Raw genomic sequence first — 56,660 nt, 5'->3', positions numbered from 1 at the left:
CGGGCGAGATCGACTGGGACATCTCAGTGGACTCCACCATCGTGCGGGCCCATCAGCACGCGGCCGGTACCCGGGCCGGACCGCCGCCGACGCCCGCCCGAGTTCCGACTTCACGAAGCGACTGGCCGATACGCCAGGGCCTGATCGACCACCTCATCAGCCGACAGTTCCCGCTCAGGCGGCCAGAAGACTTCGTTGTGTGTGCACGGAAGTTGGTCAGTTGTGCACCAGGCCGCCTTGGATGGCCGGTGCCTTGTGTGGCGGGTGCCCAAGGACGCATCCTGATCTCTGTTCAGGAGTGGGTCACGGGTGTGGGGGAGGGCTTGTGGGAGGAACACGTCACCGCGCCGTCGTCACGCCGGGTCGGGGACAAGCGGCACCTGCGGTTGGCAAGGCTGGGGTGCTCGATGCCTCGGTCGTGGCGCCGCCAGAGCGACGGGACACGATCCGGCACGCGCTGTGGGAGTCCTTCTCCCGGGTCGACATCGACCATCACACCTCCCCGGAGGACATTGGGGCCCGCATGGGACTCGGCACTGTGGGCCCCATGAAGGTGTGCTCGGCTCAGGGAACCCCGGTCAGCTTGCGCCGTACGGCGCGGCTGGCCCGCGAGGACCACGAGCCGGCGGTCTTCCTCGGTCTTCAGGTGACGGGGACCAACCAGGTCGGGCAGTACGGCCGTCAGTGCGTCGTCGGGCCGGGGAACCTCGTGGTCTTCGAATCGACCGCGCCGTACACCCTGCGCTTCGAGCAGAGCTTCGGCTACCTCTCCCTGCGCATCCCGCGCGAGGCGCTCGCACTTCCGCAACGCACGCTGCGGAAGGCCGCCGCCGTCACGCTCGGTCCGGGCAACCCCACCGCACGCCTGGCCTTCACGTACTTCTCCCAGCTGGCCACCAGCGAAGAACTGCGCGCCGGGACATACGCCGAGTCACTCGTAGGTGCCAGCGTGGAACTTCTCCGGGCCGTAGTGACCTCCCAGTTGGGAGACTCCGTCCCCGGCAGGGCCGCGTCAGATGAGATGCTTGGTCTGCGCATCACCCAGTACATCGGCGCTCACCTGGCCGACCCGGGCCTGTCGGCCCCGCGCATCGCCGCAGCGCACGGCATCTCCGTCCGCCACCTCTACAACGTGCTGTCGCGGTTGGGCATCAGCCTCGGGGGCTGGATCCGCACCCGCCGCCTGGCCGAGTGCAGACAGGAGCTGGCCGGCCCCAGCGGCCGGGTGCAGACCATCGCGAGCATCGGCCGCCGCTGGGGTTTCATGGACGCCACCCACTTCAGCAAGGCGTTCAAGCAGGTTTACGGCATCTCACCACGGGCCTGGCGCGAACTACACCACCCCACGCCTTCACGCCGTTCGAGCCCCTCATCCTTGGAGACCCACACCACGACAGCTTCCGGGCCAGGGCTGTAGATCTGGCCCGGAAGCCGAAGCACAGGAGTTGTCACCGGCGGATCCGGATGAGCCAGCGGTAACCGGTCGCGTGACCTGCCGGACCACGTGGTCTGGCCAGCGTGCAGCACACCCGCGGCTGCGCGGCCGGGTTGGAGGTCACGAAGGTTCCTGCATGGCTGCCCGGATCGAGACGGGGGATCGACGTCGCTTCGCCGGCCAGGACGGATTCCGCCACGGCGCGATCGATCGCCGCGAGGAGCGGACGGATCGGGTCATCGTCACCGGCCTCCCCCGACGGGTCGAAGGACTGCACCCCACCGAACAGCAACATCACAGCCCGTCAGTCCGAGGCCCCCGCGAGGAGGGTGCGGCCGGCCGCGAACAGTCGTGCGCAGCGCTGCGTCATGGCGTCGGGCGACTGGTCGGGGTGACCGACCCACCAGCGGACCAGTGCGGTGCACAGACCGCGCCAGGCGTATGCGAGGGCGTCGGCGTCCAGCGGGTCGCTGGATCCGGCCGTCCGCAGAAGGTCGGCGGTGCCGGTCGCGGCGAGGTCGTCGACGGCACGGCGGTAGTACGCCGCGCGGCGGGCGGCTTCACTGTCGGGCGGCAGCGTGGCGTCGTAGAGGACGAACCACCCCTCGCGTTGCCCGTCCAGGGCGGTGAACAGAGCGTGCAGCACCCGCAGGGAGGTGGGCCGTGCGGCGGAGGCGGGTTCGGTCATGGCGGTGCGGATGGCGTGCAGGAGCCGGTCGCCCACGGGGTTCAGACACGCGAGGTAGAGCTCCTGCTTGCTGCCGAAGTAGTGGTGCAGCAGGGGCTTGGTGACGCCGACCCGGGTGGCGATGGCGGCCACGGTGGTGGCTTCGTACCCGCGGCGGCCGAACTCCTCGGTGGCCGCGGCCAGGACCTGTTGCTCACGAGCGGCCCTGGGGACTCCTTTGGTGCCGGCCTTGGAAGGAGGCGTTGTCATGAGACGAATATTACCCTACGGTAATTTTCCTTAGAGTAAATTCACCGGCTCTCGCTGGGAGCACACGCATGCCTGCCTCACCCTCCGGTCACGGCACCTCCCGCTCCCGCTCCTGGTGGGGCTGGGGCTATGCCGACGCCCACCCCGACGACGCCGAATGCATCGCGATGGGCGCCCTGTTGCCGGGCACCCTGGCCCGCCCGTTGCCGATACCCCGTGTCGCCGACCTGTCGATGCCCCGACCCGGCGTGACTCCTCCGCCCGCGCTGACGCACCTCCTCACCGCCGATCCCGACGTACGCGCCGCCCACGCCATGGGCAAGGCCTACCGCGACATCATCCGGGCCCTGCGCGGCCGGCCGGGCCGGATTCCCGACCTGGTCGCCCGTCCGACCGACGACCGGGAGGTGTCCGACCTGCTGGACTGGGCCGGTGGGCAGGGCGTGGCCGTCATCCCCTTCGGCGGCGGCTCCTCGGTGGTCGGCGGCGTGGAGTACCGGGGTGACACGCACCGTGCCGTGCTGTCGCTCGACCTGACGTCGATGGACCGGGTCCTGGAGATCGACACCGCCGGCCGCTCGGCCCGTATCCAGGCCGGGGCGCTCGGTCCGGTGCTGGAGGAGCAGTTGCGGCCCCATGGCGTGACCCTGCGCCACTTCCCGCAGAGCTTCGAGTTCTCCACCCTCGGAGGCTGGCTGGCCACCCGGGCCGGGGGCCACTACGCCACCGGCCGCACGCACATCGACGACTTCGTGCAGTCCCTGCGCGTGGTCACGCCTGCCGGATCGGGCGCGTCCTGGCGGCTGCCCGCATCCGGTGCCGGGCCGTCACCCGACCGCATGTTCCTCGGCTCCGAGGGTGCGCTCGGGGTCATCACCGAGGCGTGGATGCGCCTGCAGGAACGCCCGCGCCACAGAGCCTCGGCGTCCGTGGCGTTCACCGGCTTCCGGCCGGCGCTGGAGGCGGTGCGGGCCATCGCCCAGTCCGACCTCTCCCCCGCCAACTGCCGCCTGCTCGACCCCGGTGAGGCGCTGCTGTCCGGCGCCTCTCACGACGGCTCCTCCGTCCTGATCCTGGGCTTCGAGTCCGCCACCAGTCGTGTCGACGACCGCCTCGCGAGCGCCCTGGAGCTGGCCCGTGCTCATGGCGGCCGTGGCGGGACGCCATCGGCGGACCGCGACTCCCCGGCCGACGCGGCGGTGAGCGCCTGGCGCTCGGTGTTCCTGCGCATGCCCTATCTGCGCGACGGTCTGGCCCGCATGGGTGCCGTTGTGGACACCTTCGAGACCGCCGCCACCTGGGACAGGGTTCCCGCCCTGATCGACGCCGTCCGCACCGAGGTCGGCTCCGCCGCCTCGAAGGCCACCGGGCATCCGGCCACCGTCAACTGCCGCCTGACGCACGTCTACCCCGACGGGGCCGCGCCCTACTTCACCGTGGCCGTCGCCGGCCGCCCCGGCGACGAAGTCCGGATCTGGGACGACATCAAGGCTGCCGCGAGCGACGTCCTGCACCGCTACCGCGCCACCATCACCCACCACCACGCCGTCGGCCGCGACCACCGGCCCGGCTACGACCTCCAGCGCCCGGATCCCTTCGCGCTGGCGCTGCGCGCCGCCAAGGACGCCCTCGACCCCCGGCGTATCCTCAACCCGGGCGTCCTGATCGACTGACCAACCGCTCCTGGTCCGAGGTGCGTTGAGCCCTGGCGCGTGGGTTCGGTCCCTCGCGCAGATCGCCCTCAAGTCCGGCTGACGCAAGGGGCATCGGCCGACGCGGCCTCGCCACTGCCGCCTTCATGCCTGCTGCGGCCTTTCCTGACGTCGCTTACCGGCGGGCAGGACTCGCGGTGCGGCCGGCTGTGGCAGGATGCCGGCATGGTTCTGATCCGAAAGGGCAATGCCGCGTAGGCGCCCGAAGGCCGTCCGCGCCGAGCGGTGGCGGCCACCCAAGTACATGCCGGTCCGGCGGATTCCATCCGTATCAGTCCGAACTCGGGCGGCCGTGCGTCGTGTTGAGGCCGAACATCTGTGGCCCGACGCCGTTGCTGTTGCTCTCCGCCGCTTCGAGTGCGCCTTCAGGCAGCCGGGGCGTTTCCTCGACGACCCTTACGACAGTCCCGGCATCGAGATCGAGGACGGTCGAGACGATCTGGAAGTGGCCCTGCGGTATCTGCCCGGAGGAGCCCGGGCGGATCTGGGCCGCCTGGTGGCGCGGATCGACGCGGAGTTCGAACGCCGCACTCTTCCGAATCCGGGTCGGGTGAGCGAGTGGACTGCGGGGCGCTGGTGGTGGCGGCGCATTCGGGAACGGTGACGACGTAGTGATGGAGACCGCCCGATGAGGCGTCACACATGGCGGCTGGAGTGGTGAAGGAGGTGATCTCGGGCAGACGGTGGGAGTGATCTTGCCGTTGATCCCAAGAGGGGGGATGTCGTGACAGTGCCTACGCGTCGTACACCGCTGGTGAAGCGCCGCCGGTATGGGTTCGATCTTCGATCGACCACCCTGTTCTTCGTACTTCTCGCGGTGGTCGTGAGTGCCCTGGGCCTCGCCGCTCGCGTGGCGGCCGGCGCTGTCGAGCGGCACCCTGCCTGGGTGTTCGTACTGGTCGTGACAGGTGTCGCGGCCTGCCTGGGCCTGCGGCGCCGGATGCGCGTGGCGGGCGTGGCACGGCGGGCCGCCGCAGCGCTCGACGAGGCGGCCACGGAGGCGGCCGAGGAGCTGGAGACTCCAGCGGTTCCCCCTCAGCGGACGTCCGTCGAGGTCGCCGTCGACTACGACGCCCTGACGCCGGAGGAGTTCGAGGAGGCGATCGCCGCACTCTGCGAACGCGACGGCTGCTTCGGGGTCGAGGTCGTGGGAGGCGCCGGGGACCTGGGCGCCGATGTCATGGCCGCGGCGCCCGACGGGCGCCGGGTCGTCATCCAGTGCAAGCACTACGGCGAGTCCCATCGCGTCGGCTCCCAGGATCTGCAGCGTTTCGGCGGCACGTGCTTCACCGTGCACGAGGCCGACATCGCCGTGCTGGTCAGCACGAGTGACTTCACGGCGCCGGCGCTGGAGTACGCCGAGCAGTGCGGGATCGTGTGTATGGACCGGGCGACCCTGGAGGCGTGGACGGACGGCACCGGTCCCCTGCCCTGGGAAGCAGCGCTGGGTGGCGGGGCAGCCGGGTGGGAAACAACTGGTGCCGAGTTCTGAGGTGTGCGGACGGGCTGCCTGCCGGTCCGCGGCGGTCGGCGGGGCCTGGTGGCTGTGGGCCGACGCCATGTCGCATGCCTTGGTGGAGCACCACGGCCGTTGGACGGCGGGCTGGCGCTGGTCGCACGACGAAGGGGACTTCAACGGGGGCCTGTCTGACCGACCGCACCGGGTGCGGCAGCGGCTGGCACGGACACTGCCACCAGGTGCTCACCTGGTTCCTCGACCGCTGGGCCGTCGTTTCGCGACGGTGTGGCCGAGGACATCCGCGGCTTCGACGGCGCCCTGGAGCCGGCCCGAGCCCAGGGCCTGCTCACCGCCCTGGAACTGCTCCGGGCCGACGCCGCGCGCGACGCCCGCCTCGACTTCGAACTGCTGCGGCACTGCCAGCGGCATGTCCTGGGCACACCGCAGCCCCCGCCGTTGCGCAACCGACCCGCCTTCGCGAAAGGCGGCCGGGAACGCTACGGCATCGCCCCCGGCATCCGAGCCCGCCTGGACGCCTGCCTGGCCGAGAGCGCATACGACGCCGAACGCCCCTCCCCCTGACCGCTCGCGCCGCACGCGCCTACCTCGACGTCTGCTTCTTCCATCCGTTCGACGACGGCAACGCCCGCGCCGCCTTCCTCACCCTGATCTTCGTCCTCGCCCGCGAAGGCATCGCCCTCGACGGCGTCATCCTGCTGCGCCGCATCACCTTCCAGGCCGACGAGCTCAAGGACGCACTCGCCCTCGCCTCGTACATCGACCTCCACCTCACCGAGACCCGGCGCCGTGCCGCCGCACCCGAGTGAGTGCGCATCGTCAGGGTGTCCTTCGCCATCCGTGGTGATCTGGCGGTAATCCGGGCGCGGCGGGGTAATGGGATGTCGATCAGCACCCCGTTGAGAAGGAGCCGAGGATGACCGACGACGCCTACCTGTTCCTGCTTGACGACGCGTCCGCGCAGCTCGGCGTGGCTCCGGCCGCCATCGGTGAACTGGCATGCATGGAGACTCCCGCGGTTCGCGCCTGGCTCGACGCGCAGGGAAGCACGCCCACCTCACCACACCTGCGTCTGCTGCCGCCGGAGGAGACGGCGGCCCTGCCCCAGGGAGCGGAACGGCTGCCCGTCCCGCTGAGCGAGGAGGAGCTGAACCGCCTCCGCCACCGGATGGCACCGGAGCCGCTGGCCCGGCTCGAGGAGGAACTGCTCGCCTACCGCGACTGCGCCGACGGTCGGGACGGCCTGATCGGACGCGCACTGGCCGCCGGCGTGGCACCGCACCGCATCGTCGAACTGACCGGGGTGGATCCCGCCACGGTGACCGCCGCCGCAAGCAGTTGACGACGCTGCGGGCAGCCTTCGCCCGTCGTCCGCTTCCAGCGATCGGCCCCGCCGGGCAAGAAACCATCCGGCGGGGCCGATCAGCATGCGCGGCGACTGCATGGCACCAAGTGGCATCACCTGGTGCCACTTGGCGTCACCTCATGACCTCTCGGCCACCTCTGGTCCAAGTCGCTCTTCGGCCGCGACCCGAAGGAGAGGCGGCGAGCCCCACTGCCAAAGCGGACGGGGTCAGCGGCTGCGGGTGAAGACCTTGTCCTGGGTGGAGCCGCCGGCGCACAGCTTCTTCTCGTCGGCCGTCATTTTGCGGGACTTGACCACGACCGCGCTGTGCTTGCCGTCCGTGCCGTTCGGGGCCGGGCCGGTGACCGTGTCGGGCACGAACCAGTAGTAGTGGCCCCACTTGGGGTCGTCGTAGTGGGTCTGCCACGTGCCGGATATCTGCCGCATCACCTGGGCGCGGGAGATCCAGCCCACTTCTCCCGGCTTCACCGTGACGGTGAAGGAACTCGTCTCCGTGTGCGAGCTCTGCCAGGTGTAGTTGTACGTCGCGGTCACACTGGCCGTGATGATGCCCTCGATGCCGCCGCCCACGGTGACCGAGCCTCCCACCGAGTGGGAGGAGCCCACGGTGTCGGCCCATGACATCGACTGGGAGGCGGGCGAGTCGGTGCAGTTGAAGAGCAGTTCGGAGACCTGACGGGGTTCACCGAGGTAGGCCTCGCCGAGCTGCGGGGAGTTGAAGCCGCACTTTCCTTCTCCGGAGGCGCAGTCGGCCATGATCTGCTCCGCGGTGGGCTGTTCCTCGGCCGCGGCCGGCACGGCCGTCGCGATCACCCCGAGTGCGGTCGCCGTCAACGCGAGCGCGCGGCTGCCGTACCGCAGGGTGTGGTTCATCGTCATCGTTGGTGCCTCTCACCATTGCGTGGGGGGAAAGTGACCACAATTGCCCTTGCTCCAGCAGGGCTTGCGGTCACCGCGTGATGCCCATGAGGCTCACGTAATCGACGGCCGAGCTACACCAAGAGTTGGCAAAGTTGTAATTGATTCCACAACTGATGAATGGCCAACTTCGTAGTCGCCCACTCGATTTGGGCGCGGTTCCGGCCGGCGAATACGGCAAAGCCGCCGGCACCGCGACCAGTTCACGGTGCCGACGGCCAGGTGAGGCGCTTCAGTTCAGGGGATCGAGTGTGAGGTAGGCCTGGCGCGGGTTGCCGTCGTGTACGAGTGATTCGTGGTGGCCCACGTCGTCGAAGGCGAAGGCGTACGCCTTTCCGTCCGCCATCTGGGCGTGGATCTTGCGCGCGTAGTGATTGGTGACGTTGTCCTTGTAGAAGTCGGCGGCGCCGGCATCGGGCTGATCGGGATTGACCAGCAGCGTGGAACGGTTGAAGCCGGCACACAGGGTGCGCGAGATCGGGCCGCGTACCTCATCGTTCGGGGCGTCGAGCTTCCTGTGGCAGCCGAAGACGGAGGAGGCGTCCGGCTTCTGGAAGCTGGTGACCACGGCACCGGCGCTGTTGGAGAAGTTCATGACGCCGCCGGAGACCCGGCCGAAGTACTTGGTGCCGGGCCGGTCGGCGAACGGGGTGACCGTCAGGGTCGAGGTGGAGTACTTCTGCCAGACGCGGTTGATGTAGTCGTCCATGACGGTGGCCGGCAGCGCGCCGGTCTCCAGGCCGTACAGCGGCGACAGGGCGCGCAGTACGGTGCCGTCGCCACGGGTCTGGATCAGGTTGGCCCAGCCTCCGGGCTGTCCCCTGAGCGCGTTGAAGAAGCCGCTGTATCCGCCGGGCCGGAGCCGGCCGGTGCTCGCGGTGCTGCCGTCGGCTCGCTGCACTCCCACCGCGTAGGGAGCGGAGAACATGTCGACCTGTGTGCTGTTGATCCACAGGCCCGCGTCGTTGAGCGTGTACTCCGACCAGTTGAACAAGATGTTCCGGTTGGGGTCGCTCGGGTTCTGCACGGCGGGCTGGACCAGGCCTCCGGTGGTGAGCCGGAAGACCAGTTTCTGGCCGTAGGAGAAGTACACACGGCCGGAGAACTTCGGCATGCGGATCGTGGCCGACTGTCCTGCCGCCGGGCCCGGGATCGAGGCGTCGGGGGCAGGGGTCGGCGGGTTGCCGCCCGCCGGCCAGGGGTGGAAGGTACCGGCCGCGTCGGCCCAGCCCTGCCGTCCGGTCGACAGGTCCGTGCCGAGGTTGTAGATGTACAGCTGCTCGCCACGGGCCGAGTTGTTGGTGATCTTCAGAGGGATCGTCGCCGGGACGGCGGCGTGGGCCGGCGCGCCCGTTCCGGTCGCCAGCAGTGAGCCGGCGAGGATCGTGGCGAGGGACAGCCCCGCGGCCGTGGCCCGGCGCCTGAGGGTTCGCAACACGCTCTGCCTCCGTTCGACAGTTGGCCGATTCGAGAATTCTGAGAGCGCTCTCAGGGTTGCCTCTTGGTCCGTACCTGTCAATGCTTGCGACCGCTCGGTCAGCTCGGGCACCCCTCACGCGGGGATCCGCGCAGGCAGGAGAGGACGACCACGAAGGGCCAGACCGACTGGAGGGTCGTCACGGCACGCTCGGCCACGCCGGCCACGCCGTGGAGGTGCAGCTCGATCAGGAACCAGGCCGCGCCGGCCGTCATCACCGCGGTCGCCGCCAGGCAGGGTGCGGGGCGCAGGGCCCACGGCACGGCGGCACCGGCCCGGGCGGCCAGCACGGGCCATGCCGCCAGGAGGGCGAAGGCCACGGCGGCCACGGAACCGTGGCTCAGGGAGCCGCCGCCGCTCGGCGCCGGGACCACGGCCACCGCCAGCGCCGCCACGCCTCCGGCCGCCAGCGCCGTCCGTCCTGCGGTCCCGGCCGGGCGCAGGCCCCAGGCCGTCATCAGGTGGCAGAACCCCAGCGCGATGAACGCCGCCGTCATCACCCAGGACCCCGCGTTCCCGGGGGCCGCCAGAACGCTGATCGTCTGGGCGGCGGGGTCGTAGGGGGACCCCTGCAGCGACGCCGCCACCAGCCAGCCCATGATCAGGAAGACCGGCGCACACCCCGAGGACACCAGCGCCCATGCAGGAACAGATCGCATCAGGACACCGTAAAGCGGTACACCCGCCTCCCCGAGTTCCTTCGAACGGCTCGCCCCGCGTGGCGTACTCGCGCAGCCCGCTCCGCCTGGGGAGCGCACGATGGAACCGTGCCGCCGGGCGTCGGAAGGTGATCGGGCATGGAGCTCACTCTCGTGGTGCTGATCATCATCGTGGGTCTGACGTTCGACTTCACCAACGGCTTCCACGACGCCGCGAACGCGATCGCCACCTCCATCTCCACCAGGGCCCTGACACCGCGCGCGGCGCTGGCCATGGCCGCGGTGATGAACTTCTGCGGCGCCTTCCTCGGGACCGAGGTCGCCCAGACCGTCGGCAGCGGCATCATCGGGGCCCCCGAGGAGACGTCAGGACTGCTGCTCGTCCTGTGCGCGCTGATCGGCGCCATCGGGTGGAACGTCTTCACCTGGTGGCGGGGGCTGCCCACCTCGTCCTCACACGCCCTGATCGGCGGGCTGGTCGGTGCCGCGCTCGCCGCGTCCGCCACGGTGCACTGGTCGGGCATCCTGGACAAGGTCATCCTGCCGATGCTGCTGTCCCCGCTGGTCGGGGTGGTGCTCGGGTACCTGCTGCACACGGGCATCCTGTGGGTGTTCCGCCGGTCGGCACCCCGGCGGATCATGCGGCGGTTCCGGCTGGCGCAGACCGTCTCGGCCGCCGCCATGGGGCTGGGGCACGGGTTGCAGGACGCGCAGAAGACCATGGGGGTCATCGTGCTGGCGCTGGTCACAGCCGGCTGGCAGGACGACTTCTCCGTGCCGGTGTGGGTGATCGCGGCCGTGGCGCTCGCCATGGCCGCCGGTACGTACAGCGGGGGGCGTCGCATCATCACCACCCTGGGGCGGCGCATCGTGCACCTCGATCCGCCGCGCGGGTTCGCCGCCGAGACCGCTGCCGCGGCCGTCCTCTACACGACCGCGTTCCTGTTGAAAGCACCGATCTCCACGACGCAGACGATCACCGCGGCCATTCTGGGCGCCGGTGCCACCCGGCGTTTCTCCGACGTACGCTGGCAGGTGGCCCGTTCGATCGGTACCGCCTGGATCCTCACGTTTCCCGGCGCGGGGATCCCGGCCGCGGCGCTCTATTTCTTCCTGCACTCCGTCACCCCTGTGTGATCACAGCCGGAGGCCGCCCATGACCGCTCTTCCTGGCCGTCCGGTGTCCGTGGAGCCCTCCGCCCGGGTCCCGGACAGCCTTCCGGTGCCCGGGCGTTTCACCCATCTGCACCCGGACGACGGCGCCTGTCTGATGGAGGCCGCCGCCCTGCTGGCCGCCGGCCGCTTCACCGACAGCCCGGTCGGGACTCATCCGGCGCTCGCGGGCCTGGCCCGGGTGGTCAACGACAGTGTCGGTGACGACGCCCGGCACGCCTTGTGGCCGCTGGCCGCCGACCTCGCCGACGCCCGCCCCGCGGGCCGTGACTACCCGCCGCTGCTCGTCGGCGGGGTCGTGGACGCGGCACGCCGGGTGCGTCCCGCGTCGCGGCGCCTGGCGCGGCGCGGCCGTGCGTGCCGGCGAAGGGCGCAGAGGCTCGCCCAGGCGCCCGCGGGTGGTCGGGCGGGACGGATCGCCGATCTGTTGTGGTGGCGGGGGCCGGGGCGTCGGCACCTCGAGCGGGCACTGGGGGTGCTGTGCGCCGCGCCGGAGGCCGATCAGCTGCTGTCCCGGCTGCTGCGGCAGGCCGTGGCGCAGGCGCGGGACCATGCGGGCGGGCGGACTCCGGCCAGGGAGGTTCGCTGCAACCGGTAGGCGCACGGGGCCGTCCTACAGGGCACCATGATCCCTGCAAGCATCGACGGCCCCCTGGCCGCACCGATTCGCCGGCTGCTCGCATTCGCCTGGATGCAGACGCGGGCCTGCGCGTTCGCCATCGCTCTGCTGTCCGGCGTGGCCGTGTCCGCGCTGCTGCCCGAACTGCCCGTGGCGCGTTACGACCTGCTGGTCGTCTACGGTGTGCTGCTCACGCTGGTGTTCTGGGCGCGCGGCTGGGAGAGCGGGCGGGACGTCGCCGTCATCGCGGTCTGCCACGTCATCGGTCTGGCCTTCGAGCTGGTGAAGGTGTCGCTCGGCTCCTGGAGCTACCCGGAGCCCGCCGTGCTGAAGTTCGCCGGTGTCCCGTTGTACGGCGGGTTTCTGTATGCGGCGGTGGGCAGCTACCTCTGCCGGGCCTGGCATCTGTTCGATCTGGGGCTCGTGCGCTATCGGCCGCGGGCGACGGCCGTGGTCGCCGCTGCCATATATGTCAACTTCTTCAGCCACCACTGGCTGCCCGACGTGCGCTGGTGGCTGGCGGGGGTGCTCGTGGCCGTCACGCTGGGGACGTCGGTGCGGTTCACGGTGCGGGGGGTGCGTCTGCGGATGCCGCTGGCGCTGTCGTTCGTGCTGATCGGGTTCTTCCTGTGGGTGGCGGAGAATCTGGCGACCTTGGTCGGTGCGTGGCGCTATCCCTATCAGGAGCACGGCTGGGAGCCGGTGGGGGTGGAGAAGTTCGGGGCCTGGGCGTTGCTCATCAGCGTGACGTTCGTGCTGGCGGCGGTGGGGCGGCGTACGGATTCCGAGGTGGAGCGGGAGGCGCGGTGAGGGCTCCTGGGAGGCGTGGAGTCGTCGCGGAGGCCTCCGCCTGAGTATCATCCTATGGACGTATATCGGGTGATTTGCCTCCTCGGGTCGTCACCTACCGTGGCCTTCCTCGCCGGAGTGATCAATGTCCCGCACCGGCACGACGGACGACGGCGACGAGCTGCTGACCAGGCTCGGGGCCCTGACGGCTCAGGCGCGTGCGCAGGCCGAGATGCAGCGGTCCCGGGTCGAACTGGCGATCGCACTGCAGCGCGGCATGCTGCCGCGGGACCTGCCCGTCGCCCGGCGGCTGCATCTGGCCGTGCGGTACACACCCGCGTGCCAGGGCCTCAACGTGGGCGGCGACTGGTACGACGCCTTCACCCTGGGCGACGGCCGGATCGGTCTGGCCATCGGTGACGTCCAGGGCCACAACATCGAGGCCGCGGCCTTCATGGGGCAGGTGCGGGCCGGGCTGCGGGCCCTGGCCTCGGTCACCAGCGAACCGGGCGAGGTGCTGGCCCGGACCAACGATCTGCTGCTGTCCTTGGGCTCCGACCTGTTCGCCACCTGCACGTTCATGCGGCTCGACCCGTGTGCCGGGGTACTGGAGAGCGCGCGGGCCGGGCATCTGCCCTGCGTCTGGGCCACGCCGGACGGGAAGTCCGGCATCACCGAGGACGAGGGCGGGCCGCCCCTCGGGGTGCAGGCGAGGACGCCGTATCCGGTGACGCGGTACGAGCTCACGACGGGCGGCGTGTTCGTACTGCTCACGGACGGTGTCGTGGAGGGGCCGTCGATGCGGCTGGAGGAGGGCCTCGACCAGGTGACGCGCCTCGCGGGCATCGCGGCGGTGGCGGGCATGGACGTGGACGCGCTCGCGGCCGCCGTGATCAAGGGTGCCGAGCGCGTGGGGCACGACGACGACGCCGCCGTCCTGGTGGTCGGCCTCGACGGGCCGGACGCTCAGCCATAGGGCCGCACGACGCCCGCCGCCGCCTCGCCGAGGCGGCGGCCTCGGTGTCTCATGGCTGCTGTGGTGGGTAGCCAGGATCTGCGTACGCCGGTCGTCGTCGCTCTGCAGACGCTGGCCGTCGCCGCCTGCTACTACGTGTCGGGGCAGCTGGGGCTGTTGCGGGAACTGGTCGTCGAGGGAGCGGTAGTCACCCCCATCTGGCCGCCCACCGGCGTCTCGGTCGCCTGCCTGCTGATCCTCGGGCTTCGCTGCTGGCCCGGGATCGCCCTGGGCGCCTTCTTCATCATCCTGTCCCTCACCTCTCTGACGCCCTCGGCTCTGGGCGTCCTGGCGGGCAACACCGCCGCACCCGTCGCGGGGTACCTGCTGCTGCGCCGGGCCGGATTCCGCGCCGATCTCGCGCGGCTGCGGGACGGTCTCGCCCTGGTGTTCCTGGGCGCGTTCACCGCCATGCTGATCAGCTCGACCACCGGCGCAGGCATCCTGATCGCCACGGGCAAGATCGAGTGGCCGGGCTTCTGGGCGGTGTGGCTGGCCTGGTGGGTGGGTGACGCGATGGGCGTGCTCATCGTCACGCCGGTGCTGCTCCTGCTGTCCCGCGTGCGCCTGCCGCTGCCTCTGTCGCGCTGGAAGGAGGCCACGGGGCTCGCGGTCATCGCCTGCTGTCTCGTGCCGCTGGCCGCGCACAGCCCCTTCAGTCTGCTGTTCCTCATCTACCCCCTGCTGATCTGGGCGGCCCTGCGGTTCCAGCTGGCGGGCAGCATGGTGTGCGCTCTGTTCGCCTCGGTCATGACCACGGTGGCGGCGACCGACCGGGTCGGGCCGTTCGAACGGCTCAGCCGGGTCGAGGTGATGATGAAGCTGCAGGCCTTCAACGGGGCGATGGCGCTCACCGCCCTGATCCTGTCGGCGGTGATCACCGAGCAGATCTACACACGCCGTTCCGTGGAGCGCGCCTGCCAGGAACTGGTCGAGGTCCTGGAGCACCTCACCGCGGGCGAGGCGGCGGACGGCCGGTCTCCTGTGGAGGACGGCCTGCCCACGCGGCGGCAGGAGGAGTGACGGGCTGGGGCGCTTCGACGCCGGTTACCCGGACGTAGGGTGGGCGTCATGGCCGAGGTGGAGGTGCTGCAACTGCTGGTGTCACCCGCTCATCGACTGGCCGGACGGCCGTCCGAGGGGCCGTCCCCCGGTCCGTCCGACGAGCGGGTCACCCGGGTGGAAGTACGCCGCGAGCTGGGACTGGTCGGCGACCGCTACTACGCCCGGCCCGCCCATCGGAACGCGGCGGTGACCATCATGGCCTCGGAGAGCCTCCCGGCCGGTACCGATCTGCGGCACACCCGCCGGAACATCCTGCTCAGGGGTGTCGACATCGACTCCTGCGTCGGTGCGACGATCTCGCTGGACAGCGGCACCGGGCCGGTGGTGTTCGCCGTGAGGCGTCCCGCCCGGCCCTGCGCGTGGATGGACGTGACCATCGGCCCCGGCGCACAACGCGCCCTGCGCGGCCGGGGCGGTGTGCGGTGCACGCCGCTGAGCAACGGGGTGCTCACGCTCGGCCCGGCCACGTTCCGGGTCGTGGCCGGGGCCGAGGTCGCGTCGTGAAGCCCCCCGGGGCGGTCAGCCGCCCGACTGTGGCGTGCGGATGGCAGCGATGTCGAGCTGCAGGCGCACCTTCTCGCTCACCATCGCGCCGCCCTCGGTCAGCCTGCTGTTGTACGTCAGGCCCCAGTCCGAGCGGTTGATGGTGGTGGTGCCGTCGAAGCCGACCCGGTCGTAGCCGAAGGGGTCGGTGACATTTCCGATGTAGGTCATGTCGAGTACGACGGGACGGGAGACGCCTTTGATGGTCAGCTCGCCCGACATGCTGAACAGGTCCGCGCCCGTCTGCTCCACCGCCGTGCTGGTGAAGCGCATACGCGGAAACGTCGCGGCGTCGAGGAAGTCACGGCCGACCAGGTGCGCGTCGCGTTGTTCCACCCCGGTGTCGACGCTGGAGGTGAACAGAGTGATGTCGGCCCGTGACCGTGTGGGGTCGTACGCGTCGAAGTAGAGCCGGCTTTCGTACTCCAGGAAACAACCGCGCACGGTGGTCACCATGGCATGCCGGACGGAGAAGCCGATCCTGCTGTGCGCGGGGTCGACGACCCATTCACCGGACAGACTGGCCAGGTCGGGGTCCGGCAGCACGGCAGTGGAGGATGCCGGTGCGCCGGTGGGGCGCTGTGGGGGGAGCGGTGCCTGCCGGCGGGACGGCACAACGCGGTTGAACAGGTTCATGATTCATCTAGGTACTTGAGTTTGGTTATAGCCGCAAGTCCCCTCCCGATTTGCGGCTGTTGAGAACGAGCCCCTGACCCCATTTGCCGCCGCTTGCACAAAATCCACACACGGCTGTCGCGGCGCATCACCGAAACGGCCATCCGAAACTCCAGGAAATTTCATGTCGGGCATTTCGGCGAATCGGTCTTACGTCACCTCAATCGCGAGGTCGTTGTCGACGGTGTAGTAAGGGCGGAGAGCGGATCCGTCCCTCTCGATCGCCGGGTAGACGTACACGTGCTTGCGGTCCGCCACGTCGTCGAGCAGCCGGCCGACCCTGACCGGCGGTGCCTCGGCGGTGGGGCGGAGGAAGACGTCCCAGATGCGGGCCGCTCCCCCACCGTCGTCCGTCAGGTCCCCGGGGCCGACGGTGAAGGAGAAGCCCCGGGCGTCCTCGTCGGTCCGGGGGCGGAGGCTTCGTACGGTGTCGGTGCCCCGCAGGCGCAGACGCACGGTGGCGTCGTCGTGGAGCTCGGCACCGTGCAGGCGGGCCGTGACCGTCATGGCCCGGTTCGTGACGTCGATGGCGCGGGCCTCCGCGTGGGCGGTGCGCCGCCATGCCCTGAGGGCGAGGAAGCCGTCCTTCGTGGCGTACGGGATCCTGACCGCGACCGGCGAGGGGCGGTCGCGCAGGTGGCTGTCGACGAGGGTGCGCAGATCCCGCAGGCCGGGGCGCAGCCGCCGGCGTTCGGCACCGGGTTCGGGCAGCAGGTACACGTCCCAGCGGCCCTCGTCGAGGGACGGGTGCGGTTCCAGTACGGCGTGCCGGTGGTCGTCGGACCGGTCGAGCTCGAGGTCGAGGACGTGACGGGTCGTCTCGGGCCGACCCTTCTTGGGCCGCAGTCTCAGGAGCAGCTGCGGATGTGCGCCGGGGGTCGGCGGCAGGCGGAAGGTGAGCCGGCCGTCGGTGTCGATCGCGCAGTCGGCGCGCAGGTGGGTGTCGCGCTGCGGGCTCTCCGGCGTGCTCGGCGTCGCACCCTCACGCGGCTCGCCAGACGTCGCGCCCTCACCCGGCTCGCCGAACGTCGCGTCCTCGCGCGGCGTGCCCGGCGATGCGGGCGGTGTGCTCGACGACGCGGGCGGCGTGCTCGGCGACCCGGGCGGCGTGCCCGGCGACGTACTCACACGCGGCTCGCCCGACCTCGTGCCCTCGGGCGTGCTGGCCGTCCTGTCTTCCGGCGTGCTCATCGGCGTCCCTTCCGTATCGAGCGCAGTACACCGGCGGCAGCGGCGTGGGCGGCGTCGCGGGCGGCGTGGCCCCGGCCCGTCAGGGCGCTCTGGGTGCGGTGGTCCTGCGGGGTGGCTGTCCGGCCGGTGCTCCTGGCCGCGGCGGCGGTCTCCAGGAGGCGTTCGGCCTGGGCGACGACCGGGCCGGGGGCGAAACGGCGCGCGTTGTCCAGGGCGGCCCGGCTCATGCGGCGGCGGCGCTCGTCGTCGCCGACGAGTTCCAGCAGGGCCGCCGCCAGGGCGTCGCGGTCCCCGACCGGTACGAGCCGGCCGTCGGTTCCGTCCTGGATGATCTCGCCGGGGCCGTAGGGGCAGTCGGTGCTGACGACGGGCAGTCCGCAGCGCATCGCCTCGACGATGGTCATACCGAACGGCTCGAAGTTGGACGCGGCCGCGCCGATCGAGCCCTTCGCCCACTCGGCCTCCATGGGGGTGGCGGCCCCCATCAGGAACACGTTGTTCCACAGGCCGAGGCGCTCGATGAGCCGGCGCAGGCCGGCCTGCTCCTCCCCCTTGCCGTAGATGCGCAGCTGCCAGTCCGGATGCGCGTCGGCGACCTGGGCGAACGCCTCGATGAGGAGGTCGTAGCGCTTGACCGGAACCAGGCGGCCCGCGGCGATCACCACCTTGGCGGTGCTGTCGGCAGGGGGCAGGGCGGGGTCGGGGACGCTGTTCGGGAGGGCCTCCACATGGACGCCGGGCAGCCACATCTTGCGCCGGTAGGCGGCGGCGTCCGCCTCCGTGACGGTGGTGATCACGTCGAGGCGGCGGTAGGCGCGGCGCAGGGCGGTGCGCAGCCGCGGCGAGTGGTTGTCGAGCGTGAGGTGCTCCTGGCCGACGCGCAGGACGTGCTGCGGGGCCTGGCGGGCGATGTGCACGTTGAGGCCCGGGCGGGTGCCGATGACGGCGTCGGCGTCGAGAGCCGCGAGGCACTCGCCGATGCGCTGGTCGGTCAGCTCGCTGTACTGGTGATGGCGGTACTCGGCGGGCGGGAACACCTTCGCCGGCCTCTGGTGCAACGGATGGTCCGCCTCCTTGCGCAGGTCCACCAGCGCCCGCAGCCGCACCCGTGGATGCGGGACGAGGTTGGGGTGCTCCCGGTGGCGTAACGCGGAGACGATCTCCACGTCGTGCCGCTCGGCCAGGGCCCCGGCCAGGTTGAACGTGGTGGTGATCGTGCCTCCGATTCCGTAGGCGTTATGAATAAGGAAAGAGATCTTCATAGTGGCCTAGATGTATTGAGCACGAGCGTTGTTGACACCTGGTGCTCGAGTTGATCAAAGGCGAAGACCTCCGGTGTGGTGGAGCTGTCTAGGACTGCACCGCACAGGAGGTCTTCGTGTCCCACCGTAATGCCCGGCTGACCGTTCATGGCAGGCGGCTGCTGGTCGAGCGGGTCCATTCCGGGCGGCCGGTGGCGCATGTCGCCGCCGAGCTCGGTGTTTCACGGGCTACTGCCCACAAGTGGGTGCGCAGGTGGCGGGCCGAAGGCTCGGCAGGTCTGGCAGACCGTTCCAGCCGACCGCTCACGACCCCGCAACGCACCCCCGCCGCCACCGAGCGGGAAGTCTGCGAGCTGCGGCGGGCCCGCAAGCTCGGGCCGGCCCGGATCGGCCCGGTCCTGGGCCTGCCCGCCTCGACCGTGCATCGCATCCTGACCCGCCATGGCCTCAACCGGCTGGCCTGGCTCGACCGGCCCACCGGCACCGTGATCCGCCGCTACGAACGCGACCGCCCGGGCGAGCTGATCCACGTCGACGTGAAGAAACTCGGCCGGATACCCGACGGCGGTGGCCACAAAGTCCGCGGCCGCGACGCCGGCCGCCCCATCCGCGGGATGGGCTTCGACTACGTCCATTCCGCCGTCGACGACCACTCCCGCCTCGCCTACAGCGAGATCCAGGCGGACGAGAAGGTCGCGACCTGCGCGGGCTTCCTCACCCGCGCGGCCGCGTTCTTCCACGCGCACGGCATCACCGCAGTCGAGCGGGTCCTCACCGACAACGCCTGGGCCTACCGCAAGGGACTGGCCTGGAAGCAGGCCCTCGCTGAGATCGGCGCCACAGGAAAGCTGACCCGCGCCTACCGACCCCAGACGAACGGCAAGGTCGAACGCTTCAACCGCACCTTGCTCGACGAGTGGGCCTACCTACAGCCCTACACCAGCAACGACGAGCGGACCGCAGCCCTCGACACCTTCCTGCACACCTACAACTACCATCGCTGCCACACCGCACTCGGAGGCCAACCCCCGATCAGCCGCGTCAACAACCCTGTGGGTCAATACACCTAGACCGTGCCAACGACCGGTTCGTTGTTCGCCGTTACCACTCTGTGGCCGTGCCCGGCGGCCGGGCCGGTCCGGCCGATTCCGGAATGATCTCGGACATAAGTGGTCTGGGCCATACCGGCTTGCCCGCGATATGTGGATAGCTAGATGTGTTTGCCCGCGCATCGTCGCGTCATCGGGTGCACCCTCGTATCGATCTTCAGGAGACCCATGCGCCCCCGTACAGCCTCCGTCCTCCACTTCACCTCCCTCCCGCCCGTCGCCCTGGCCGGTGGTGCGCTGACCGTGGGGGTCGGTGGTCTGTATCTCGCCGGGCTGCTCCTCACGGGCGGCCAGATCGACTCCGGTACGACCGTGCGCGGAGTGGAGATCGGGGGGCTGAGCCGCGCGGAGGCGGTGCGGAAGCTGGAACGGGAGCTGGGCGCGGCCGGCGCCCGGGACCTCCCGGTGAAGGTCGGTGACCGCACGGACGGGGTCGACCCGGAGCGCGCGGGTCTCTCCTACGACGTCCAGGGAACCGTCGACCGGGCGGCGCGCACCGGCGCCGATCCGATCAGTGTCTTCGGCGGGTTCTTCCGCTCGGGCGGCGCCATCGAGCCGGTCGTGAGCCTCGACGAGGGCAAGGCGCGGGCGGCCCTCGGGCAGCTGGCGAAGGGGCTCGACCAGAAGGTCCGGGACGGCGGCGTCACATTCGACGACGGGCGGGTGAAGGCCGTCGCGCCGCGGACGGGGTACGCGCTGGATGTGAACGCCGCGGTCCGGCCCCTGCGGGACTCCTTCCTGCGGGGTGGCACCGGTCCGGCCACTGCCCTGCCCACCCGCGAGACCCGGCCGAAGGTCACCGCCGGCGAGGTGGAACGGGCGGTGCGCACCTTCGCGGAGCCGGCCATGTCGGGCCCCGTCACGCTCACCGCGGCCGGCAAGAGGTTCACGGTCGGCCAAGAGGCGCTGGGCGAGCATCTGACCATGCGGCCGGACGGCGACGGCGAGCTGAGACCGGAGCTCGACGCGAAGGGGCTGCGAGCGGAGCCCTCCGTGGCCGGTCCTCTGAACGGCATCACCACGACCGCCGAGAACGCGAAGCTGCGGCCGGAGGGCGACAGAGCCGTGGTGGCCGAGGATGCCACGGTGGGCCGGTCGGTCACCGACAAGGCGCTGGGCAAGGCCGTGCTGCCGCTGCTCGGCAAGTCGGGCGCCGCCCGCAGCGGCGAGGTGGAGGTGCGCGAGACCCGGCCGGAGGTGACCCGCGAGAACGCCGCGGAGCTGGGGCTGACGGAGAAGATGTCCTCCTTCACCGTCCACTTCGAACCGGCCGAGTACCGCACGAAGAACATAGGCCGGGCGGTGGAACTCATCAACGGCTCCGTCGTCAAGCCGGACGAGACCTGGAGCTTCAACCGGACCGTCGGTGAGCGCACCAAGGCCAACGGCTTCATGGACGGCATCATCATCCTCGACGACAAGTTCACCAAGGCGTCCGGCGGCGGGGTCTCGTCCGTGGCGACGACCGTCTACAACGCGCTGTTCTTCGCCGGGGTCAAGCCCGTGGAGCACGGAGCGCACTCGTTCTACATCGAGCGCTACCCGGAGGGCCGCGAGGCGACGGTCGCCTGGGGCAGCCTGGATCTGCGGTTCACCAACGACTCCGGCAAGACCATGTACATCCAGGCCGAGTCCACGGACACCTCCGTGACCGTCTCCTTCCTCGGCACCCGCACGTACGACGAGATCAAGTCGGTCACGGGCCCGCGCACCGAGGTCAAGAAGCCGGAGAAGAAGGTGAGCGACGACAAGGAGTGCGTGCCGCAGACACCGCTCGAAGGGTTCGACGTCACCGTGGAGCGGGTCTTCTACAACGACGGCCGGGAAGTGAAGCGGGAGCCGTACCGCACGCACTACACGCCGCGTGACGAGATCGTCTGCGAGTGATCCACTCCCCGTTCGCCGTCCTCTGCAACTCTCCCTTCCGAACAGAGCGTTGACCCGACAGCAGAGCGCCAGCACAATGAGCGCGCACTGGTTGAGAGCGCTCTCAAGGGAGATCCATGACTGGCAGACAAGGCCCGGCGCCCAGCCGGCGTTCGCTCATCGGTGCCGGACTCGGCATCAGCGCCGCGGGGCTCACCGCCGCCGGTTCGGGGCAGGCCTTCGCGGCCGGTTCCGCCGGTGCGCGCCCCGCCTCGGCCCAGGCCCGGGGGCACGCCTTCCTCGCCGCCGCCATGGACGCCTACCCCGGCCACGGCAGCATCCGCCTGACGCAGAGCTACACCGACCAGGCGGGCCTGTTCAGCACCGCGTTCACCTACGACAACGCCCTCGCGATCCTGGCCCACCTGGCGACCCGGACCCCGGCCGGCCTGACCAGGGCCAAGACGCTGGGCGACGCGCTGCTCTACGCCCAGGGCCACGACCCGGCGTACGACGACGGCAGGCTCCGGCAGGCCTACAACGTCGGGCCGTACACCTTCTACGACGGCTCGCTCCAGCCCGACGGCTTCGTACGGGCGGACGGCACCGCCAACGTCGGGACGCAGTTCGGCTTCACCGGCACGGCCGTGGGCGACATGGCCTGGGCGGGCATCGCGCTGAGCGCCCTCGCCCGGCGCACCGGGGCACGCCGCTTCCTCGGCGGTGCCGTGCGGATCGGCGAGTGGATCGAGCGGACCGGCCGGACCGACGAGCCCCTGGGCGGCTTCAAGTTCGGCGTCGACGGGGCGAACCAGAAGCTGCCGTTCACCTCGACCGAGCACAACACCGACCTGGTCTGCCTGTTCGGCCGGCTCGCCCGGCTCACCGGCGACCGGGCGTGGCAGGAGCGGCGTGGGCGGGCCGAGGCCTTCGTGCGGCGGATGTGGGAGCCGTCCGGCGGCTTCTTCTACACCGGCACCAACGACGGTGTCACGGTCAACACGTCCCCGGTCCCGGAGGACACCCAGACCTGGACGCACCTCGCGCTCGGCTCGCGCCGCCACTCCCGTTCGCTGGACTGGGCCGCGGCCGAGCTGGCCGTCCTGGACCACTCCGGCCGCGTCAACAGCACGGTGCCCGCGGGACAGTCGTACGAGGGTGTCACCTTCAGCTCGGCGAGCCTCCTCGCGAACGAGGACGCCCCGATCGCGGCCGGCCAGCCCAAGCCCGACCGCAGCGGCGTGTGGTTCGAGGGGACGGCTCACCTCGCGCTCGCCCTGCGCGACCGGGGGGCGCGGGGCGACGAGGCCCGCGCCCGGCGTCTGATCGCGTCCACCGAGAAGGCCCAGGATCTGCTGGGCGGCGGCCAGACCGTCGGTGGGACGCCGCTGCCCGAGCGCTGCGGGGTGGTGTCCGCGAGCAGTCCGCTGGACACCGGATTCGGCTTCGGCTACTACTCGTACCGGCACACGGGGGCGACCGCCTGGTACCTGATGGCGGCGGCGCGGTACAACCCGCTGCGGGTGTGAGGGTGCGGCCCGGTCCGCTGCCGGGTGCGGCGGCGGACCGGGCGGGGGTCAGGCCAGGCGGTGGACCGGGCGGGGGTCAGGCCAGGCGGTGGACCGCCTGGGTGGTCAGTTCGTAGCGGGCACCGACGATCGCCAGCTTGCCGGTGCCGATCCTGGCGGCCAGTTCGGGTTCCGCGGCCAGCCGGGAGCGTACGACCCGGACGTTGGCGCTCACGGTCGCGTCGATCCGGGCGTCCCCGTCCTTGTCGTGGTCGATGGCCGGGCCTATCTGATCGACGAGGTACTGCATGTGGGCGGGCAGCGTGGTTCCGGACTGCTCCGCCTCGACGGCGGCACGGACCGCGCCGCACGACTGGTGTCCGAGGACGACGACCAGGGGTATACCCAGTTCCAGGACGCCGTAGGCGACGCTGCCGAGGACGGCCTCGTCCAGCACCTCACCGGCGGTGCGCACGGTCATCAGGTCGCCCAGGCCCTGGTCGAAGACGAGCTCCGGGGGCACGCGCGAGTCGATGCAGCCGAGCACGACCGCGAAGGGGTGCTGGCCGGTGGCCAACGTCCGGCGCAAGGTGGGGTCTTCGTGCGGGTGGCGTTCCCGGCAGGCGCGCCAGCGGCGGTTGCCCGCGGCCAGTTCCCGCAAGGCTTCGCCGGGGGTGCCGGGCCGCGGTTGTGTGTCCCGGATCGGCGTGGCGGCGGTGGCCGGCCGGGCGGCGCCGAGGCTCGCGCCGAGCGCTGCGGCCCCGGTCAGGGCGGTGCGCAGAAGGGTGCGGCGGACGGTACCGCCGGCGGTGGGCCGTGCACCGGCGAACGGGTGCGGTTCACGGCCGGCGCCTCTGTGGGCAGCGGAATCTGTGTTCACGACCCGAACGTATTCTCGAGTTCGGGCGCGGGCGCGTTCCTTGCCTTTTCATGGTGAGAGTTGGGTAAGTGATGTTCTTACCTTGAACGGTTTTTGACGATCCCTCAGGCAACGATCCCGCAGGCAACGCGGCCTGAGGCAACGAGCCCTGAGGCAACGCGGGACGCCCCGGGCCTGCCGGCCCGGGGCGTCCTGTCGTGCGGGGGTGATCAGACCAGGTCGAACCGGTCCAGGTTCATGACCTTGACCCACGCCGCGACGAAGTCCTTGACGAACTTCTCCTTCGCGTCGTCGCTCGCGTAGACCTCGGCCAGAGCGCGCAGCTCGGAGTTCGAGCCGAAGACCAGGTCGGCGCGGGAACCGGCCCACTTGACCTCGCCGGTGTCGGCGTCGCGGCCCTCGAACGTGGTCTGGTCCTCGGTCGTCGACTTCCACGCGATGCCCAGGTCGAGCAGGTTGACGAAGAAGTCGTTGGTCAGCGAGCCGGGCGTCTTGGTGAAGGCGCCGAGCTGGGACTGCTGATAGTTGGCGCCCAGCACGCGCAGGCCGCCGACCAGGACCGTCATCTCGGGGGCGCTCAGGGTGAGCAGGTTCGCCCGGTCGAGCAGCAGGAACTCGGCAGGCAGGCGGTTGCCCTTGCCGTGGTAGTTGCGGAACCCGTCGGCGGTCGGCTCGAGCGCCTCGAACGACTCGGCGTCGGTGTGCTCCTGCGTCGCGTCCACACGGCCCGCGGCGAAGGGGACCTGCACCTGGAAGCCGGCTTCCTTGGCGGCCTTCTCGACGGCGGCGGTGCCGCCGAGGACGATCAGGTCGGCCAGGGAGACCTTCTTGGCGCCGGAGTTGAACTCCTGCTGGATGCCCTCCAGGACCCGCAGGACCTGCGCCAGCTCGTCGGGCTCGTTGACCTCCCAGCCGCGCTGCGGCTCCAGGCGGATACGGGCGCCGTTGGCGCCGCCGCGCTTGTCGCTGCCGCGGAAGGTGGAGGCCGAGGCCCACGCGGTGGAGACCAGCTGCGAGACGGACAGACCCGACTCCAGGAGCTTGGTCTTGAGGGTCGCGATGTCCTCGGCGTCGACGGCCTCGCCCTCGGCCTCCGGCAGCGGGTCCTGCCACACCAGGGTCTCCGCCGGGACCTCCGGGCCGAGGTACAGCGACTTCGGGCCCATGTCACGGTGGGTCAGCTTGAACCAGGCGCGGGCGAAGGCGTCCGCGAACTGCTCCGGGTTCTCGTAGAACCGGCGGGAGATGGGCTCGTAGATCGGGTCGAAGCGCAGCGCCAGGTCGGTGGTGAGCATCTTCGGACGGTGCTTCTTCGAGGAGTCGTGCGCGTCCGGGACGATCTCCGGGGCGTCCTTCGCCACCCACTGGTTGGCGCCGGCCGGGCTCTGCTCGAGCTCGTACTCGAACTCGAAGAGGTTCTTGAAGAAGCCGTTGCTCCACTGGGTCGGCGTGCTGGTCCAGGTGACCTCCAGGCCGGAGGTGATCGCGTCACCGCCCTTGCCCGTGCCGTAGGTGCTGCGCCAGCCCAGGCCCTGCTCCTCCATGGAGGCGGCCTCGGGGTCGGCGCCGACGTTGTCGGCCGGGCCGGCACCGTGGGTCTTGCCGAAGGTGTGGCCGCCGGCGATCAGGGCGACGGTCTCCTCGTCGTTCATCGCCATGCGGCGGAACGTCTCACGGATGTCGCGGGCCGCGGCGAGCGGGTCCGGGTTGCCGTTCGGGCCCTCGGGGTTGACGTAGATGAGGCCCATCTGGACGGCGCCGAGCGGGTTCTCCAGCTCGCGGTCGCCCGTGTAGCGCTTGTCGTCGAGCCAGGTGGTCTCGGGGCCCCAGTAGACGTCCTCCTCGGCCTCCCAGACGTCCTCGCGGCCGCCGGCGAAGCCGAAGGTCTCGAAGCCCATCTGCTCCAGCGCGACGTTGCCGGTGAGGATCATGAGGTCGGCCCAGGAGATGCTCTGGCCGTACTTCTTCTTCACGGGCCACAGCAGACGGCGGGCCTTGTCGAGGTTGCCGTTGTCCGGCCAGCTGTTGAGCGGGGCGAACCGCTGCTGGCCGGCGCCGGCGCCGCCGCGGCCGTCGCTGATGCGGTAGGTGCCCGCGCTGTGCCAGGCCATACGGACCATCAGAGGGCCGTAGTTGCCGAAGTCGGCCGGCCACCAGTCCTGCGAGCTGGTGAGCACCTCGGCGACGTCGCGTTTCACGGCGGCGAGGTCGAGGGCCTGGAACGCCTCGGCGTAGTCGAAGTCCTCACCGAGGGGGTTGGCCACCTCGGGGTTCTTGGCGAGGATCTTCAGGTTGAGGCGCTCGGGCCACCACTGGCGGTTGCCGCCCCCCTGGGTCGGGTGCAGAGCGCGGCCGTGGGCCACGGGGCAGCCGCCTCCCGTTTCCTCCGACTTCGGGTCGGTGACGATCGCGTCGTGGTTCTCAGTCATGGAAATCCTTCCGGACGGGGTGGATCACGGTGCTCGGGGTGGATCACGTGCTCAGGAACGCTCGGGGTGGGTCACGTGCTCAGGAACGCTCGGATGGATCACGTGCTCAGGAACTGCGGGTGGTGGAGCAGGCGGGGCACAGGCCCCAGTAGATGACCTCTGCCTCGTCGACGGCGAAGCCCCGGTCGTCGGACGCGGTCAGGCAGGGGGCGTGGCCGACCGCGCAGTCGACGTCGGCGACGGCTCCGCACGAGCGGCACACGAGGTGGTGATGGTTGTCGCCGACCCGTCCCTCGTAGAGGGCCGGGCTGCCGGGTGGGTCGAGTCGGCGTATCAGTCCCGCCGCGGTGAGTGCGTGCAGCCCCTCGTAGACGGCTTGGACGGAGATGTGGCCCACGCGGCCGCGCACCTCGGAGGCGATGGCCTCGGCGCCGAGGTGGTCACCGTCCCGCACCGCCTCGAGCAGCGCGACGCGGGCGGCCGTCACCCTCAGGCCGGCACCGCGCAGCTCCTCGGCGGTGGTCGGGTTCCCGGATGCGGTCATGCGGCCAACCTAGCGGCACAAACACGACTGGTTCAAGAAAACGAACGGTTCAATTTTGGTGTCGCGCGCGTAAGGCTTTGCGGGACGGCCTACTTGAGGTGTGTGAGTTCAGTCACAGCCGCCATGATCGCGTCTCGATGGGCACCGGGCACCGCGCATCGCCGTACCCGCCTGTCGATCACGCATCCGATGAGGTCAGGCGTTCGAGCTGGGCGGCGGCTGTCGCGGCCTTGCGGCCGGCTTCACGGACCCGGCGGTCGGCCGTACGCGCCCGTTCCCGGGCCGTCCGTTCGGCGAAGCGGGCCTGCTGGTGTTCGCTCCTGGCGCGTTCCAGCTCCTCGCCGAGCTTCTCCACGCGCCGCTGGACCTCTTCCACCTGCTGCTTCGCCTCCGATGCCTCCTGGCCCGCGGTCGCCGCCGCGTCCTGCAGCCCCCGCAGCTCGTGCTCGGCGGCTTCGGCGTCCTTTCGGGCCTCGGCCAGCCGGCGTCGCTGCTGTTCGCTCACCTTCTTGCCCGGGCGGGAGGCGGCGGGAGCGGGTGCGGGCCCCTGCGGCCGGGCGCCCTCGGCGACGGCGGGGAAGCCGACGGCCGCGCTGAGCGGTTTGGCCAGGCGGCCACCCGCCCAGGCCCGGGCGGCCTCGGGGTCGGCCAGGACGGCGTGCAGGGTGTTCTCGACCTCGCGCTGCACGCTCTCGCCGATCGGATGGCCGGCCTCCTCGGCGAGCTGCCGGGCCTGCAGGGACAGGGCACGGATGAGCGCGTGCTGCCGGCGGCTCAGCTCGCGCAGCTGTGCGCCGTCCAGGTCCTGGTGGGCCTGCCGCAGCCCCTCCCCCAGGCGCAGCAGGGGCTCGACCTCCCCGGGGCTGCCGCGGACCAGCAGGTTGCTGACCCAGGCGGCGAGGCTGGGCTTGCGCAACGCCCGGATCCGCTCGGCGAGTTCCCGGTCGCCGGCGGTGCGGGCGGAGGCCATGGCGGAGGCGCGGGCGGCGGTGAACTCCTCCGGGCGTAGGGCGTACAACTCGTCGGCCACGGAGTCGTAGTCCATGAGCACCCCTTTCGCGTGGAAGATCCGCTTTCGATCGTCTCAGGACCTGCCCTCGGAGGCGCGCGGAGAGGCCGCTGAACGCATCGGAGGCACCCCGTTCATGATCAGGAAATCGACGGTTTAACATATGAGCGCCGCCTAGCTCGAAAGATGGACTCGTGACTGTCAACGACGACTCGTTCACCAACTGGAAGAACCGCGAGGAGATCGCGGAGTCGATGATCCCGATCATCGGGAAGCTGCACCGGGAGCGGGACGTGACGGTCCTGCTGCACAGCCGCTCCCTGGTGAACAAGTCGGTGGTCAGCATCCTCAAGACCCACCGGTTCGCCCGGCAGATCGCCGGTGCGGAGCTCTCGGTCACCGAGACACTGCCGTTCCTGCGGACCCTCGCCGAACTCGACCTCGGGCCGTCCCAGATCGACATCGGCATGCTGGCCGCGACGTACCGCGAGGACGACCGCGGCCTGTCGGTCGCCGAGTTCACCGCCGAGGCCGTCGCCGGTGCCACGGGCGCCAACAAGATCGAGCGCCGTGAGGGCCGGGACGTCGTCCTCTACGGCTTCGGCCGCATCGGCCGGCTCGTCGCCCGGCTGCTCATCGAGAAGTCCGGCTCGGGCAACGGTCTGCGGCTGCGGGCCATCGTCGTGCGCGGGGGTGGCGAGCAGGACATCGTCAAGCGCGCCTCGCTGCTGCGCCGCGACTCGATCCACGGCCAGTTCCAGGGCACGATCACCGTCGACGAGGCGAACAGCACGATCGTCGCCAACGGCAACGCGATCAAAGTGATCTACGCGAACGACCCGTCCGAGATCGACTACACGGCGTTCGGCATCAAGGACGCCATCCTCATCGACAACACCGGCAAGTGGCGCGACCGCGAGGGCCTGTCAGAGCATCTGCGCCCGGGGATCGACAAGGTCGTGCTGACCGCGCCCGGCAAGGGCGACGTCCCCAACATCGTGCACGGCGTCAACCACGACACGATCAAGCCGGACGAGCAGATCCTGTCCTGCGCGTCCTGCACCACGAACGCGATCGTGCCGCCGCTGAAGGCGATGGCCGACGAGTTCGGGGTCCAGCGCGGCCACGTGGAGACGGTGCACTCGTTCACCAACGACCAGAACCTGCTGGACAACTACCACAAGGCCGACCGCCGCGGCCGGTCCGCGCCGCTCAACATGGTCATCACCGAGACCGGTGCCGCCTCCGCCGTCGCCAAGGCGCTGCCGGACCTCAAGGCGCCCATCACCGGCAGCTCGATCCGCGTCCCGGTGCCGGACGTCTCGATAGCCATCCTCAGCCTGCGGCTCGGCCGTGAGACCACCCGCGAGGAGGTCCTCGACCATCTCCGCGACGTGTCCCTGACCTCGCCGCTCAAGCGCCAGATCGACTTCACGACGGCTCCCGACGCGGTCTCCAGCGACTTCATCGGCTCGCGCCACGCCTCGATCGTCGACGCCGGCGCCACCAAGGTCGACGGCGACAACGCGATCCTCTACCTGTGGTACGACAACGAGTTCGGCTACTCGTGCCAGGTCATCCGCGTCGTGCAGCACGTGTCCGGCGTGGAGTACCCGACGTACCCGGCTCCGGCGGTCTGATCCCGGAAGACGAAAGCGCGGGGCGTGCGGGCCCCGCGCCTTCGTGTGTTCAACGGCGGGTCAGCTCGATCCTGTACTCCCGTGTCTGTGAGCCGTCTTCGCTGGTCACGGAGACGGTGCGAGCCGTCCTGCCCCCTGACACGTCCTTGCCGACCGTCGCCTTCGCGTAGGGGTCACGCGGTGTGGCGGTGATCTCTGCCCGGTCCGGGCGGTCGACCGCCACGCGATAGCTCGTCCGGTCCGGGTCGAAGCCGCTCAGGGACTTGCCGTCCACTTCGATCGAGGCGGCCGCAGCGTCGGCGGAAGCGCCCGGTGCCTTGGCGTGGACCTCGATCTCGCCGAGGGTGATGTAGCCGCCCGGGCGGGCCGTCATCACCACGCGCACGCCCGTCGCCGGGCCGGCCGCGCGCACCGCGACGTCGGCCACGGGCGCCCCCTCGGTGCCGACGGCGACCTGGTCGCTCGCGTCGGACCAGGTGCCGTCGGCGCCGCGCACCTGCACCTTCAGGGACTCCGCGAAGCTGACGTTGCCGCCGTCGCGGTGGAAGTGGGTCACGACCCTGGTCAGATCGCGCGCTTGCGGGAGGGCGAAGGTGATGGTGTCGGACGGGTTCTTCGTGCCGGACTTCCAATTCGACCAGGCCTTCTCGGACGTGGTGCCGTTGCGCAGGCCGTCGGCGGAGTAGCCGCTCTCGGTGTAGGTCGCCCCGACCGTCACGCCCTCGTCGCGCGCGGCGTTGGTCTCCTTCGGCGCGGTGACCTGGACGCGTACGGTCGCCGCGGCCGTGTCCGAGCCGGGGACCCGGGCCGTGCCGCGCAGGGTCACCACGCCGGTGTCGTCGAACGCGCCGTCGGGTGCGGGGTCCCAGGCGACCGGGAGCTCGGCGGTTCCGCCGTGCCGTCCTACGCCGGTGACCGTTGCGGGCAGGTCGGGCCGACCCCCGGTGTAGGTCTTGGCGCGGGCCGGGAGGGTGGAGGCGATGGTGTCCACGGTGACGACCGCCTCGGCCGGGACGGCCCGGCCGAGGGCGTCGGTGGCCCGGCCCTTCACGCGTACCGTTCCGGGTTTGCGCCAGCGCGACTCGGAGGGCAGCGTCCACCGCACGGGGAGCGCGCCCCGGGCGCCGTCGCGGAAGACGGGTGTCACGGTGCCGGGCAGTTCGGGGGCGCGCCCGGGGACGGTGAACGCCTTGGCCGGCTGCGTACGGAGCACCGTCTCGTCGCTCACGCCCCAGCGCTGGTTCGCGTTGGAGGTCGGGAGGTGGGCCGACACACGGGCGCCGTCCGCGGTCGACTGCCCGACGACGTCGAGGAGGCGGCCCGTGGCGGCGTTGACGAAGGTCCAGGTGCCGTCTCCGGTGGTGGACATGATCCACTGTGCGGCCGGTGTGTCCCCGTCTTCCAGTACGGCCTCGTCGTCGCGTACGGCCATGCGCCTGCCGTCGGCGGCGTTGACGAGGGCGTAGCGCTCACGGTTGCCGTCGCCCCGGGTCAGCTGCTTCACGGACCACAGCTGGGACTTGGCGGCCGGGTCGGCCGTGCGCACGACGACGCCGCTGCCCTCGGCGGACGGTGCCAGGGACTTGCCGCTCTGGGCGCCCTGGAGGCGGTAGACGTGGCCGGGCTGGACGAGCGCGGCGTCCTTCGCGGTGCCGGACACGCCGCCGACGAGGAGGGTGGTGACCGACTTCGCCGGGACGGTCACGGTGGCCGAGTCGTTCTTCACCTTGACGGGCGTGCCGCGGACGAGCGCGCCGTCGGGGCTGGTCACCACGGGAGTCACGGTGGCGCCCGGGGCGACCCGCCGGAACTTCGAGAGATCCAGGGTCACCGCGCGCGGGCTCGTGCCGTTGTTGACGTGCACCACCGTCGCTCCACGGCCGGACTTGCGTACGGCGGCGACACTGGAGGGGTCGTCGGCCTTGACGAAGTGGTCACCGGGGCGGATGTGGTGGGTGAAGTTGCGCAGGGTGTGGAACTTGGTGTTGGCCTTGACCGGGCAGGTCTCCAGGGTGTCCTTGGCCGTGCAGTTGAACGGGATGTGGATGCTGCCCCAGTTCTTGCCGGCCTGCGCCTGAGGGATGGAGTCCTCGATCGGCTGCCACAACACCCAGGCCGACGGCTCCAGTTCACGGATGTCGTCGACGACCCGGGTGGCGATGCCGAGCCCCGGTTCCATGCCGGTGAAGTCGGAGCCGGTCCCCCAGGTGCCCTCGACCTCGCTCATCCAGAACGGCTGGCCCGCGGCCTTGGCGCTGTCGCGGGCGCTGGTGCGCATGCCGGTGCCGTAGGTGTGCACGTTGAGCTGGTCGACGGCGGCACGGGCGGAGCTGTCGTAGGCGTTCCAGTTGCGGACGAAGGTGCTGGGGTTGGTCTCGTCCATCGCGGAGATCTTGGCGCGGGTCTTCGCCTTCTCCAGTGCGCGGTGCAGGGCCAGGACGACCTTCTGCTGGAGTTCGGGACCGGCGTGCGCGCCCTCCTGACGGCCGCCGGTGGGCTGTCCGTCGGGGCCGATCTGGGTGCCCCAGTAGTTGGTGTTGGGCTCGTTGAGCGGAGCGATGGTGTCGAAGTCGATGCGGTGCTTCTTCTCCAGGTGCTCCGTCACCTTGACCAGATAGGTGGCGAAGTCGTCGACGCGGTCGGCCCGTATCTGGTCGGTGTTGGCGTCGAAACCGCCGGAGACGTAGCCGCTGACGGTCTGGAACCAGGGCGGGGAGTTGCTGAACGCCTCCCAGCGGGTCACCTTGTTCTTGACGCGGTCCACCCACCAGCGCTGGCCGGCGTCGGCGGACCAGTCCCAGTGCTCGGGGTTGTCGGGGTTCCACCAGTCGGTGTCCTGCCTGGTGGTGCCCTCGGGAGCCTTCCAGAAGCCGTCCATCGTCGCGCCGGTCTTCATGTAGTCCTTGCGGACGTCGGGGGCGTTGCCGCCGCCGATGTTGTAGCGCGCGATGTTGAGGCGGAGCCCGTCCTCGCCGAACAGCATCTCGGCGAGCTTCTGCCGGATGGGTTCGGGGTAGCGGCCGGTGATGTTGGCGAACCAGACGAGGCTCGTGCCCCACCCTTCGAACTCCTGCTGCCGGTAGGACGGGTCGATCCGTACCGTGACCGCACTCGCCGGTGGGTCGGCGGCAGCGGCGGCGGGCGGCAGGGTCACGAGGCCGGCGCCGAGTGCCAGGGGGACGGTGATCGCCAGTGCCGTCCGGGCGAGGCGATGTCTGCTGGACATGAATTCCCTTCGGGAGCGAACAGAACCGCGCAGAACCAATCGAGCTTCCCGAATGTTTTAGGACGGCAATCAACACGTCAAGAGGTCGGACGAGTTGGGAACCCGCGCACACCCCTTGACGCGTTCCGGCCTGGCACCCCAATAATGATCGTCCACATATCTAAACAACGTTCTCTGATGTGCACGCGAGTGAACGCGGAGGAACCGTGCCCGGCCCAGACTTGTCCCGCAGTCGCCCGATCGTCACGTCCCTCGTCGTCCTGCTCGCCGCCTCCGGCTGTTCGGTCGCGGGTGCCGACCCCGTCGGCGGCGGCCCGGACACCCTGCGCATCGTCCTTCCCGAAGAGCCCCCGACTCTCGAACCCTGTGACGCCTCGCTGACGGCGACGGGCAGAGTGACGCGGGCCAACATCACGGAGGCCCTCACCGAGCGCGAACCGTCCACCGGAGGCCTGGAACCCGCTCTCGCCACCAAGTGGGCCCGTACGTCGGCCACGTCATGGACCTTCACCCTCCGCGAAGGGGTCACCTTCCACGACGGCTCGCCGTTCACAGCGGCCGCGGCGGCGTTCTCGATCAAGCGGGCCACGGACTCGGGCATCGACTGCAACGTGGACGGCTACATCTTCACCGACAGCGAGCTGACGGCCACGCCCCTGGGCGACACCACCCTCCGCGTCACCACGTCGAAGCCCGACCCGATCCTGCCCCTGCGTCTGTCGTTCGTCGAGATCGTGCCGACCGGCACCGACCCCGACTCCCGCGTGCGCGAGCCGGTCGGCACGGGGCCCTACCGGATCGACGAGTGGAACCAGGGCCGCTACCTGCGGCTGAAGCGCTTCCCCGGCTACTGGGGCAAGGCCCCCGACTTCTCCGGGGCCACCTATGTCTGGCGCGCCGAGGGCAGTGTGCGCGCGGCCATGGTGACGAACAACGAGGCCGATGTCGCGATCGGGCTCGCCCCCGAGGACGGGGCGGGTGACCGGGCGGTCGAGTTCACCACCAACGAGGTCTCCTACCTGCGGATCGACGCCACCAAGCCGCCACTGGACGACATCCGGGTCCGTCGGGCCGTCAACTACGCCATCGACCGCGAGGGGTTGACGACGGCCGTCTTCGCCGGCCGTCCCAGCGGGCAGCTCATCTCGAAGGGCGTCACCGGCTACAACCCGCGCATAGCGCCATGGCCGTACGACCCGGAACGCGCCCGGCGACTCGTCGCCGAGGCCCGCGCCGACGGGGTACGGACCGACACCACCCTCACCATCATCGGCCGCAACGGCATCTACCCGAAGGCCGCCGAGGCCATGGAGGTCGTCCAGGACGGCCTGCTCAAGGCCGGGCTGCAGGTCAGGATCAAGATGCTCGACGTCAACGCCTGGCTGGAGTACCTGCTGCGCCCCTTCCCCACCGGGGACACCGGCCCCACCCTGCTCCAGGCCCAGCACGGCAACCAGGCCGGTGACGCCGCGTTCACGATGGGACAGATCTACGGCAGCGAGGGCGCCCAGAGCAGCTACGGCACCGCCGAGTTCGACGCGCGCATCGACGAGGCCCAGCTCGCCTCGGGCGGCAAACGGCAGCGGGCGTTCGCCGACGCGTTCGCCTACCAGAACGACGAGGTCGTACGGGATGCCGTGATGGCCAACATGACCGGCCTGCTGGCCCTCTCCCCAAGGTCCGCTACCGGCCCGACTCGGCCACCAACGACGAGATGCGACTCGCCGACATGCGGCGCGCGGACTGAGGGAGGACCCATGCTGACCCTGTTACGCCGCCGCGCCGCCTCCAGCGTCATCCCGCTGCTGGTGGTGATCCTCGGCGTGTTCTTCCTGGCCCGCCTCACCGGAGACCCCGCCAACCTGTATCTGCCGCTGAGCGCGACGCCCGAGATGCGCGCCGAGTTCGCCGCCCGCAACGGCCTGGACGAACCGCTGATCACCCAGTTCGGCGACTATCTCGCCCAGGTCGCGCACCTCGACTTCGGCGAGTCGCTGCGCACCGCCCAGCCGGCCGGCGAGGCCGTCCTGCGCGCCTTCCCCGCAACGCTGCAACTGGCCGGCTGGACGATGCTCCTCGCCGTCGCGGGCGCCGTGGTCATCGGCAGCCTGGCGGCCTACCGGCCGAACTCGGCGACCGACCGGATCGCGAGCTTCCTGTCCTCCACGGCCGCGAGTGTCCCCGACTTCTGGATCGCCATCATGGGCGTGCTGGTCTTCGCGGTCACCCTGGGCTGGCTGCCCACCTCCGGCACCAGCGGCGCGGCGGCATGGGTCCTGCCCGTGGCGACGCTGCTCATCCGTCCGTTCGGGGTGCTGGTACAAGTGGTGCGGGGCGCCATGGTCTCCGCCCTGTCCGCCCCGTACGTGAAGGTGGCGCGCGGCAAGGGGGCCTCCGAACCCCGGGTGGTCTTCGGGCACGCGCTGAGGAACGCCGCGGCACCGGCCCTCACCGTCGCGGGCGACCTGGCCGTGGGGCTGGTCAACGGGGCCGTGGTCGTCGAGACGATCTTCGGCTGGCCCGGGATCGGCAAGCTCATGATCGACTCGGTGCTGCAGCGCGACTTCGCGGTCCTGCAGGCGGCGGTGCTCCTGACCGCACTGGCGATCTTCGCCCTCAACATCCTGGTGGACCTCTGCCACGCGCTCCTGGACCCGCGGGTTCGGCAGCGGGCGGCGGCATGAGCCGAGGACGGGACATGCTCGACACATCCGAGGCCGGCGCTCCGGCCGTACGGCGACGGTGGTTCGCCCTGCTGCTCCGGGACCGGTTCGCCTGCGCGGCGGCCCTGGTGCTGGTCCTGGTGGCGCTGTGTGCCCTCCTGGGGCCGTGGCTGGCCGCGGACCTGGCGACCCGTCAGAACCTGCGCGCTCCGGACCGGCCTCCCTTCAGTCTCGACCACGGCTGGGCCTTCGTCCTCGGCAGTGACTCGCTGGGCCGCCCCGTCGCCGCGCGGCTGCTGACCGCGGCCGGGACCACCCTGGCCGTGGCGGTCCCCGCCGTTGTGTGCTCCCTCGCCGTCGGCTCGGTGTGGGGCATGTGGGCCGGCTATCACGGCGGCTGGCGCGAGAACGTGTCGCTGCGCGTGGCCGACGTGATCCTCAGCTTCCCCTCCCTGCTGCTGGCCGTGGTCGTGCTGTACGTCTTCTCACCGAGTGCCGCGAGCCTCGTACTGGTGCTGGCCGTGGCCCGGATCCCGGTCTATCTGCGGACCGCCCGGGCCGAGGCGGCGGAACTGCGCGGCCGGCTGTTCATGGACGCGGCCCGTACGTTCGGCACGGGCGGCTGGGCTGCCATCCGGCGGCATGTCGCCCCGAGTGTGCTGCCCACGCTGCTCACCGTCGCCGCGCTCGACTTCTGTTTCGTGATGCTGGCCGAGTCCTCGCTCAGCTTCCTGGGCATCGGCATTCAACCGCCGGATGTGTCCTGGGGGTTGATGGTGGCGCAGGGGCGGCAGGAGCTGCAGAGCGCGTGGTGGATCGCGTTCTTCCCGGGGCTCGCCATCGTCGTCACGACCGTGTCGGCGACCGTTCTCGCCTCGTGGGCACGGCTGACGGCCGATCCGGGGCAGCGATGGCGGGAGGCGCTCGGACGGACTGCCGGACGGACAACGCGTCGCGAGCGGGAGCGTTCCGCGGCGGGGAGCGGCACCCGCCCGGCGGACACGGCCGTCCTGGCCGTCGAGGATCTGTCCGTCGACGTTCACACCCCGGCCGGGCCCGTCCAGGTGGTCCGCGGGGTCGGCTTCACCGTGCGGCAGGGCGAGACGCTCGCGCTACTGGGCGAGTCGGGCTGCGGCAAGAGCATGACCGCGCACGCTGTCGCCGGGCTGCTCGACCCGGTCGCGGAGGTGACGGGCGGGCAGGTGCGCCTCGACGGCGTGAACCTGCTCGGGCTCGGCCCGCGGGCCAGGCGCAGGCTGGCCGGCCGGCATCTGGCCATGGTCTTCCAGGACGCGCTCAGCGCGCTCAACCCCGTCCTCACCGTCGGCACGCAGCTCGCCGAGCCGTTCCGCATCCACGAGGGCATGCCCCGGCGGGCGGCGCGGGCCAGAGCGGTGGAGCTGATGGAACGCGTGGGCATCCCCGAGGCCCGCTCCCGGGCGGACGCCTATCCGCACCAGTTCTCCGGGGGCATGCGGCAGCGTCTGCTGATCGCGACGGCGGTCGCCTTGCGGCCCAAGGTACTGATCGCCGACGAGCCCACGACTGCTCTGGACGTGACCGTGCAGGCCCAGATCATGGACCTTCTCGCCGAGTTGCGCGGCGAGCAGCGCACGGCGCTCGTCCTGATCACGCACGACCTCGGGCTCGCCGCCGAGCACGCGGACCGGGTCGCCGTCATGTACGCGGGCGCCGTCGTGGAGACCGGGCCGGTGGCGGAGGTGTTCGGCAAGCCTCACCATCCCTACACCCGGGGCTTGTTGGAGTCGGTCCCGGCAGAGCAGCACCGGGGGGCACGGTTGCGTTCCATTCCCGGCGGCCCTCCGGACCCGGGCGCCGTCCCGGCGGGTTGCGCGTTCCGTACGCGCTGTCCCCTGGCCCGGGAGCGCTGCGCCACGCACCGGCCCGCACTGACCGGCACCGGAGCCGGCCGGGCCGCCGCCTGCCACTACGGGAAGGAACTGGCCGATGCCTGAGCACGAGGCACTGCTCGAGGCCACCGGTCTGGCCAAGAGCTTCGCCGTCCGGCGGACCCTGCGGGGCGGCAGGCGGCTACGGGCACTGGACGGGGTGGACCTCACCCTGGCCCGCGGGGAGACCCTCGGCCTCGTCGGTGAGTCCGGCTGCGGCAAGTCCACGCTGGCCCGGGTCCTGCTGCGGCTGGAGCGACCCGACGCGGGCAGCGTCCGCTACGGAGGCGCCGACCCCTTCGCGCTGTCGGGCGCGGAACTTCTGGCCTGGCGGCGCAAGGTGCAGATGGTCTTCCAGGATCCGTTCGGTTCGCTCAACCCCCGCCTCACCGCCGCGGAGCTCATCGGGGAGCCCTGGCTGACCCACCGGTCCCTCGTGCCCGGACCGCGGCGCGCGGCGCGCGTGGCCGCGCTGCTGGAGATGGTCGGCCTGCGCGCCTCGGACGCGCGTCGCCTTCCGCACGAGTTCTCCGGAGGGCAGCGGCAGCGGATCGGGATCGCCCGCGCCCTGGCACTGGAGCCCGAGGTGATCGTCTGCGACGAGCCCGTCTCCGCGCTGGACCTGTCGGTGCAGGCGCAGGTGCTCAACCTCCTGTGCGACCTGCGGGACGAGCTGGGCCTGTCGTACGTGTTCATCTCGCACGACCTGTCGGTGGTGCGGCACCTGGCCGACCGGGTCGCCGTGATGTACCTCGGCAAGATCGTGGAGACGGGCGCCACGGAGGAGGTCTACGAGCGACCGCGTCACCCGTACACCGAGGCGCTCCTGTCCGCCGCGCCCTCCCCCGCGGCCGTCGGGCGTCCGAGGCAGCGCATCGTGCTCACCGGTGAGCTCCCGTCACCGGCCGACCCGCCCTCCGGATGCCGGTTCCGGACCCGGTGCCCGCGCGTGCGGGACCTGTGCGCCGAGACCGTGCCCGCGCCACCGCCCGGTGCGCCGCTCCACGGAGCCGCCTGCCACTTCCCCCTGGAAGAGGCCTCTGCGGCATGACGGGCGAGTCCTCACCCGGGGCGTCGGCACATGGCGGTGCCGCGTCCGCCAGGGGACGCGGCACCGCCACATGGACCTCGGTACTCGTGCGAACGACTCAGTGCTTGAAGACGTCCTTCGTCTTCTCCTTGGCCTGCCGGGCGTCACCCTTCGACTGCTCCGCCCGGCCTTCGGCCTCCAGCCGCTCGTTGCCCACCGCGCGGCCGATCGTCTCCTTGGCCTTGCCCTTGGCCTGCTCGGCCTTCGCCTTGCCCTTCTGATCTCCAGCCACGGTTCGCTCACTCCATGTCGTGTTTTCCGACTACGGGTCACCGCACGAGTGACCGTGGAGCGGCAGCGCAAACGTGCCGCGGGCACGGGCCCCCCGGTCTGTCGCCGGCTGTCAGTGGAGCAGCTCGCGCACCAGCGCGCCGCACCACCACTGTTCCACCCGGTCGGGTGACCACCCCCGCTCGCCGGTCAGTACGGCGTAGACGTCGATGTTGCACAGCGCCGCGTAGACGTCGACGGCGGACGGCACGTCGAGTCCGGTTCTCAGGACACCCGGCGGCCAGGAGGAGAAGACCTGTACCCGGGTCCGGTCGCCGCGTCGGCGGCTGTCGTCGTACAGCGCGGCGAGATCCGGCTCGGAGCGGCCCGCTTCCCGTACGAGGGCGATGACGTCGCCGGCGCGCTCGTACAGACGCCGGTCGTAGCCGGCCATGGCGGCGAGCTGGCGTGCGGGGTCCGTCGTGGGTGACTCCAGCGCCGCGACGAGCTGCGGCACATCGGCCGAGAGGTCGGCCGCATCGGCCAGCGCCCGGGTCAGGCCCGGCTTGTTGCCGTAGGCCGCGTAGACGGTCGGCACGGACACCCCCGCCTCACGCGCCACGTCCCGCACCGTGGTCGCCCCCCACCCCCGGGAGACGAACAGGCGCAACGCGGCGCGGGCGATGTCGCCGCGGGTCTGCTGCGCCTGCGCCGTCCGGCGCAACGAGTCGTACCGCCGTCGCCCCGGCTCCTCACTCATGACTCCTACCCCTTCCCCATTTTGAATTTACGGTACTTATAATCAATACATGTTACGTACACTGCCGGGGAGCGCCCCGACCGCCCCGAGTTTCACCCGTGTCAGCGGCTTGGCCGCGCTGGGCTTCGCCTTCCTGATCGTCGCCGGGAACGTGATCCTGGTGCCGGCCGGTCTGCCGCGCACCGGTGCCGGCATCGGAGAGGTGGACGGGTTCTTCCGGGCCCACCACGACCTGGTCGGCATCGGGTCCGCGCTCACGCCCGTGGCCTGGGCCCTGGCCACGGTGTTCGGTGCGGGAGTGGTCCGGGTGCTGTGGCATTCCGAGCGGGAGCGCGGCTCGGCGTGGGCCCTGGTCGGCTTCGCCGGGCTCCTGTCGCAGAACGCGGCATTCGCCGGGGTCATCGCCATCCGGCTGGCACTCGCGTCGACGGCTGCGGACGGCCTCGGCGCGGACACGGGCCTGTGGGCACTCCACGACGCCCTGTTCACCCTCAACGGCGCCTTCCTCGCGCTGGCCCTGGCCGGTCTGTCCCTCGGCGGGCTGCGTGCCGGGCTGGTCCGTCCCTGGCACGGCAGGTGGGGTCTGGTGTCGGCCGCCCTGCTGCTCGCTTCCGCCGTGCTGACGCCACTGGCCATCGACCGCCTCGGTCCGCTCGGACTTCTCGGGCTCGCCGGATGGCTGATGTGGGTGGTGTGGATCGTCGTGTACGGGATCGTCCTGATACGCGCCGAGCCGGGACGGCCAACCGCCCGTTGACCGGGGGCCCTTCGCCCCGTGAGAGGCTGGGCGTGATCACGATCGGTGTGACGAGCGGGGACAGCGCATGACCATCAACCGGCCGGGGCTGCCCGGGGACCTGCCGTCGCCGGAGGTGCTGTGGGCCCGCTGGGCGCTCATCGCCGTACTGGAGGCCACCACCGCGGACGAGCGGGAGGCCCGTCACCGTACGGGGACCTGGGTGGACGGCGCGGGTCTCCATCTGGACGACTCCGGCTGTACGTGGTGGGGGTTCGCACCGCGGGGCGCGGGGCGGTACGTGCTCTTCGGCGAGGACGAGTCGAGCGCCTGCAAGTGGCACGAACCGCCGGTCGACCTGCTCGCCGGCGCCCCCGCCTGGCTCCCCCACGACGAGCTGCGGGACTTGCTGAGCGGCAACGAGCTGGGCTGTGTCTACTGGTACGAGAACGGGGCCTGGGCCCGCGCCCCGTACCCCGGCACCCTGGACGACGACGGGCTCGACTGCGGGATGAGCCGCTTCACCGGCCGCGACGAAGTGCTGCGCACGATCGCCGACGAGGACCACGGCGCCACGTCGGCCCGCGAGGCGGAAGCCCTGCTGGCGCACGCCGAAAGTTACCGGCTGACCCCGGAACTTCTGATGTCCCTCACCACCGACCCCGCCTGGCGGCAGCGGGACCGGCCGGCCATGACCAGGGCCCTGGAGCGCGCGGGCCTGAACCGGCCGTGACCCCGGGGGTCAGTGGCAGCACCCGTCGGCAGCCCGGGCGACGTCCAGACGGCAGAAACAGGACGCCCGGATCGGTACGTCGGCCAGCGCGGTCGCCGTCTTGAGCTGGTGGGCCACCAGGGCCGCCTCACCGGTCTTGCCGGCGCGCAGCAGGCACTCGTGGAAGCCGTGCAGCGCCCAGACGTTGCCCGGGTGCTGGAGGGGGCGGGGCAGGGTGTCGTCGAGGCCGAGATCGGCTCGGTAGACGGCTTCGGCCTCCGCCACCCGGCCCTGCTCCAGCAGCAGTGCGCCGTAGGCGTGGCGGGTGGGCTGCATCCAGCCCCAGGGCTCGTCGTAGGGGAGGTTGTCGTCCAGCTCGATGGAGCGCTCCAGGGCGGCGAAGGCGGGGTCGAGGTTGCCCCTGCGGTATTCGAGTTCACCGTCCAGCATGGCCGCGGCGATGGCGAGGATGTCGTGGCACGTGTTGTTGAACAGCATCCGTGTCTCGGGCACCCGCCTCACCGCCTCGCGGAAGAGCTCGCGTTCGGCCTCCGCCCGGTCGACCTCGCCGGTGGCGGAGAGGGCGACGCCCCGGGCATAGTGCCGCATGGCGACGGTCACCGCGTAGAGCTCCGGGTCGGCGGGGCCGGGCAGTTCGAGGATCTCGGTCCAGCGGCCGAAGCGGATCAGGACGTGGACGCGCATGGCCAGGAAGGCCTCGAGCCAGTCGGCCATCGGGGGGCTCTGCACGCGGAGCAGGTCTTCCGGGATGGCTGCTTCCAGCCGGCCGGCGGTGTCGAGGGCGACCTGCGCCTGGCCGAGGAACATGGCGCCGTAGATCTTGAAGTGGTGGTTGTGCGCCCGGTAGAGGGTGTAGAAGTTCATCGCGCCGGTCTGCCGGTGGTACTTCTCGTCGGCGGCGATCGCGTCGCTGTTGGCCGCGACGACCTGGCGGTAGTCGCCGCACAGGACGTCCAGATGCGAGGGCATGTGGAGCAGGTGCCCCGCGTCGGGCACGAGACCGCGCAGGCGGTCGGCGACGGTGAGGGCCTGCTCCGGCGTCGGGGACATCTCCATCAGGTGGATGTACAGGTGCAGGATGCCGGGATGCCGCACGCCGGCCTCGGTGGCGAGGGCGCTTTCCAGTACGGCCCTGGCCTCGGTGGTCCGGGCGCCCTCGGCCGGCTCCCCGGTCTTGAGGTCCCACAGCTGCCACGGGGTGAGGTTCATCGCGGCGTCGGCGTGCAGGGTGGCGACGTCCGGGTCGTCGGGGGCCAGGTCGTAGACCGCGCGCATCGCGTCCGCGTAGGGCTCGTTCCACACCGAGCAGTCCTCGACGGCCTCCGGCTGCGGATAACGGGCCCGCAGTGCGCCGATGAGGGCTTGTTCGACCGGGGTGGCGCGGGCGGCCTTCTCATGGGCCCGTTCCACGGCGCTGTGCGTGCGCTCGACGGTCCGCGTCAGTTCCTCGCCGTCGAAGAATTCCCAGGGCTTGTTGTAGTTCGGGCCGAGCGCGTAAGCGATGCCCCAATACGCCATCGCGCACTCCGGATCGGCTTCGACCGCCTTTTCGAAGCAGGCGACGGCTTCCTCGTGGTGGAAGGCGTACGTCCACACCAGACCGCGATCGAACCAGAGTTGAGCATCGGCGGAGGACGTGGTGACGGGACGGCTGTGCGTGCCGAGGTCGTAATAGTCGCCCATGAGTCTCTCCTGGAAAAGCGGCCGGGGCCGTGAGAATAGCGGCTGCGGACACACCCCCGGATTCCGAACAATTCTCTTATTTCCAGATTAGCGGTTCCATGCGGTCCTGGACCGCGAGCGGCGCCCGAGGACGAGGGTTCGAGGGCCGGTACCGGGCATGGTTGGTTCCCGCCCGGCTTCGTGTTCGGGGCCGCGACCGCCTCGTACCAGATCGAGGGGGCGGTGCACGAGGACGGACGTGGGCCGTCCATCTGGGACACCTACAGCCATACCCCGGGGCTGGTGGCGAACGGGGACACCGGCGATGTCGCCTGTGACCACTACCATCGGTATCCGCAGGACGTGGCGCTGCTGCGTGAGCTGGGCGTGGACTCCTACCGGTTCTCGATCGCCTGGCCCCGGATCGTCCCGGACGGGTCCGGCCCGGTGAATGCCAAGGGGCTGGACTTCTACTCGCGGCTGGTCGACGAGCTGCTCGCGGCAGGGATCGAACCCGCCGTCACGCTCTATCACTGGGATCTTCCGCAGGCCCTGGAGGACGGCGGCGGCTGGCGGGTGCGGGAGACCGCCGAGCGGTTCGGTGCGTACGCGGCCGTCGTCGCGGAGCACCTGGGCGACCGGGTGCCGCGCTGGATCACGCTCAACGAGCCGTGGTGCAGTGCCTTCCTCGGCTACTCCGTCGGCCGGCACGCCCCGGGCGCCCGCGAGGGCCGGGGCGCGCTGGCCGCCGCCCACCACCTGCTGGTCGGGCACGGCCTGGCGGTGCAGGCGTTGAGGGCGGCCGGAGTACGCGAGGTGGGCATCACCCTCAACCTCGACCACCACCTCCCCGCGACCGGCTCCCCCGCCGACGAAGCGGCCGTCACCCGGGCCGACACCCTGCACAACCTGGTGTGGACCGAGCCGATCCTCAAGGGACGCTACCCGGCCACCGAGGAGGACACCTGGGGCGAATTGATCACCGGTCAGGACTTCCGGCGAAACGGCGACCTCGAACTGATCTCCCAGCCCCTGGACTTCCTGGGCATCAACTACTACCGGCCGATCGTCGTGGCCGACGCCCCGGACCGCGAGAGCGACCCGGCGCGGCGCGTCGCGACCGACAACCGGTACGAGGAGGTGCCCATGCCCGAGGTGCGGCGCACGGCCATGGGCTGGGCCGTGGCGCCCCACACCCTCACCGACCTGCTGGTGGGGCTCAGGGAGCGCTACGGCGCTGCCCTGCCGCCCGTCCAGATCACCGAGAACGGGTCAGCGGAGGACGACGAGGTGGGCCCCGACGGGGCCGTACACGACAGCGACCGGGTCACCTACCTGCGCGACCATCTCACCGCGCTGCGGGCCGCGATGGACGCGGGCGTGGACGTGCGCGGCTACTACGTCTGGTCGCTTCTCGACAACTTCGAGTGGGCCTTCGGCTACGGCAAACGCTTCGGGATCGTCCGCGTCGACTACGCCACACAGCGCCGCACGCCGAAGGACAGCTACCACTGGTACCGGTCCATGATCGCGGCCCAGCGGCGGTGACGGCAAAGTGCGCGAACAGCTGCATAAGGCGCGCACTCCGGCGCCGGTGCTGATCATCTTGTCGTTCGATCGGGGGCACCTTGGCCAGTGGACTGGCACCGCCCAACTCCCGCTCCCTAGGATGTACTTCCTGTCCAGCCAGTCCGTTGGCGCGGCACCTTGCAGGAGGAACGATGCACTCCGAGAAGCAGCTGTCCACCGAGATCGACGCGAACGTGCCGACGGCAGCGCGCATGTACGACCACTACCTGGGCGGCAAGGACAACTACGCGGCCGACCGCGCCGCGTGCGAGGAACTCGACAAGGTCGTCCCCAGCACGCGCCGCCTGGCCCTGAACAACCGGCGCTTCCTCCAGCGGGTCGTGAAGACCCTCTCCGAGGACTACGGCATCCGGCAGTACCTGGACCACGGCTCAGGCCTGCCGACCCAGGAGAACGTGCACCAGGTCGCCCAGCGCATCGACCCCACGTCCCACGTGGTCTACGTCGACAACGACCCGATGGTGCTGGTCCACGGCCGCGCACTGCTGGAGCAGGACGAGCGGACGACCGTCATCCACGCGGACCTGCGCGAGACCGACCTGATCTTCGGCCACACCGACACCCAGCGGCTGATCGACTTCTCCGAGCCGGTGTGCGTGCTCTTCAACTCGGTGTTCCACTGCATCCCGGACAGCGAGAACGACGGGCCGCTCGCGGTGGCCCGTCGCGTGCGGGAGCGGCTCGCTCCCGGCAGCTTCATGGTGATGTGCCAGCTGGTCAGCGAAGACCCCGAGGTCCGCGCCTTCGTCACGAACTTCATGGATCAGGCGACCCAGGGCAACTGGGGCCGCGTGCGTGAACCGAAGGACGTGGAGACGTACTTCGAGGGCCTGGAGATCCTGGAGCCGGGGCTCGTGGAGGTGTCGACCTGGCGTCCGGACACCGAAGTGGCGCCCCGTCAGCTCACCCAAGAGTGGATCGAGTTCGGCGGCGTCGGGCGGATCCCCCTGGAGAAGTGATCGAGAGGTGATCGGGCGCTGTCCGGCGCATCATGCCGGGGGCGGGCCGCCTGCACGCGCCACAGGCGGCGATCGCGTTCAACACCAGCGGCGGGGACAGCGTCGAAGCAGCACAGCGCTGGCTTTGAGTCCTACCGGCAGATCACGTCCGGAGTCATGACCGGATGGCCTGACCCGCCCGGTGCCTCACGTCACGGGTAGCGCTGCTCCATCGTCTGCCGCAGCAGCTCCAGCGAGTCGCGGGGCTTGAGCGCCTCGTCCGCGAGCCGGTCCAGCGCGATCCGGTACTCCTCGGTCTCGTCGCGGTCCTCGAGGAAGTTCGCGCTCTTGATGTGCTCCAGGTAGACCACGTCGGGCAGATCGAGGCCGCCGAAGCGCAGAAACGTGATCGGAATGGCCGGTGCCGAGGCGTTGGTGACGCTCAACGGCACGATCTGCAACGTCACATTGGAGCGCTCGGCCATCTCGACGAGGTGCGCGAGCTGCTCCCGCATCACATCGGTACTGCCCAGAACGCGCAGCAGCACGGACTCGTCGATGATCGCCCACAGCTGCGGGGCGTCGGGGCGTGACAGCAACCGGGCCCGGTGCCTGCGCAGTTCGACGCGCCGCTCCACCTCACCGGACGGCGCGTTCGGCAGGCCGCGCTCCACCACGGCCCTGGTGTAGGCGGGTGTCTGCAGCAGGCCGGGCACGTACTGGATCTCGAAGGTACGGATGGTGGCGGCGGCCTCCTGCAGTCCGACCAGCCGGTCGAACCACTCGGGCATCAGCCGCTTGTCATACCGCTGCCACCAGCCCGGCTCTCCGGCGCGCTGCAGCAGCTTGAGCAGCACCGAAGCCTCGTACGCGTCGGTGCCGTAGAGCTCGAGCAGCGCGCGGACGTCGTTCTCCGTCGGCGGGCGGCGGGCCTTGCCCGACTCGATGCGGGACAGTTTCGCGGCACTGAACCCGACAGCGCGCGCCGCCTGGTCCTGGGCGAGCCCGGCGTCCTCGCGGAAGCCGGCGAGCTGTACACCGACCAGCATCTTCAGCAGAGTCGGCGCCGGCTCGGGCCTGTCCAGGTAGGGTTCCAGGCGGGAGATGCGATGCGACGCGGCGGACATCCTGACTCCCAGCAGACCGGCACAAGGGCGACTTACACTATCGCACTTCACCGAGTCTTCACGCATCCGCCCGCAGCGCCCCCGCAGAAGTAGGAAGTTGGACTCCGCTTCTCCCTCGAGGGCATCGCGCCGCGGGCGGGACAGCGCCGTTCCTCACAGCAGGTGGTCGAACTCGCCGTCCTTCGCTCCGGCCAGGAAGGCCGCCACCTCCGCCGACGTGTAGACGAGGGCGGGTCCGTCAGGGTCGCGGGAGTTGCGCATCGCGATCCCGCCGTCGACGAGGGGGGCGACTTCGACGCAGTTGCCCTCGGCGTTGCTGTGCCGGCTCTTCATCCAGCAGGCTGCCAACGAGCTTGCCTGCACTCCGTTCTGCACTGGTGGCACCGCAGTCTCCTTGCTGTTCTCGTTCCCCGCCGCGCACGGTGTGCCCGGCCGTCCGGCCGAGAGCGGCCGCATCCCTTCGACCGCACTCGTCCCCGGCTTGCGTACCCACAGCGGCTGGATTTTCACGCAATTTCTCGTGCAATTGCACGCGAGCGCCTTCAGCGTGGATAATAGCTGCGGCGTCAACCCCCGGGCGGGCGCCGTGTCCTGATGTCGCATCGGGGAGATGCCGTGTCCTCACCTGCGCACCACGTGCTCCGGCCGCCGAGTGGGGCTGCGGCACACGCAGGCGCACCCGGGGCGAACCACGCCTTCCCGGCCGGACCGAAGTCGGTCTCGCCGTACGGGGCCCCGCCCTCGGTGCCGAAGACACTGCCGCAGTTCTCGGGTGCCCTGTCCGCCTCGGCCGCGCTGCGAATCGAGTGCAGCCGGGAAGGGTTCGCGCGAGCCCGGTCCTTCACCCGCGACACCCTGCACGACTGGTCGCTGGACCACCGCTGTGACGACGCGACCCTCGTCATCACCGAGCTCGCCGCCAACGCCGCGACGCACGCGGCGCCGAGAGCCTCGGAGGTGCCGGGTGTGCCGGAGATCCGGCTCGGCTTCCTCCTGGACCCCGGCCACCTGCTGGTCACCGTCTCCGACCACGACGACCACCCGCCCGTGTACGCGCCGGCCGGTGCGGCCCTGGAGGAGCACGGCCGGGGGCTGTGCATCGTCGACGCCCTGGCCGAGGAGTGGGGCTGGGCCCCCAGTCCCCCGGCGGGCAAGACGGTCTGGGCCACGTTGTCGATCCGGCCGGCCATGCCCTGTCCACCCATCTGACCCGACTGCCGCGGAAAGGCCCCTCGCCATGCGCAGCGCTTCGACGGAACACCCGAGCAGCGAGCGCCCCGACGCCCCGACCGGGGCGGCCCGCAACACGCCGCTCACGGCACTGGACCGCGTGCCGTGGGGCGACATCCAGGACTCCACCGGCTCGGCGGTGGGCATTCCCCTCCTGCTCAACGGCATCGCCGGGGGTGATGCCGACACCGCCCGCTCCGCCCTCGACGACCTGCGGAAACGGATCTGCCAGTTCGGATTCGTGGTGGAGCAGGCGACAGCGGCCACGGTTCCCTTCCTGTGGGAGCTGGCGAAGCTGCCGCAGGTGACGTGCCGCGCCCAGATCATCCAGCTGCTCAAGAACATCGCCGACGCCCGGCAGTGGGAGAGCACCGCCGCCGTCTATCCGAAGCTGCTGAACCATCGGGAGAACCCGGTGGTGTGGGAGCGGGCGGCGCGCCAGGCGGTGCGGGCCCGGCGCGGCGAGCTCGGCAGACTGATGGCGGACGAGGACGGCGAGATCGCCCGGGCCACGACCGAGCTGGCCCGCTCGCTGGGCGCCTGAAGCTGTCGTACGTTTCCGGTGACAGGTCGTACGTGTTCCGGTGGGCGCACGCCCGCAGACGTGACGAAACGGTGAGGACCCCCTGTCACCATGGGTGATGCCCCTCGCCTCCCGGGGCCGGGCAGTGTAGACATGGCACATGGTCCGACTCTTGGGTCGATCCGGGACTCGATCGCCCCTGCGGCCCGGCGCTGCGCCGTCTGCACGGCAGCGGCGGGAGGCGGGCCCGTCGCGGTGGCAACCCGTGGCGGGGCTGCGGTCGGTGCTGGGCGGACGCAGCGTCGCCGGACAGGTGTTCCTGCTCGTCGTGGTGATCGTGCTGCTGCTGGTCGTGGCGGCCGTGGTGGCGCTGGTGCTGCAGGTGCGGCACGACACGACGCAGGAGGCCCGCAACCGTTCGCTCGCCGTGGCGGAGACCTTCGCCAACGCGCCGGGCACCGTCGAAGCGCTGCAGAGCCCTGATCCCACCGCCGTGCTCCAGCCGCGGGCCGAGGCCGCCCGTGAACGGTCGAAGGTCGACTTCATCGTCGTGATGAACACCGACGGGATCCGCTACACCCATCCCAAGACGGACCGGATCGGGAAGCAGTTCGTCGGGACGATCGCGCCGGCGCTGGCCGGGGAGTCGTTCACGGAGGAGATCGACGGCACCATCGGCCCGCTCGTGCAGGCCGTGGTGCCGGTGACGAACCCGGACGGCCGGGTCGTGGGCCTGGTCTCGGCGGGGATCACGACCCAGAACGTCGGCGGCACCGCCGACCGTCAGCTGCCCCTCGTGCTCGCGGCCGCCGCGGCGGCGCTCGCCCTGGCGACGGCGGGTGCCGCGCTGGTGAGCAGGAGGCTGCTGCACCAGACCCACGGACTCGGGCCGCACGAGATGACCCGGATGTACGAACATCACGACGCCGTGCTGCACGCCGTCCGGGAGGGGGTGCTCATCGTCGACGACGGGGGCACCCTGCTGCTCGCCAACGACGAGGCGCACCGGCTGCTCGGTCTGCCCGCCGACGCCGAGGGCCGGCACGTCCTCAGTCTGGGTCTCGACCCGGGCACCGCGGACCTGCTGGCCTCCGGCCGCGTCGCCACGGACGAGGTGCACCGGGTCGGGGACCGGCTCCTCGCCGTCAACCAGCGGACCACGGACCGTGCGGGCGTGCCGCCCGGCAGCGTCGCCACCCTGCGCGACTCCACCGAGCTGCGGGCCCTGTCCGGGCGGGCCGAGACCGCGCGGGAACGGCTCAACATGCTGTACGACGCCGGTGTGGGCATCGGGACCAGCCTGGACGTGACCCGCACGGCCGAGGAGCTGACCGAGCTGGCCGTTCCCCGGTTCGCCGACTTCGTCACCGTGGACCTGTTCGACGCGGTGCTGGGCGGCGGGCAGCCGAACGCGGCGGCAGCCCTCAGCCGTACGGCGGTGAGCGGGATCCGCAAGGACGCGCCGCTCTACCCGGCCGGCGAGCGGATCAGGTTCGTCGAGTCCTCTCCGCAGGCCCGCAGCCTCACCACGGGCGGCCCCGTCCTGGAGCCCCGGCTGAGCGAGGCCCCGGGCTGGCAGGCGCAGGACCTCGAACGCTCGGCGCAGATCATCGCGTACGGCATCCACTCGCTGATCACGGTGCCGCTGCGGGCCGGCACCCTGGTGCTCGGTGTGGTCAGCTTCTGGCGCTACGAGAAGCAGGAGCCCTTCGACGCGGACGAGCTGGCGCTGGCCGAGGAGCTGGTGGCGCGGGCCGCCGTCTCCATCGACAACGCGCGCCGCTACACCCGCGAGCACAGCATGGCGGTGACGCTCCAGCGCAGCCTGCTCCCCCGCAACCTGCCCGAGCAGGGCGCCCTGGAGATCGCCTACCGCTATCTGCCGGCGCAGGCCGGAGTCGGCGGTGACTGGTTCGACGTGCTGCCGCTGTCGGGGGCCAGGGTCGCCCTCGTGGTCGGGGACGTCGTGGGCCACGGGCTGCACGCCGCCGCCACGATGGGGCGGCTGCGCACCGCGGTGCACAACTTCTCCGCCCTCGACCTGCCGCCCGAGGAACTGATCGCCCTGCTGGACGAGTTGGTCGGCCGTATCGATCAGGACGAGACGGAGGAGGAGGGCAGCGCCCCGGTCACCGGCGCGACCTGTCTGTACGCCGTCTACGACCCGGTGTCCCGGCGCTGCACCGTCGCGCGGGCCGGTCATCCCCCGCCGGCGCTGATCCACCCGGACGGCACTGTGGAGTTCCCCGACGTGCCGGCCGGTCCCCCGCTCGGGCTCGGTGGTCTGCCGTTCGAGACGGCGGAGCTGGAGCTGGCGGAGGGCAGCCGGCTGGTCCTCTACACCGACGGGCTGGTCGAGGACCGGGAGCGGGACATCGACGTGGGCCTGGAGATGCTGCGTGAGGCGCTGGGCCGGGCCGGGCAGTCGCCGGAGGACACCTGCCGGGTCGTGCTGGACTCGCAGCTCACGGCCCGTTCCAGCGACGACATCGCGCTGATCGTCGCGCGGACCCGGGCGCTGGCCGCCGACCGGGTCGCCGAGTGGCCGGTGCCGGCCGATCCGGTGGCCGTGGGCGAGGTGCGGGCGGCGGTCAGCCGGCAGCTGGCCGAGTGGGGCCTGGAGGAGCTGACGTTCAGCACGGAGCTGATCCTGAGCGAGCTGGTCACCAACGCGCTCCGGTACGGCGGGGGCCCCATACACGTCCGCGTGCTGCGCGACCGCAATCTGATCTGCGAGGTGTTCGACAGCAGCAGCACCTCGCCGCACCTGCGGTACGCGACCATGACGGACGAGGGTGGGCGAGGGTTGTTCCTCGTGGCGCAGCTGGCGGAACGCTGGGGGACGCGTTATCTGCCGGCGGGGAAGGTGATCTGGGCGGAGCAGCCCCTGCCATAAGCGCCACCATGGTCTACCCATAAAGTAGCCTTATGAGCTCATAGACCGGACCCTCGTACCGGGTTAGGCATGCCTTAGTTTAGGCTTCCCATCGAGATCGCTTGTCGCCGCTCGAAGGGAACCTGACCATGCCCCGCCCCCTGCGGGTAGCCATCGTCGGATCCGGCCCCGCCGGGATCTACGCCGCCGACGCCCTGCTCAAGTCCGAGGTGGCCGCCGAACCCGGCGTGTCCATCGACATCTTCGAGCGCATGCCGGCTCCGTTCGGACTGATCCGTTACGGCGTCGCCCCCGATCACCCGCGGATCAAGGGCATCATCACCGCCCTGCACCAGGTGCTCGACAAGCCGCAGATCCGGCTCTTCGGCAACGTGGACTACGGCACGGACATCGGCCTGGACGACCTGCGGGCGTTCTACGACGGCGTGATCTTCGCCACCGGCGCGACGGCCGACCGGGCGCTCTCGCTGCCGGGCATCGACCTCGACGGCTCGTACGGCGCCGCGGACTTCGTGTCCTGGTACGACGGCCACCCGGACGTGCCACGCACCTGGCCGCTGGAGGCGGAGAAGGTCGCCGTGCTCGGCGTCGGCAACGTCGCACTGGACATCGCGCGGGTCCTGGCCAAGACGGCGGACGAGCTGCTGCCCACCGAGATCCCGGCGAACGTCCACGAGGGTCTGAAGGCCAACCGGGCCAAGGAGATCCACGTGTTCGGCCGCCGCGGCCCGGCGCAGGCGAAGTTCAGCCCGATGGAGCTGCGGGAGCTGGACCACTCCCCCAACATCGAGGTCATCGTCGACCCCGAGGACATCGACTACGACGAGGGCTCGATCACCACGCGGCGCGGCAACAAGCAGGCCGACATGGTGGCGAAGACCCTGGAGAACTGGGCGATCCGCGACACCGGCGACCGTCCTCACAAGCTCTTCCTGCACTTCTTCGAGTCGCCGGTCGAGGTCCTCGGCGAGGACGGCAAGGTCGTCGGTCTGCGGACCGAGCGCACGGAGCTCGACGGGACCGGCAACGTCAAGGGCACCGGCACCTTCCACACCTGGGACGTCGGCGCGGTGTACCGCGCGGTGGGCTACCTGTCCGACAAGCTCCCCAAGCTGCCCTGGGACATCGACTCCGGCACCGTTCCGGACGAGGGCGGCCGGGTCATGCAGGAGTCGGGCGAGCACCTGCAGTCCACGTACGTCACCGGCTGGATCCGGCGCGGTCCCATCGGCCTCATCGGGCACACCAAGGGTGACGCCAACGAGACGGTGGCGAACCTGCTGGACGACTACAGGAACGACCGGCTGCACACACCCGCCACTCCCGCCCCCGAGGCCGTGGACGCGTTCCTCGCCGAGCGCGACATCCGCTTCACCACCTGGGACGGCTGGTACCAGCTGGACGCCGCGGAGAAGGCGCTGGGCGAGCCCGAGGGCCGCGAGCGCGTGAAGATCGTCGAGCGCGAGGACATGCTGCGGGCCAGCGGCGCCTGACGTCGTACACCAGCATGGGCGGGTCCGGTGGCAATGTCACCGGACCCGCCCTTCTGCGTACTTGAAGCGTGTACGATCCGGATGCTTCACCGAACCAACACATCGCCTTCACCTGAAGGCCATGCAGGGGGGACGAACGTCCATGCGTATACGCCTTGTCGCCACCACGGCCCTCGCCGCCGGAGCTCTGACCGCCCTCTCGGCGGTCCCGGCCCAGGCCGCCGAGTACAACTCCGCGCTGAAGATCCGGGGCATCCAGTACGACGCTCCCGGCAGCGACTCCAACCGCTGCTCGACGGGGAACACCGACGAGGAGTACCTGACCATCAAGAACTACTCGCGCTCCACGACGGTGAACCTCAAGGGGTACGTCGTGAAGGACGCCGCGGGGAACAAGTTCACCTTCACCGCGAGCCACACCCTTCAGCCGGGTGACTACGTGAAGCTGCGCGGCGGCAACGGCGCCGACTCCGACGCCAAGAACGTCGTCTACCGCGACAACTGCAACTTCATGTGGAACAACGACAAGGACACGATCTACGTGTACAAGCCGTCCGGCAGCCGCGCCGACGTGCACTCGTACACCAAGAGCGGCTCCGACAAGGACCGCAACGGGTACATCACGTACCACGGTTGAGCCTTTTGCCGAACCGGCAACAGGCTTCGCGTGCCGCGCGGCGGGCGCTGGATGATCGATGGACCGAGCGCCCCTTCGGATCGCGGGAGGATCCATGCCGCAGACGTCCGCCGCCGACCGCACGCATCGCCTTGTGCCGACACCGGCCGGCCGCACCCACCTCGTGGAGCAGGGTGCCGGACCGCTCGTGCTCCTGCTGCACGGATTCCCCGAGTCCTGGTACGCCTGGCGCCACCAGCTACCGGCTCTGGCCGCGGCCGGCTACCGCGCGGTAGCCGTCGACGTACGCGGCTACGGGCGCTCGTCACGGCCCTCGGAGGCGGACGCGTACCGGATGCTCGAGCTGGTGGAGGACAACGTCGCCGTCGTGGAGGCCCTGGGCGAGCCGTCCGCCGTGCTCGTCGGGCACGACTGGGGCGCGACCATCGCCGCGACCTCCGCGCTGGTCCGGCCGGACGTCTTCCGCGCGGTGGGGCTGCTGAGCGTGCCGTACACCCCGCCCGGCGGGCCGAGGCCGAGTGAGGTCTTCGCGCGGATGGGCGGTGACGAGGAGTTCTACGTCTCCTACTTCCAGGAGCCCGGCCGGGCCGAGGCGGAGATCGAGCCCGACGTGCGCGGCTGGCTCGCGGGCTTCTACGCGGCCCTGTCGGCGGACACGATGCCCGAGGCCGACCCTCATTTCGTGGCCCGCGGCGGTCGGTTGCGCGACCGGTTCCCCTCCGGCCGGCTGCCGGGCTGGATGAGCGAGGCCGACCTCGACGTCTACGCCGCGGAGTTCGAACGCACCGGGTTGACCGGCGCCCTGAACCGCTACCGGAACATGGACCGCGACTGGCAGGACCTGGCGGACTTCGCCGGAGCCCCTGTCAGCCGGCCGTCGCTCTTCATCGGCGGCAGCCTGGACGCCTCCACGACCTGGCTGGCCGACGCGATCGAGGCCTACCCGACCACGCTGCCCGGCCTGAGGGCCTCGCACATTCTGGACGGCTGCGGTCACTTCGTTCAGCAGGAGCGGCCGGCCGACACCAACCGGCTCCTGATCGAGTGGCTCGCCGGGCTCCCGGTCTAGAGGACAGGCAGCCAGCGGTCGAGATAGGTGCGCAGGCCCGTGAGGTCGGTGCCGCCCGCCAGGTAGCCCACGTATCCGTCGGGCCGCACGAGGGCGTGGGTGATGCCCGGCCACGGGCTGCGCGTGCCCAGGTGGTGCGTGCTCACCAAGTCGCGCCGTCCGCCCGGGGGCGGGTCCTCGGGCCAGAGGTGGGTGGGGCCCGTGAGCAGGAGGTGGTAGCCCGGTCCGGCGACCCGTCGCTGGAGTCCGGCCGGGGTGTCGGGGAGGCGGTCTCCGGCGTGTGGGCCCTGCCGCGGACGGTGCGGTCCGGTGACGGAGGCGGGGCCGCGGCGGTAGTGGATGCCGAGTTCGGAGACCGTCCGGAAGAGGCGAGCCCGGGCGCCGGTCGCGCGCAGGAGCAGCGGGGCCAGGTGCGGGGCGAGACGCGTCCGTGCCAGCCGTGGAGCCGGGTGGCTGCTCGTACCGACGGTGAACGCGCGGTCGGTGAGGCGGCGTACGCCGTGGCCGACCGGGGCGCGCTCCGCCTCGTACGTGTCCAGCAACTCCTCAGGTGCGGCGCCCCGGCAGACGTGGGCGAGTTTCCAGCCCAGGTTGAGCGCGTCCTGGATGCCGGTGTTCATGCCCTGTCCCCCCGCCGGGCTGTGGATGTGCGCCGCGTCCCCGGCGAGGAAGAACGGGCCTTTTCGGTAGCGGGTGGCACCGCGGTTGTGGATGCGGAAGCTCGTCATCCAGACCGGGTCGCGCAGGGACAGGTTGTCGGGCGTCCAGTCGTCGGCGATCCGCTGGAGGAGGTCCAGGGTCACCTCGCCGCCCGGAGCGCCCGGCGGGTGCATCGCGATCATCCGCCAGGTGGCCGGAGTGCCCAGCGGGAAGAAGAACAGCAGCCCGGACGCGGTCATGTACGTGTGCGCGATACCCGGCTCCAGGCCGTCGGCCTCCAGATCAGCCAGCAGGAACGTCTGCGGATAGGCGTACCCCTCGAAGGCGATGCCCGCCTGGGCGCGCACCGTGCTGTGTGCGCCGTCGCAGCCGACGACGTAGCGGGCCCGTACGGTCTCCTCGGTCCCGTCCCGGCGCCGCAGGCGGCAGGTGACGTACGGGCCCTCCGGTTCGGCGCCCAGCAGCTCGGTGCCCCGCTCCACCGTCACGTCCCGCGCGGCCAGATGAGCAGTCAGGACGGCTTCGGTCTCCGACTGCGGGAGGAAGAGCAGGAAGGGGTACGGTGTGTCGTCACAGCCGACGTCGAACACCGGCACGTGCAGCACCCGTCGGGGCAGATGCAGGTGCAGCCGGACCGCCGTACTGCCCCGGTCGACGAGGTCGTCCGCCACGCCGAACGCGGACAGCATCTCCAGGGTGCGGGGCTGGATCGCCGGGGCGCGTGACTCCCGGGCGCGGTCCAGTGAGCGGTCCACGATCCGGAACAGGGTGTCACAGGCGCGCAGTTGGGTCGCGAGTGCGAGCCCGGTGGGGCCCGCGCCGACCACGAGCACGTCCAGGGGCGCTGTCATGGCACCCACCGTAGCCACGGCCGGCTGCACGCCCGTCGTCGCCGTGCGGCGTGCCGGGGCCCTCCGCTACGTGTGGCGGAGGGCTCCCGTCCGGTGGTGCCGGTTCAGACCTCCAGGTCGGCTTCGATGCGGCGCAACTGGTGGCGGGCCATCGCGAGGTTGGCCCGGCTCCCGTCGAGCACGAGGTAGAGGAAGAGTCCGCTGCCTCCGCGGCCCTTCAGGAGGCGGATGAGGTGGTACTGGGTGTTCAGGGTGATCAGGATGTCCTCGATCTCCTCCTTCAGCCCCAGGTGCTCCATGGTGCGCAGCTTGGACCGCACGACGTCGGTGTTGCCCGCGGCGGCGACTTCCAGGTTGAAGTCCTTGCTGCCGCCGAGGGTGCCGAGGGCCATGCCGCTGGTGTAGTCGACGAGTGCGGCGGCCGTCGCTCCGTCGATGGAGCTCAGGCATTCCTTCAGCGCGGTCTCCGTGTTGGCCATGCGCTCGGTTCCTTTCCTTCGGTCTTCTACTTCGGTGGGTCAGGAGGTTCGGACGGCTCAGATGCCGGTCTGCGGGCGCGGCTGGTGCGTGGGCCGCTGCGGGGTGCGTACCGGGAGGGTGCCGATGGGGCGGTCCGCGGCCGGGGGCACCGTGGCGAGGTGCTCTTCGGGAGCCGGCCGGTCGGCGTGGCGGCCGCTGCCGGGCGCCACGCGCGTGGCGACGAGGTCGGCGATCCGGGCGCCGCTGCGCCGGCCTTCCAAATGGAGGCGGCCGACGTTGACGCGGTCCTCGGCGAGGAGGGTGAGTACGGCGGTCGTTCCGGCGGCGTAGGTGGCGACGTAGCCTCCGGAGCCCCGCACCAGCAGTTCGCGGAAGTCGCCGCGAGCGGCGACGTCCGTCATGCGGTAGGCGACGCCGAGGGCGGCGGCGGTGAGCGCCGCGAGTCCCTCCGGCTCGGTATCGGGCACATCGTGGGCGAGGACGAGTCCGTCGACGGTGGCGGCGAGGGAGCCGGTCAGCCGGGGTATGCGGGTGCGGAGCCGACGCAGTTCGTCCAGGACGTCGGTCTCGACGGCCATGAGCAGTCTCCTTTCGGCACGCTGTCTTCGCGCGCGGATCACAGTGCCTCCAAGGCGTGCAGGAGCCGTCGCAGCAGTGCGGTGTCGGGCTCGTCCGGTGCCGCGGGACGAGGAGTGGGGCCCGGCTCGGCGGACACGGGGGCGGGGGCGGACGCAGGGGCTGGGGCAAGGGCTGGGGAGGGGACGGGGACCAGGGGTGCCACGGGGGCCACCAGCCCGGCGGCGGCGAGGCGGCGGAGTTCGACGAGGGTGTGGAAGGTGCGGCAGGCGAGGGCCATGGCGATCTGGGCGGCAGTGCGG

At 71.0% G+C, this 56,660-nt stretch carries 50 protein-coding genes and 3 pseudogenes (2 of these 53 cut by a window edge); 30 read left to right on the top strand and 23 right to left on the bottom strand.

The genetic code is table 11. The annotated features are described in order from the left end of the window. Window positions 1-74: pseudogene (locus CEB94_RS38725) on the top strand (IS5 family transposase) (its annotated part extends 271 nt beyond the left edge of the window); the annotation flags it as partial. A 36-nt stretch (window positions 75-110) separates the two neighbouring features. Here CEB94_RS38725 and CEB94_RS41425 read toward each other — a convergent pair. Then, window positions 111-191: pseudogene (locus CEB94_RS41425) on the bottom strand (e9imm peptide); the annotation flags it as partial. Between the two features lie 209 nt (window positions 192-400). Between CEB94_RS41425 and CEB94_RS38720 the strand changes: the two are divergent. After that, on the top strand, window positions 401-1,417 hold the full coding sequence (locus tag CEB94_RS38720) for an AraC-like ligand-binding domain-containing protein (RefSeq protein ID WP_425472523.1): 1,017 nt from the start codon (window positions 401-403) through the stop codon (window positions 1,415-1,417). 178 nt (window positions 1,418-1,595) lie between these two features. On the opposite strand, the pseudogene CEB94_RS38715 reads toward CEB94_RS38720, so the two are convergent. Both CEB94_RS38715 and CEB94_RS38710 read right to left on the bottom strand, forming a co-directional pair. Further along, window positions 1,596-1,727, bottom strand: a pseudogene (locus CEB94_RS38715) (TetR/AcrR family transcriptional regulator); the annotation flags it as partial. A 12-nt stretch (window positions 1,728-1,739) separates the two neighbouring features. After that, on the bottom strand, window positions 1,740-2,372 hold the full coding sequence (locus tag CEB94_RS38710) for a TetR/AcrR family transcriptional regulator (protein ID WP_175436588.1): 633 nt from the start codon (window positions 2,370-2,372) through the stop codon (window positions 1,740-1,742). A 68-nt stretch (window positions 2,373-2,440) separates the two neighbouring features. Between CEB94_RS38710 and CEB94_RS38705 the strand changes: the two genes are divergently transcribed. From CEB94_RS38705 to CEB94_RS38685, 5 genes are all read left to right on the top strand, one after another. Further along, window positions 2,441-4,045: an FAD-binding oxidoreductase gene (locus tag CEB94_RS38705; protein ID WP_175436587.1), complete on the top strand. Its 1,605-nt coding sequence runs from the start codon at window positions 2,441-2,443 to the stop codon at window positions 4,043-4,045. A gap of 331 nt (window positions 4,046-4,376) precedes the next feature. Further along, window positions 4,377-4,688 (top strand): hypothetical protein, encoded by a 312-nt coding sequence (locus CEB94_RS38700; RefSeq protein ID WP_246112051.1) that lies wholly within the window; start codon window positions 4,377-4,379, stop codon window positions 4,686-4,688. A 120-nt stretch (window positions 4,689-4,808) separates the two neighbouring features. Beyond that, a complete protein-coding gene (locus CEB94_RS38695) occupies window positions 4,809-5,576 on the top strand; it encodes a restriction endonuclease (RefSeq protein WP_175436586.1) in 768 nt (255 codons plus the stop codon). A gap of 252 nt (window positions 5,577-5,828) precedes the next feature. Next, entirely contained in the window at window positions 5,829-6,125 is a 297-nt protein-coding gene (locus CEB94_RS41420; RefSeq protein WP_246112237.1) for a hypothetical protein, read from the top strand. Window positions 6,126-6,477: 352 nt separating this feature from the next. Continuing rightward, window positions 6,478-6,903 carry a DUF6003 family protein gene (locus CEB94_RS38685; RefSeq protein ID WP_175436585.1) on the top strand — a complete coding sequence of 142 codons (426 nt, stop codon included), beginning with the start codon at window positions 6,478-6,480 and terminating at the stop codon, window positions 6,901-6,903. A 231-nt stretch (window positions 6,904-7,134) separates the two neighbouring features. Here CEB94_RS38685 and CEB94_RS38680 read toward each other — a convergent pair whose 3' ends face one another. The 3 genes from CEB94_RS38680 to CEB94_RS38670 form a co-directional block, all read right to left on the bottom strand. Continuing rightward, on the bottom strand, window positions 7,135-7,806 hold the full coding sequence (locus tag CEB94_RS38680) for a hypothetical protein (protein WP_175436584.1): 672 nt from the start codon (window positions 7,804-7,806) through the stop codon (window positions 7,135-7,137). Between the two features lie 271 nt (window positions 7,807-8,077). Next, on the bottom strand, window positions 8,078-9,283 hold the full coding sequence (locus tag CEB94_RS38675) for a glycoside hydrolase family 64 protein (RefSeq protein WP_175436583.1): 1,206 nt from the start codon (window positions 9,281-9,283) through the stop codon (window positions 8,078-8,080). A 98-nt stretch (window positions 9,284-9,381) separates the two neighbouring features. Beyond that, on the bottom strand, window positions 9,382-9,981 hold the full coding sequence (locus CEB94_RS38670; protein ID WP_175436582.1) for a DUF998 domain-containing protein: 600 nt from the start codon (window positions 9,979-9,981) through the stop codon (window positions 9,382-9,384). Between the two features lie 138 nt (window positions 9,982-10,119). On the opposite strand from CEB94_RS38670, the gene CEB94_RS38665 reads away from it, so the two are divergent. The 6 genes from CEB94_RS38665 (at window position 10,120) to CEB94_RS38640 (ending at window position 15,146) form a co-directional block, all read left to right on the top strand. Continuing rightward, complete coding sequence (locus tag CEB94_RS38665; protein WP_175436581.1) at window positions 10,120-11,118, top strand: inorganic phosphate transporter; 999 nt, start codon at window positions 10,120-10,122, stop codon at window positions 11,116-11,118. A gap of 19 nt (window positions 11,119-11,137) precedes the next feature. Further along, window positions 11,138-11,752 carry a hypothetical protein gene (locus tag CEB94_RS38660; protein ID WP_175436580.1) on the top strand — a complete coding sequence of 205 codons (615 nt, stop codon included), beginning with the start codon at window positions 11,138-11,140 and terminating at the stop codon, window positions 11,750-11,752. Between the two features lie 27 nt (window positions 11,753-11,779). Beyond that, window positions 11,780-12,583, top strand: coding sequence for a DUF817 domain-containing protein (locus CEB94_RS38655; RefSeq protein WP_175436579.1), 804 nt, complete (start codon window positions 11,780-11,782; stop codon window positions 12,581-12,583). 124 nt (window positions 12,584-12,707) lie between these two features. Then, on the top strand, window positions 12,708-13,538 hold the full coding sequence (locus tag CEB94_RS38650) for a PP2C family protein-serine/threonine phosphatase (RefSeq protein WP_175436578.1): 831 nt from the start codon (window positions 12,708-12,710) through the stop codon (window positions 13,536-13,538). A gap of 51 nt (window positions 13,539-13,589) precedes the next feature. Continuing rightward, window positions 13,590-14,600: an MASE1 domain-containing protein gene (locus CEB94_RS38645; RefSeq protein WP_175436577.1), complete on the top strand. Its 1,011-nt coding sequence runs from the start codon at window positions 13,590-13,592 to the stop codon at window positions 14,598-14,600. A 48-nt stretch (window positions 14,601-14,648) separates the two neighbouring features. Beyond that, window positions 14,649-15,146, top strand: coding sequence for a molybdenum cofactor biosysynthesis protein (locus CEB94_RS38640; protein WP_175436576.1), 498 nt, complete (start codon window positions 14,649-14,651; stop codon window positions 15,144-15,146). Window positions 15,147-15,161: 15 nt separating this feature from the next. On the opposite strand, the gene CEB94_RS38635 is transcribed toward CEB94_RS38640, so the two are convergent. From CEB94_RS38635 to CEB94_RS38625, 3 genes are all read right to left on the bottom strand, one after another. Further along, a complete protein-coding gene (locus CEB94_RS38635) occupies window positions 15,162-15,821 on the bottom strand; it encodes a YceI family protein (RefSeq protein ID WP_175436575.1) in 660 nt (219 codons plus the stop codon). Between the two features lie 189 nt (window positions 15,822-16,010). Beyond that, window positions 16,011-17,051, bottom strand: coding sequence for a transferase (locus tag CEB94_RS38630; RefSeq protein WP_342790378.1), 1,041 nt, complete (start codon window positions 17,049-17,051; stop codon window positions 16,011-16,013). Further along, a complete protein-coding gene (locus tag CEB94_RS38625) occupies window positions 17,048-18,313 on the bottom strand; it encodes a glycosyltransferase family 4 protein (RefSeq protein ID WP_175436574.1) in 1,266 nt (421 codons plus the stop codon). The genes CEB94_RS38630 and CEB94_RS38625 overlap by 4 nt, the downstream gene beginning before the upstream one ends. A 116-nt stretch (window positions 18,314-18,429) precedes the next feature. Between CEB94_RS38625 and CEB94_RS38620 the strand changes: the two genes are divergently transcribed. From CEB94_RS38620 to CEB94_RS38610, 3 genes are all read left to right on the top strand, one after another. Continuing rightward, complete coding sequence (locus tag CEB94_RS38620; protein WP_175434398.1) at window positions 18,430-19,383, top strand: IS481 family transposase; 954 nt, start codon at window positions 18,430-18,432, stop codon at window positions 19,381-19,383. A 207-nt stretch (window positions 19,384-19,590) separates the two neighbouring features. After that, window positions 19,591-21,309, top strand: a complete 1,719-nt coding sequence (locus CEB94_RS38615) for a VanW family protein (protein WP_175436573.1) — start codon at window positions 19,591-19,593, stop codon at window positions 21,307-21,309. A 116-nt stretch (window positions 21,310-21,425) separates the two neighbouring features. Next, window positions 21,426-22,817, top strand: coding sequence for a Tat pathway signal sequence domain protein (locus tag CEB94_RS38610; protein ID WP_175436572.1), 1,392 nt, complete (start codon window positions 21,426-21,428; stop codon window positions 22,815-22,817). A gap of 76 nt (window positions 22,818-22,893) precedes the next feature. Here the strand turns inward: CEB94_RS38610 and CEB94_RS38605 are convergent, their stop codons facing one another. From CEB94_RS38605 to CEB94_RS38590, 4 genes are all read right to left on the bottom strand, one after another. Further along, window positions 22,894-23,676, bottom strand: a complete 783-nt coding sequence (locus CEB94_RS38605; RefSeq protein WP_175436571.1) for a carbonic anhydrase — start codon at window positions 23,674-23,676, stop codon at window positions 22,894-22,896. A gap of 209 nt (window positions 23,677-23,885) precedes the next feature. Next, a complete protein-coding gene (katG, locus tag CEB94_RS38600; protein WP_175436570.1) occupies window positions 23,886-26,105 on the bottom strand; it encodes a catalase/peroxidase HPI in 2,220 nt (739 codons plus the stop codon). 106 nt (window positions 26,106-26,211) lie between these two features. Continuing rightward, window positions 26,212-26,649 carry a Fur family transcriptional regulator gene (locus CEB94_RS38595; RefSeq protein WP_175436569.1) on the bottom strand — a complete coding sequence of 146 codons (438 nt, stop codon included), beginning with the start codon at window positions 26,647-26,649 and terminating at the stop codon, window positions 26,212-26,214. A gap of 178 nt (window positions 26,650-26,827) precedes the next feature. Then, the gene (locus CEB94_RS38590; RefSeq protein ID WP_175436568.1) at window positions 26,828-27,694 is read right to left on the bottom strand and encodes a hypothetical protein; all 867 of its coding nucleotides are present in this window, start codon (window positions 27,692-27,694) and stop codon (window positions 26,828-26,830) included. Between the two features lie 158 nt (window positions 27,695-27,852). Between CEB94_RS38590 and CEB94_RS38585 the strand changes: the two genes are divergently transcribed. Next, entirely contained in the window at window positions 27,853-29,298 is a 1,446-nt protein-coding gene (locus tag CEB94_RS38585; RefSeq protein WP_175436567.1) for a glyceraldehyde-3-phosphate dehydrogenase, read from the top strand. Between the two features lie 49 nt (window positions 29,299-29,347). Here CEB94_RS38585 and CEB94_RS38580 read toward each other — a convergent pair whose 3' ends face one another. Beyond that, window positions 29,348-32,524, bottom strand: a complete 3,177-nt coding sequence (locus CEB94_RS38580; RefSeq protein ID WP_175436566.1) for a glycoside hydrolase — start codon at window positions 32,522-32,524, stop codon at window positions 29,348-29,350. A gap of 206 nt (window positions 32,525-32,730) precedes the next feature. Here CEB94_RS38580 and CEB94_RS41410 point away from each other — a divergent pair, with 206 nt between their 5' ends. From CEB94_RS41410 to CEB94_RS38555, 3 genes are read left to right on the top strand one after another with little or no spacing between them, the layout of a single operon-like run. Beyond that, the gene (locus CEB94_RS41410) at window positions 32,731-35,208 is read left to right on the top strand and encodes an ABC transporter substrate-binding protein (protein ID WP_246112050.1); all 2,478 of its coding nucleotides are present in this window, start codon (window positions 32,731-32,733) and stop codon (window positions 35,206-35,208) included. Window positions 35,209-35,222: 14 nt separating this feature from the next. Beyond that, a complete protein-coding gene (locus tag CEB94_RS41405) occupies window positions 35,223-37,163 on the top strand; it encodes a dipeptide/oligopeptide/nickel ABC transporter permease/ATP-binding protein (protein ID WP_246112049.1) in 1,941 nt (646 codons plus the stop codon). Beyond that, on the top strand, window positions 37,156-38,148 hold the full coding sequence (locus CEB94_RS38555) for an ABC transporter ATP-binding protein (RefSeq protein ID WP_175436564.1): 993 nt from the start codon (window positions 37,156-37,158) through the stop codon (window positions 38,146-38,148). The genes CEB94_RS41405 and CEB94_RS38555 overlap by 8 nt, the downstream gene beginning before the upstream one ends. A gap of 97 nt (window positions 38,149-38,245) precedes the next feature. On the opposite strand, the gene CEB94_RS38550 is transcribed toward CEB94_RS38555, so the two are convergent. Further along, window positions 38,246-38,419 carry a CsbD family protein gene (locus CEB94_RS38550; RefSeq protein WP_078625313.1) on the bottom strand — a complete coding sequence of 58 codons (174 nt, stop codon included), beginning with the start codon at window positions 38,417-38,419 and terminating at the stop codon, window positions 38,246-38,248. 111 nt (window positions 38,420-38,530) lie between these two features. Continuing rightward, the gene (locus CEB94_RS38545; protein WP_175436563.1) at window positions 38,531-39,157 is read right to left on the bottom strand and encodes a TetR/AcrR family transcriptional regulator; all 627 of its coding nucleotides are present in this window, start codon (window positions 39,155-39,157) and stop codon (window positions 38,531-38,533) included. 49 nt (window positions 39,158-39,206) lie between these two features. Between CEB94_RS38545 and CEB94_RS38540 the strand changes: the two genes are divergently transcribed. Next, entirely contained in the window at window positions 39,207-39,914 is a 708-nt protein-coding gene (locus CEB94_RS38540) for a 2-oxoglutarate/malate transporter (protein ID WP_246112048.1), read from the top strand. A gap of 67 nt (window positions 39,915-39,981) precedes the next feature. Further along, a complete protein-coding gene (locus CEB94_RS38535; RefSeq protein ID WP_175436562.1) occupies window positions 39,982-40,626 on the top strand; it encodes a hypothetical protein in 645 nt (214 codons plus the stop codon). Window positions 40,627-40,635: 9 nt separating this feature from the next. Here the strand turns inward: CEB94_RS38535 and CEB94_RS38530 are convergent, their stop codons facing one another. Then, complete coding sequence (locus CEB94_RS38530; RefSeq protein ID WP_175436561.1) at window positions 40,636-42,309, bottom strand: tetratricopeptide repeat protein; 1,674 nt, start codon at window positions 42,307-42,309, stop codon at window positions 40,636-40,638. Between the two features lie 78 nt (window positions 42,310-42,387). Between CEB94_RS38530 and CEB94_RS38525 the strand changes: the two genes are divergently transcribed. Both CEB94_RS38525 and CEB94_RS38520 read left to right on the top strand, forming a co-directional pair. After that, window positions 42,388-43,836, top strand: a complete 1,449-nt coding sequence (locus CEB94_RS38525; protein ID WP_425472565.1) for a GH1 family beta-glucosidase — start codon at window positions 42,388-42,390, stop codon at window positions 43,834-43,836. A 173-nt stretch (window positions 43,837-44,009) separates the two neighbouring features. Further along, on the top strand, window positions 44,010-44,837 hold the full coding sequence (locus CEB94_RS38520; RefSeq protein WP_175436559.1) for an SAM-dependent methyltransferase: 828 nt from the start codon (window positions 44,010-44,012) through the stop codon (window positions 44,835-44,837). Window positions 44,838-45,028: 191 nt separating this feature from the next. Here the strand turns inward: CEB94_RS38520 and CEB94_RS38515 are convergent, their stop codons facing one another. Continuing rightward, window positions 45,029-45,943 (bottom strand): helix-turn-helix domain-containing protein, encoded by a 915-nt coding sequence (locus CEB94_RS38515; RefSeq protein ID WP_175436558.1) that lies wholly within the window; start codon window positions 45,941-45,943, stop codon window positions 45,029-45,031. Window positions 45,944-46,096: 153 nt separating this feature from the next. Next, the gene (locus CEB94_RS38510; protein WP_175436557.1) at window positions 46,097-46,327 is read right to left on the bottom strand and encodes a DUF397 domain-containing protein; all 231 of its coding nucleotides are present in this window, start codon (window positions 46,325-46,327) and stop codon (window positions 46,097-46,099) included. A 207-nt stretch (window positions 46,328-46,534) separates the two neighbouring features. Between CEB94_RS38510 and CEB94_RS38505 the strand changes: the two genes are divergently transcribed. The 6 genes from CEB94_RS38505 to CEB94_RS38480 all read left to right on the top strand — a co-directional run bounded on the left by CEB94_RS38505 (window position 46,535) and on the right by CEB94_RS38480 (window position 53,791). Next, a complete protein-coding gene (locus CEB94_RS38505) occupies window positions 46,535-47,152 on the top strand; it encodes an ATP-binding protein (RefSeq protein WP_246112224.1) in 618 nt (205 codons plus the stop codon). Between the two features lie 28 nt (window positions 47,153-47,180). Beyond that, complete coding sequence (locus CEB94_RS38500; protein ID WP_175436555.1) at window positions 47,181-47,717, top strand: hypothetical protein; 537 nt, start codon at window positions 47,181-47,183, stop codon at window positions 47,715-47,717. Between the two features lie 139 nt (window positions 47,718-47,856). After that, the gene (locus CEB94_RS38495) at window positions 47,857-50,592 is read left to right on the top strand and encodes a SpoIIE family protein phosphatase (protein ID WP_175436554.1); all 2,736 of its coding nucleotides are present in this window, start codon (window positions 47,857-47,859) and stop codon (window positions 50,590-50,592) included. A 128-nt stretch (window positions 50,593-50,720) separates the two neighbouring features. Further along, entirely contained in the window at window positions 50,721-52,085 is a 1,365-nt protein-coding gene (locus tag CEB94_RS38490; RefSeq protein WP_175436553.1) for an FAD-dependent oxidoreductase, read from the top strand. A gap of 142 nt (window positions 52,086-52,227) precedes the next feature. Further along, a complete protein-coding gene (locus CEB94_RS38485; protein WP_175436552.1) occupies window positions 52,228-52,722 on the top strand; it encodes a lamin tail domain-containing protein in 495 nt (164 codons plus the stop codon). 94 nt (window positions 52,723-52,816) lie between these two features. Then, entirely contained in the window at window positions 52,817-53,791 is a 975-nt protein-coding gene (locus tag CEB94_RS38480) for an alpha/beta fold hydrolase (protein WP_175436551.1), read from the top strand. Here the strand turns inward: CEB94_RS38480 and CEB94_RS38475 are convergent. The 4 genes from CEB94_RS38475 to CEB94_RS38460 all read right to left on the bottom strand — a co-directional run. Continuing rightward, window positions 53,788-55,302, bottom strand: a complete 1,515-nt coding sequence (locus CEB94_RS38475) for an FAD-dependent monooxygenase (protein ID WP_175436550.1) — start codon at window positions 55,300-55,302, stop codon at window positions 53,788-53,790. The two genes, CEB94_RS38480 and CEB94_RS38475, sit on opposite strands and share 4 nt — an antisense overlap. 104 nt (window positions 55,303-55,406) lie before the next feature. Beyond that, window positions 55,407-55,781 (bottom strand): roadblock/LC7 domain-containing protein, encoded by a 375-nt coding sequence (locus CEB94_RS38470; protein WP_175436549.1) that lies wholly within the window; start codon window positions 55,779-55,781, stop codon window positions 55,407-55,409. Window positions 55,782-55,838: 57 nt separating this feature from the next. Beyond that, entirely contained in the window at window positions 55,839-56,360 is a 522-nt protein-coding gene (locus tag CEB94_RS38465; protein ID WP_175436548.1) for a roadblock/LC7 domain-containing protein, read from the bottom strand. 38 nt (window positions 56,361-56,398) lie between these two features. Further along, window positions 56,399-56,660, bottom strand: partial view of a hypothetical protein gene (locus CEB94_RS38460; protein ID WP_175436547.1) — the 3' end only. 575 nt of this gene lie beyond the right edge of the window; only the last 262 of its 837 coding nucleotides appear in the window; the start codon falls outside the window, past its right edge; it ends in the stop codon at window positions 56,399-56,401.

The sequence above is a fragment of the Streptomyces hawaiiensis genome (assembly GCF_004803895.1).
In the GTDB taxonomy this organism is placed as follows: Bacteria; Actinomycetota; Actinomycetes; order Streptomycetales; family Streptomycetaceae; genus Streptomyces; species Streptomyces hawaiiensis.
Note: the sequence above shows the minus strand (reverse complement) of the source record. Positions and strands in the feature narration are given on the sequence as shown.

Bases quoted from the DNA above. Each gene is read 5' to 3' on its own strand.
- CEB94_RS38710 (WP_175436588.1), bottom strand. From the start codon at position 2,372: ATGACAACGCCTCCTTCCAAGGCCGGCACCAAAGGAGTCCCCAGGGCC.
- CEB94_RS38705 (WP_175436587.1), top strand. From the start codon at position 2,441: ATGCCTGCCTCACCCTCCGGTCACGGCACCTCCCGCTCCCGCTCCTGG.
- CEB94_RS38685 (WP_175436585.1), top strand. From the start codon at position 6,478: ATGACCGACGACGCCTACCTGTTCCTGCTTGACGACGCGTCCGCGCAG.
- CEB94_RS38680 (WP_175436584.1), bottom strand. From the start codon at position 7,806: ATGACGATGAACCACACCCTGCGGTACGGCAGCCGCGCGCTCGCGTTG.
- CEB94_RS38670 (WP_175436582.1), bottom strand. From the start codon at position 9,981: ATGCGATCTGTTCCTGCATGGGCGCTGGTGTCCTCGGGGTGTGCGCCG.
- CEB94_RS38665 (WP_175436581.1), top strand. From the start codon at position 10,120: ATGGAGCTCACTCTCGTGGTGCTGATCATCATCGTGGGTCTGACGTTC.
- CEB94_RS38660 (WP_175436580.1), top strand. From the start codon at position 11,138: ATGACCGCTCTTCCTGGCCGTCCGGTGTCCGTGGAGCCCTCCGCCCGG.
- CEB94_RS38655 (WP_175436579.1), top strand. From the start codon at position 11,780: ATGATCCCTGCAAGCATCGACGGCCCCCTGGCCGCACCGATTCGCCGG.
- CEB94_RS38650 (WP_175436578.1), top strand. From the start codon at position 12,708: ATGTCCCGCACCGGCACGACGGACGACGGCGACGAGCTGCTGACCAGG.
- CEB94_RS38645 (WP_175436577.1), top strand. From the start codon at position 13,590: ATGGCTGCTGTGGTGGGTAGCCAGGATCTGCGTACGCCGGTCGTCGTC.
- CEB94_RS38640 (WP_175436576.1), top strand. From the start codon at position 14,649: ATGGCCGAGGTGGAGGTGCTGCAACTGCTGGTGTCACCCGCTCATCGA.
- CEB94_RS38635 (WP_175436575.1), bottom strand. From the start codon at position 15,821: ATGAACCTGTTCAACCGCGTTGTGCCGTCCCGCCGGCAGGCACCGCTC.
- CEB94_RS38630 (WP_342790378.1), bottom strand. From the start codon at position 17,051: ATGAGCACGCCGGAAGACAGGACGGCCAGCACGCCCGAGGGCACGAGG.
- CEB94_RS38625 (WP_175436574.1), bottom strand. From the start codon at position 18,313: ATGAAGATCTCTTTCCTTATTCATAACGCCTACGGAATCGGAGGCACG.
- CEB94_RS38615 (WP_175436573.1), top strand. From the start codon at position 19,591: ATGCGCCCCCGTACAGCCTCCGTCCTCCACTTCACCTCCCTCCCGCCC.
- CEB94_RS38610 (WP_175436572.1), top strand. From the start codon at position 21,426: ATGACTGGCAGACAAGGCCCGGCGCCCAGCCGGCGTTCGCTCATCGGT.
- katG (WP_175436570.1), bottom strand. From the start codon at position 26,105: ATGACTGAGAACCACGACGCGATCGTCACCGACCCGAAGTCGGAGGAA.
- CEB94_RS38595 (WP_175436569.1), bottom strand. From the start codon at position 26,649: ATGACCGCATCCGGGAACCCGACCACCGCCGAGGAGCTGCGCGGTGCC.
- CEB94_RS38590 (WP_175436568.1), bottom strand. From the start codon at position 27,694: ATGGACTACGACTCCGTGGCCGACGAGTTGTACGCCCTACGCCCGGAG.
- CEB94_RS38580 (WP_175436566.1), bottom strand. From the start codon at position 32,524: ATGTCCAGCAGACATCGCCTCGCCCGGACGGCACTGGCGATCACCGTC.
- CEB94_RS41405 (WP_246112049.1), top strand. From the start codon at position 35,223: ATGCTCGACACATCCGAGGCCGGCGCTCCGGCCGTACGGCGACGGTGG.
- CEB94_RS38555 (WP_175436564.1), top strand. From the start codon at position 37,156: ATGCCTGAGCACGAGGCACTGCTCGAGGCCACCGGTCTGGCCAAGAGC.
- CEB94_RS38545 (WP_175436563.1), bottom strand. From the start codon at position 39,157: ATGAGTGAGGAGCCGGGGCGACGGCGGTACGACTCGTTGCGCCGGACG.
- CEB94_RS38540 (WP_246112048.1), top strand. From the start codon at position 39,207: ATGTTACGTACACTGCCGGGGAGCGCCCCGACCGCCCCGAGTTTCACC.
- CEB94_RS38535 (WP_175436562.1), top strand. From the start codon at position 39,982: ATGACCATCAACCGGCCGGGGCTGCCCGGGGACCTGCCGTCGCCGGAG.
- CEB94_RS38530 (WP_175436561.1), bottom strand. From the start codon at position 42,309: ATGGGCGACTATTACGACCTCGGCACGCACAGCCGTCCCGTCACCACG.
- CEB94_RS38520 (WP_175436559.1), top strand. From the start codon at position 44,010: ATGCACTCCGAGAAGCAGCTGTCCACCGAGATCGACGCGAACGTGCCG.
- CEB94_RS38515 (WP_175436558.1), bottom strand. From the start codon at position 45,943: ATGTCCGCCGCGTCGCATCGCATCTCCCGCCTGGAACCCTACCTGGAC.
- CEB94_RS38500 (WP_175436555.1), top strand. From the start codon at position 47,181: ATGCGCAGCGCTTCGACGGAACACCCGAGCAGCGAGCGCCCCGACGCC.
- CEB94_RS38495 (WP_175436554.1), top strand. From the start codon at position 47,857: ATGGTCCGACTCTTGGGTCGATCCGGGACTCGATCGCCCCTGCGGCCC.
- CEB94_RS38490 (WP_175436553.1), top strand. From the start codon at position 50,721: ATGCCCCGCCCCCTGCGGGTAGCCATCGTCGGATCCGGCCCCGCCGGG.
- CEB94_RS38485 (WP_175436552.1), top strand. From the start codon at position 52,228: ATGCGTATACGCCTTGTCGCCACCACGGCCCTCGCCGCCGGAGCTCTG.
- CEB94_RS38480 (WP_175436551.1), top strand. From the start codon at position 52,817: ATGCCGCAGACGTCCGCCGCCGACCGCACGCATCGCCTTGTGCCGACA.
- CEB94_RS38475 (WP_175436550.1), bottom strand. From the start codon at position 55,302: ATGACAGCGCCCCTGGACGTGCTCGTGGTCGGCGCGGGCCCCACCGGG.
- CEB94_RS38470 (WP_175436549.1), bottom strand. From the start codon at position 55,781: ATGGCCAACACGGAGACCGCGCTGAAGGAATGCCTGAGCTCCATCGAC.
- CEB94_RS38465 (WP_175436548.1), bottom strand. From the start codon at position 56,360: ATGGCCGTCGAGACCGACGTCCTGGACGAACTGCGTCGGCTCCGCACC.